Consider the following 54,645-nt stretch of genomic DNA (forward strand, 5'->3'; position numbering starts at 1 on the left):
GGTCTTCGCCCTCGTCCTGGTGAGGCTGTAGCCATGACCTTCAACTGGCTCCTCGTGCTGTTCCTCGCGCCGCTCGTCGGCGCGGCGGTGGTCATGCTGCTCCCCAGGAGCAACCCCACGCTGGCCAAGCAGGTCGGCATCGGGTTCTCGCTGCTGACGTTCCTCATCACGATCGCGGCCGCGCTGAAGTTCGACGCCTCCATGGCGGCCGACTTCCAGCTCGGGTTCTCGTACTCCTGGATCCCGTCGTTCGGTGTGAACTTCGCGATGGGCCTCGACGGCATCGCGCTCGTGCTCGTCGCGCTCTCCACCTGCCTCGTCCCCGTGGTGCTGCTCGCCGGCTGGGACGACGCCGACGGAGCCCGCGGCTCGGTCAAGGGCTACGTCGCGCTGATCCTGGTGCTCGAGGCGGCGATGATCGGTGTCTTCGCAGCCACCGACGTCTTCCTGTTCTACGTGTTCTTCGAGGCCATGCTCGTGCCGGTCTACTTCCTGATCGGCCGGTACGGCGGCCCGCGCCGCAACTACGCCGCGGTGAAGTTCCTGCTGTACAGCCTCTTCGGCGGCCTGCTCATGCTGGCCTCGCTGATCGGCCTGTACGTCGTGTCCGCCGAGCAGCTCGGCACCGGCACCTTCGACTTCACGGCGCTCGCCGGCCTCACGATCGACCCGGACACGCAGAAGTGGCTGTTCGTCGGCTTCTTCATCGCGTTCGCGATCAAGGCCCCGCTCGTGCCGTTCCACACCTGGCTGCCGGACGCTGCTGCGGAGTCGACCCCGGGCACCGCGGTGCTCCTCGTCGGCGTGCTCGACAAGGTCGGCACGTTCGGCATGCTGCGCTACTGCCTCGAGCTGTTCCCCGAGGCGTCCACCTGGGCGACGCCGCTCGTCATCGCGCTCGCGGTGATCGGCATCATCTACGGCGCGCTCCTCGCCATCGGCCAGCAGGACATCAAGCGCCTCATCGCCTACACGTCGGTGTCGCACTTCGGCTTCATCGCGCTCGGCATCTTCGTCATGACCTCGCGCGGCCAGAGCGGCTCGGCGCTGTACATGGTCAACCACGGGTTCTCGACGGCGGCGCTCTTCCTCATCGGCGGCTTCCTCATCAGCCGCCGCGGCTCGCGCCTCATCGACGACTTCGGCGGCGTCCAGAAGGTGGCCCCCGTCCTCGCGGGCACCTTCCTCGTCGCGGGCCTGTCGTCGCTGGCGCTCCCCGGCCTGTCGAGCTTCGTGAGCGAGTTCCTGGTGCTGCAGGGCACGTTCGAGCGCTACCCGTGGATCGGCGTCGTGGCCACTCTCGGCATCGTGCTCGCCGCGCTCTACATCCTGCTCATGTACCAGCGGACGATGACGGGCGAGCCGCCCGAGATCGTCAAGGAGAGGGTCGGCGACCTGCGGGGCCGTGAGGTCGTCGCGATCGCCCCGCTGCTGGTCGTCATCGTCGCGCTGGGCTTCTACCCGAAGCCCGTGCTCGACGTCATCAATCCGGCTGTCGACCGCGTGATGATCGCCGTCGACGCCACCGACCCGGCGCCCCTGGTGGCACCGGTCGCAGAAGGGGCACAGCCGTGAGCGCCATCCTCGCCGCCACGGGGTCCTTCGAGGTCCCCACGATCGAGTACGCGGCGCTCGCACCGATCCTGATGGTGCTCGGCGGCGCGGTCGTGTCGGTCCTGCTCGAGGCGTTCCTGCCGCAGCGGCTTCGTCGGCCGGTCCAGCTCACGCTGACGTTCGCAACGCTCGTCGCGGCCTTCGTGTTCGTCGTGCTCGCGCGCGGCACGCGGGCGATCGTCGCGGAGGGCTCGGTCGCCGTCGACGGTCCCACGCTGTTCATGCAGGGATCGATCCTGGTCCTCGCCTTCATCGCCGCCCTGGTGATGGCCGAGCGGCAGGTCGACCCGGCGGGCGACGCCTTCGCCCCTCGCGCCTCGGCACTCCCCGGATCGGAGGAGGAGCAGGAGTTCACGCGCCTCGGCTGGTTCCAGACCGAGGTGTGGCCGCTGTTCCTCTTCAGCGTCGGCGGCATGCTGCTGTTCCCGGCGTCGACCGACCTGCTCACGATGTTCGTGGCGCTCGAGGTGCTCTCGCTCCCGCTCTACGTGCTCGCGGGTCTCGCCCGTCGCCGTCGCCTGCTGTCGCAGGAGGCCTCGCTGAAGTACTTCGTGCTCGGCGCGTTCTCCTCGGCGTTCTTCCTCTACGGCACCGCGCTGCTGTACGGCTTCGCCGGCACCGTCGAGCTCAGGGGCATCGCGAACGCGCTGACGGCCTCGGCAGGTCAGAGCGGTCTCGTGATCGCCGGCACCGCGCTGCTGATGGTCGGTCTGCTGTTCAAGATCGGCGCCGCGCCGTTCCACCAGTGGACCCCGGACGTCTACCAGGGCTCGCCCACGTCCATCACCGGCTTCATGGCCGCCTGCACCAAGGTGGCGGCGTTCGGTGCGCTGCTCCGCGTCATGTACGTCGCCCTCGGCGGCATCCGCTGGGACTGGCGCCCGGTGATGTACGTGATCGCCGCTCTCACCATGATCGTCGGCACGATCTTCGCGCTCACCCAGACCGACATCAAGCGCATGCTCGCCTACTCGTCGGTCGCGCAGGCGGGCTTCATGCTCGTCGGCGTCCTCGCCACGAGCGCCGCGGGCCTCGCCGGCACGATGGTCTACCTCCTGGCCTACGGCGTGGCCACGGTCGGCGCGTTCGCCATCATCACCCTCGTCCGGGACGCCACCGGAGAGGCGACGCATCTGTCGTCCTGGGCCGGTCTCGGGAAGAAGTCGCCCTTGGTGGCCAGCGCGTTCGCGCTGTTCCTCCTGGCCTTCGCGGGCATCCCGCTCACCAGCGGCTTCACCGGAAAGTTCGCGGTCTTCACCGCGGGCATCGCGGGAGGTGCCACGCCGGTCGTCATCGTGGGTGTCGTGGCGAGCGCGGTCGCGGCGTTCTTCTACATCCGCGTCATCGTGCTCATGTTCTTCAACGAGCCGCCTGCGGACGGCGGCGCTAGCGTGGTCATCCCCAGCAGCTTCACCACGTTCGCCATCACCATCACCGTCGCGATCACGCTCGTGATCGGCGTGCTGCCGCAGATCGTGCTGCAGCTCGTCGACCAGGCCGGCGTGTTCGTCCGCTGATCCGCCGTACCACGATGACCAGGAGGCGTTCCGCGTGACCGAGGCCCTTCCGTTCGGGCTCTCGCACGTCGACGACGCCCTCGCCGACCGCCTGCGCACGGGGCTCGACGACGTCGAGGTCGCGCTGCGCAGGGCTGTGACGAGCGAGTACCCGTTCGTCACCGAGGCCTCGAGCCACCTGGTGAGCGCGGGCGGCAAGCGCTTCCGCCCGCTGCTCGCACTCGTGGCGGCGCAGTACGGCGATGCCGACGCCCCGGGCAACGTGCCGGGCGCGGTCGTCGCCGAGCTCACGCACCTGGCCACGCTCTACCACGACGACGTGATGGACGAGGCGAAGCTGCGCCGGGGTGCCCCGAGCGCCAACGCGCGCTGGGACAACACCGTCGCGATCCTGACCGGCGACTTCCTGTTCGCCCGCGCGGCTGACATCGCGGCCGACCTCGGCACCGACATCGTGCGCCTGCAGGCGCGCACGTTCGAGCGCCTGTGCACCGGTCAGATCCGCGAGACGGTCGGCCCGGCGGAGGGCGAGGACCCCGTCGTCCACCACCTCGAGGTGCTGGCCGGCAAGACGGGCTCGCTCATCGCGGCGGCCGGGCGCATGGGCGCGATGACCTCGGGTGCCCCGCAGTCCGTGGCGCACGCGATCTCGGCGTACGGCGAGAAGTTCGGCGTCGCGTTCCAGCTCTCGGACGACCTGCTCGACATCGCGAGCGAGTCGGAGGAGTCGGGCAAGACTCCCGGCACCGACCTGCGCGAGGGCATCCGCACGTTGCCCGTGCTGCTCGCCCTGCGCGGCACCGACCCCGAGGGCGCCCGCCTGCGCGAGCTGCTCGCGGAGCCGCTCGTGGACGACGACCTGCACGCCGAGGCCCTGGGCCTGCTGCGCAGCTCGCCGGCCATGGTCGAGGCCCGCGCCGAGCTCGTGTCGTGGGCGGAGTCCGCCCGTGCCGAGCTCGCCGCCCTGCCGGCCGGCCCGGCCACCGACGCCCTCTCGATGATGTGCGACGTCGTCGTCGACCGCTCCGCCTGACCTTCCGCGAGCTACTGCCCGAAGTGGGGCTTTCGACGAGCTCAACACCCCACTTCGGGCAGTAGCTCGAGCCCTCACCCGGCGGCGGCCTGGACGGCGGCCCGGACGAGGGCGTCGCGCTCGGCCTCGTCCCCGGTCGAGACGGTGAACGAGCGGTCGCCGGACACCCAGGTCGCGAACCACTCCCAGTCGGCCGGGTCCAGCGGCTCCCCGAGCTCGTCATGGGTGAACGTGCACGACCACCAGGGCACGGCCTCCGGCAGCGTCTCGGGCAGCGCGCGGATCGCGGTTCCCAGCTCGTCCCCCGCCTGGCCGGCGAGCACGGCGATCGACGGCGACGACTCCCAGCCCTCGCAGGGCTGCGCTCCGTCGTCGAGGTCGAGCACCCCGAGCAGGCCCTCGAGGCCCCCTCCGTCGAACCAGGCGACGCTCCGGTCGTCGTCCTCGGCGCCGGAGCGGTAGACCACGAAGTCGAACCCGGCGCCGGGCTCGTCGCTGGACACCTTGGCGAGGCCCTCGACCTCTGCGGGCATCCGCGCGAGCCACTGGGCTGCGGCGTCGTCGTCCGCCGGCCAGGGGACCGATCCGACGCCGTACGGGTCGGCCGACGACGTGCTCACCACGGCCGTCGGCCTCGGAGCCGGGCCGGGGAGCGCGCTGCACCCCGACGCGAGCAGGCCCAGCACGAGGGCCGGTGCGAGCACCGTACGTCGACGCATCCCCACTCCTGTCGAGTCAGGCGCCCAGGCTGTCATGCCGCAGCCGTGCACCGGCCGTCAGGCGGGCTCGGTGACGCCCTCGTGCACGCCGTCGGCCTCCTCCGCCCGACGGGCGACGCGGTTGGCCTGGCCGTTGCGCAGGCTGTCCCAGGTGAAGACGATGAGCGCGACCCAGACGACGGCGAAGCCCACCCACCGCGAGGCGGGCATCTGCTCGCCGAACACGAAGATCCCCAGCAGGAACTGCAGGCACGGGGTGAGGTACTGCAGCACGCCGATCGTCGAGAGCGGCACGCGGTTGGTGGCCGCGCCGAACAGCACCAGAGGGATCGCTGTCACGACGCCGGTCATCATGAGCAGCACGGTGTTGGCGGTCGACGAGTGGCCGAACACGAGCTGGCCCTGCGCCGAGAGCCAGATGAGGAAGGCGAGGGCGAACGGCGTGCCGTAGGCCGTCTCCACGGTGAGGCTTGCGACCGGGTCGACCCCGGCGAGCTTCTTCACGAGCCCGTAGCCGGCCCACGAGGAGGCGAGCGCTAGCGCGACCCACGGAACCGAGCCGTACCCGAGGGTCAGCACCGCGACCGCGACAGCCGCGATGCCCACCGCCGTCCACTGCATCGGTCGGAGCCGCTCGCCGAGCAGCAGCGTGCCGGTGAGGACGACGACGAGCGGGTTGATGAAGTAGCCGAGCGAGGCCTCGACGACACGGCCGTTGTACACCGCCCAGATGTACACGCCCCAGTTGACCGAGATCAGCAGCGTGGCGATGACGAGCATCAGCATCACGCGTCGGTTGTGCAGCACCTCGGTCATCCGCGACCACGAGCGCGTCACCGTCATGATCAGCGCGAGGAAGACGAACGACCAGAAGAACCGGTCGGCCAGCACCTCGAGGGGGGCGGCGGGCTGCAGCAGCGGGAAGTAGACCGGGAACAGCCCCCACAGGGCATAGGCACCGATGCCGAACAGCAGGCCGAGCCGGTGGCTGGCGCGCTCGGTCTCGGCCGCACTGGTGGGGGAGTCGCTCATCGCCCGGCCACGGTACGCCGTCGGCCTCTCCCACCGCTCTCCCCATTCGCCAGCCGAGACGCTGCCGGCATCGGGAGGGTCGGCATCGTCCGGCAGGAAGGGCAGAGACCCCCGACCCAGCGCCGCCTCCCGCCCTGGCTCGACCAGCCACCCGGACGTGCGGGAGGCCCCGACCGTCGTGCGGTCGGGGCCTCCGGACAGGCGGTGCCGCCTGGATCAGGCGATTTCCCACGTGTCGCTGCCGGCGAGCAGGGAGCCGAGGTCGGCGCTGCCGCCGGCCTTGGCCGTGGCGAGCTGCGCCTGGAACATCGAGTCGTACGACGCCCGGGGCACGTCGCGGAACACGCCGATCGGAGTGTTCGCGAGCGTCATCGAGTCCGACAGCCGCGACAGCGCGAACGCGGTCGAGGGGTCGGGGCGGTGGGCGTCGTGAACGAGGATGGCGTCGAGACCGACCTCGGCGACGTCCGCGACCTCGAGGCTGCCCTCGGCGTTGCGGATCACCCCGCGGGTGCCGTCGACCAGCGTGATGGGCTGGCCGTGCTCGAGCCGCAGCGTGAGCGCGTCGCGGTGGTCGGAGTCCTTCAGCGGGTCCCACGCACCGTCGTTGAAGATGTTGCAGTTCTGGTAGATCTCGACCAGCGCCGTGCCGTCGTGCAGCGCGGCCTGGCGCAGCGTCTCGGTGAGGTGCTTGCGGTCGGAGTCGATCGTGCGCGCGACGAACGACGCCTCCGCACCGATCGCGAGCGACACCGGGTTGAACGGGTGGTCCAAGGACCCCATGGGCGTCGACTTCGTGACCTTGCCGACCTCGGACGTCGGCGAGTACTGCCCCTTGGTGAGGCCGTAGATCCGGTTGTTGAACAGCAGGATCTTGAGGTTCACGTTGCGGCGCAGCGCGTGGATGAGGTGGTTGCCGCCGATGGAGAGCGCGTCGCCGTCGCCGGTGACGACCCACACCGAGAGGTCGGGCCGGGTCATGGCGAGGCCCGAGGCGATCGCCGGGGCACGGCCGTGGATCGAGTGCATCCCGAAGGTGTTCATGTAGTACGGGAAGCGGCTCGAGCAGCCGATGCCGGAGATCCAGACGATGTTCTCCTTGGCGAGCCCGAGCTCGGGCATGAAGCTCTGGACGCCGGCCAGGATCGCGTAGTCACCGCACCCGGGGCACCAGCGCACCTCCTGGTCGGTCTTGAAGTCCTTCGCCGACTGCTTCCCGTCCGTCTTCGGGACGAGCTTCAGCGACGGGAAGCCCAGATCGACGGACTCAGACACTGGCGACCACGTCCTTGATGACTCCGGCGAGCTCCTCGGCCCTGAACGGGAGGCCTCGCACCTGGTTGTAGGCGATCGCGTCCACGAGGTACTTGCCGCGGATCAGCAGCGCGAGCTGACCGAGGTTCATCTCGGGGATGACGACCTTGTCGTAGCGGCGCAGCACCTCGGCGGTGTTGGCCGGGAACGGGTTGAGGTGGCGCAGGTGGGCCTGTGCCACCGAGGCGCCGGCGCGGCGCGAGATCTGGCACGCGGCGTTGATAGGCCCGAACGTCGACCCCCACCCGAGCAGGAGCACGCGAGCGTCTCCGGTCGGGTCCTCGACCTCGAGGTCGGGCACCGTGATGCCGTCGACCTTCGCCTGGCGCAGCCGCACCATGCGGTCGTGGTTGTCGGCGTCGTACGAGATGTTGCCGATGCCGTCGGCCTTCTCAATGCCGCCGATGCGGTGCTCGAGGCCCTTCGTGCCCGGGACGGCCCACGGACGCGCGAGCGTCTCGGGGTCGCGCAGGTAGGGCCAGAACTCCGTGCTGCCGTCGGCGTTGGTGTGGTTGTGCTCGGTGGCGAACGGGACGCGCAGGTCGGGCAGCGAGTCGACGTCCGGGATGCGCCACGGCTCGGAGCCGTTGGCGACGTAGCCGTCCGAGAGCAGGAACACCGGCGTGCGGTAGGTGATGGCGATGCGCACCGCCTCCATCGCGGCGTTGAAGCAGTCGCCGGGGGAGCGCGGCGCCACGATCGGCACCGGGGCCTCGCCGTTGCGGCCGAACATGGCCTGCAGCAGGTCTGCCTGCTCGGTCTTGGTCGGCAGGCCGGTGGACGGGCCGCCGCGCTGGACGTCCACGATCACCAGCGGCAGCTCGAGCGACACCGCGAGGCCGATCGTCTCGGACTTCAGCGCGACGCCGGGGCCGGAGGTCGTGGTGATGCCGAGCATGCCGCCGTACGACGCCCCGAGGGCGGCGCCGATGCCGGCGATCTCGTCCTCGGCCTGGAACGTCATCACGCCGAACCGCTTGTGCTTGCTCAGCTCGTGCAGGATGTCCGACGCCGGGGTGATCGGGTACGAGCCGAGGAACAGCGGGATGTCCGCGCGCTGCGAGGCGGCGATGAGGCCGTAGGCGAGCGCGAGGTTGCCCGACATGTTGCGGTAGCGGCCGGTCGCCATCGGCGCGGGCTGGATCTCGTACTGCACCGAGAAGTCCTCGGTGGTCTCGCCGTAGGACCAGCCGGCCTCGAAGGCGGTGATGTTGGCGGCGAGGATGTCGGGCTTCTTGGCGAACTTCTGCTTGAGGAACGTCAGCGTTCCCTCGGTGGGCCGGTGGTACAGCCACGAGAGCAGGCCGAGCGCGAACATGTTCTTCGCGCGCTCGGCCTCCTTCTTGCTGATGTTGATTCCCTTGAGCGCCTCGACCGTCATGGAGGTCAGCGGGATCGGGTGCACCGCGTACGACTCGAGCGAGCCGTCCTCGAGGGGGTTCGCCTCGTAGCCGACCTTGGTGAGGTTGCGGCTCGTGAACTCGTCGGTGTTGACGATGATGTCCGCGCCGCGGGGGATGTCCTTGAGGTTGGCCTTGAGCGCCGCGGGGTTCATGGCCACCAGGACGTTGGGGGTGTCGCCCGCGGTCGTGATGTCGTGGTCGGCGAAGTGCAGCTGGAAGGCCGAGACGCCGGGGATGGTGCCGGCTGGTGCGCGGATCTCGGCCGGGAAGTCGGGCAGGGTCGCCAGGTCGTTGCCGAACGACGCGGTGCGCGACGTGAACTGGTCACCGGCCAGCTGCATCCCGTCGCCGGAGTCACCCGCGAAGCGGATGATGACGCGGTTGAGCTGGACCACTTGCTTGCCCACGGTGTCCTCGCCTTGCTGCGGCCGGGTGCGCCGGCGCTCCTGGGGAGTGGTGCTGGGACGACGGCCGGGCGGGCCCGGTCGTACGAGGCACCATCCTCCCGCGTGATGCCCCCTTTCGCGCGCACGGGTCCCGTCATCCGGACCGCGCGTCGCGATCTTCGCCGAGGGCGTAGCCGCGCGTCCGGCTCGCCTAGGCTCTGCCGACAGGAGCGGCGAGAGCACGAGGAGAGCGAGGCGGACGTGGCGGACGGCGATGTGCTGCTCGGCCTCCCCGGCCTCGGCCGGCCGGGCCCGGCAGCCCCCCTGCGGCTGACCGTGAGCCTCGACGGTGCCGACGACCGGGTCGTGGCCCTGCACGTCGCCGGCGCGGGGCTCGCCTGCTGCTCGGTGGAGCTCGTCGCGGCCGCCCTCCGGAGGCCGGAGGCCCGCGCCGCGGGGCTCGGCGAGGCCGATGCGGTGGCCCCGGCCGTGGACGTGATCGTCGTGTCCGGCACCTGCACCGACATCCTCGCGCCCGCGCTCGCCGCCCTGCACGCCGCGCTCCCCGTGGGCACGCCGGTGCTGTCGTTCGGCGCCTGCGCGAGCTCGGGCGGGCCCTACTGGGACTCGTACTCGGTCACCAAGGGCGTCGACCAGGTGATCCCCGTGGACGTCTACGTGCCCGGCTGCCCGCCGAGGCCCGAGGCGCTGGCCGACGGCCTGCGCCTCCTCCCAGGGGTGGCGCGGTGAGCGCGGTGGTGGAGGCGGTCCAGGCGGGCGTCGGCGACTCCGTGCTCGCGGTCGTCCCCGGGTTCGGGCCGGTCACCGTCGACGTCGCGCCGTTGTCGTGGCACGAGGCCGTCGCAGCGGCCGCTGCCGCGGGGGCGACGTACGCCGACGTCCTGACGGCGTACGACGAGCTCGAGCTCGGCTTCGCCGTGGTCGTCCACCTGTCGACGCCGGACGCGTCCGACCATGTGCTCCTGCGGACGCGGGTGCCGCGCGACCGGCCGGAGGTGGCGACCGTGGTCGACCTCTACCGCGGGCTGGCCTGGCACGAGCGCGCCACCCACGAGATGTTCGGCATCGGCTTCGTCGGCAACGACGACCTCTCCCCGCTCCGCACCCGGCCCTCGCTCGGCGCGCACCCGCTCCGCAAGGACTTCGTGCTCGCGGCGCGGGTGGCCCGGCCGTGGCCGGGGGAGAAGGACCCGGCGGGCGACACCGGGCGCGCCCGGCGCCGCACCCTTCCTCCCGGCGTGCCCGAGGGCTGGGGGGAGCAGGCATGAGCGAGGACCAGGCGCCGGCGGCGACCGACGGCGGCGGCTACGCCGTACCCGCACGCAGCCGCGGCGTGATCACGCTCGTGGAGGAGAACTGCACGGTCTGCATGCTGTGCGCCCGCGAGTGCCCCGACTGGTGCATCCACATCGAGGGCCACACCGGAACCCTCCCGGCCGACGAGGTGCACCGCCGCCCGCGCACCGAGAACGTGCTCGACCGGTTCGCCATCGACTTCTCGCTCTGCCTCTACTGCGGCATCTGCATCGAGGTGTGCCCGTTCGACGCATTGCACTGGTCGCCCGAGCACGAGTACGGCGGCACCTCGCTCACCGACCTCACGCACGAACGCGACCGCCTCGCCGCCTGGGAGGCCACCGCCCCCACCGACGCCGAGCGCGACGCCTGACCCAGCCCGGGGTCAGCGGTGAGGGGGGCCTTCATCCAGAACCCCGGCCTCGATCTGCGAATCCGTCGTCTCCCGGCCCGCCGACGGCCCCGGAAGCGACGGCTTCACAGATCGACAGCGGGGCGGGGCAGCCCGCGCGGAGCGGCGACTAGCGGTAGTTCACGAACTGGACGGCGAAGTCGAGGTCGGCGTCGCGCACGAGCGACTGCACGGCCTGGAGGTCGTCGCGGCTCTTGGAGGTCACGCGGAGCTCCTCGCCCATGACCTGCGCCTTGACCGTCTTGGGGCCCTCGTCGCGGATGAGCTTGCCGAGCTTCTTGGCCTGCTCCTGGTTGATGCCGGCCTGGAAGGTCATCGAGATCTTGTACTCCTTGCCCGAGGAGCGGGGGTCATCGGCCTTGAGCGACTTCAGCGAGAGCTGGCGCTTGACGAGCTTGTCGCGGAAGACCTCGAGGGCGGCTGCGGCGCGCTCCTCGGTGGAGGAGGTGATCTCGACCGCGAGCTCGCCCTTCCACTCGATCGTGGTGCTCGTGTTCTTGAAGTCGAACCGCTGCGAGAGCTCCTTCGCCGCCTGGTTGAGCGCGTTGTCGACCTCCTGGCGGTCGACCTTGCTGACGATGTCGAAGCTGCTGTCGGCCATGGCCGGTTCGTCCCTTCGGTGCGGTGGTCAGGTGGGCGGCACCCCGGGGATTTCCCCCGTGCCGCGCCTCCTATGTATCCTCCCCTCTGCCGTCCTCGGACGGCAAAGGCGGGTTGCCCGAGCGGCCAATGGGAGCGGACTGTAAATCCGTCGGCTTTGCCTTCGATGGTTCGAATCCATCACCCGCCACACGGCAGGAGGCCCGACCCCTCAGGGGTCGGGCCTCCTCTCGTTCGTACGGCCGTCCGGGGGCCTCAGGCCGTGATGCCCGCCACCACGTCGTCGAACCGGACCCCGACGAGGGCCTCGGACTCCTCCCACAGCGCGGCGGCCATGCGGGTGTCGCGCGCGGCGGCCGTGGTGCCCACGAGCCGCGGGTGGCCGTGCTGCTCGAAGAAGCCGTCCGGTCCGGCGTACGACGCCGGCGGGAGCCCGGGCTCGGTGGCCACGTAGAGAGTCGGCAGCGCCCCCATCTCGGCCGGCTGGGCGAGGAGCCGGTTGCCGAGCTCGGTGAACCGGGCGCCCAGGCTGCTGCCCTTCATGGCCGGCGCGACCGACTGGAGGTTCGTGGCGGCGTAGCCGGGGTGGGCGGCGTACGCCCCGACGGGCAGGCCGGCCGCGTCGAGGCGGTGCTGGAGCTCGAAGGTGAGCAGCAGGTTGGCGAGCTTGCTCTGCCCGTACGCCACCCAGGGCTGGTACTTCTGCCGCCCCATGAGGTCGTCGAGGCGGATCCGGCCCATCTTGTGCGCGTTGCTGGACACGGTGACCACCCGGGACGCCGCCCCCACGGACCCGGCGCGGGCGAGCGCCGGGAGCAGGCCGAGGGTGAGGGCCATGTGCCCGAGGTGGTTCGTGCCGAGCTGCATCTCGAACCCGTCCGCGGTCTCGCGACGCGGGATGGCCATGACGCCGGCGTTGTTGACGAGCAGGTGCAGGGGGTCGGCCCCCACCGTCTCGGCGCAGGCGCGCACCGAGGCGAGGTCGGCCAGGTCGAGGGGCACGACCGCGACGCTCCCGGCGGAGGTTCCCACGGCCGCCGCGATCCGGGCGCGGGCGTCCTCGCCGCGGCCGGCGTCGCGGACGCCGAGGAGCACGTCGGCGCCGTGGCGCGCGAGCTCGAGAGCGGTGACGTAGCCGATGCCGGAGTTCGCCCCGGTGACGAGGGCGCGGCGACCGGAGAGGTCGGGGATGTCTGCGGCGGTCCAGGGGCTCATGCCCCCATCCTCACCCGACGGAGACCGGTGCGCGTCCCGGGCGGAGGCGGGCTGCTGCCCGTTTTGGAGGAACCCAGGGCCACCGGGTACGCTGCTCAGGCTCTACGCCCCCATAGCTCAGTCGGCAGAGCGTCTCCATGGTAAGGAGAAGGTCTACGGTTCGATTCCGTATGGGGGCTCGGAAACAGCGGACCCGTCCCACCCGGGGGCGGGGCCGAACCTCGGCGGAGTAGCTCAGCCTGGCAGAGCAAGCGGCTCATAATCGCTGTGTCGCCGGTTCAAGTCCGGCCTCCGCTACCACCGTACGTACGAACGACAGACCCGAAAGGCACTCCCGTGGCCAAGAGCGACGTCCGCCCGAAGATCACCCTGGCCTGCCAGGAGTGCAAGGACCGCAACTACATCACCAAGAAGAACCGGCGCAACGACCCGGATCGCCTGGAGATGAACAAGCACTGCCCCAAGTGCAACAAGCACACGGTGCACAAGGAGACCCGCTAGCCGGGTGGGCCTCGCGCCCCACACACGTCGTCAGGACGGCCGCACCCTCCGGGGGCGGCCGTCCTGACGTTTCCGGGCAACTCGTCCAAGGTCGGCCAGGCCCGGTGCACCTCGGGGGGCCGTGGGCTAGCGTCGCGGGCGGGACGCCGGACGGCCGGCGACGGACGAAGGGGTGCATCGTGGGACGACTCGACGACCGCGTCGCGATCGTGACCGGCGCAGGACGCGGCATCGGCCGGGCCACAGCGCTGCGGCTGGCGGCCGACGGCGCCTCGGTCGTGGTCAACGACATCGACGCGGAGCCCGCCGCGGAGACGGTCTCGCTCATCGAGGCGGCCGGCGGCTCCGCCCTGCTGCACGTGGCCGACACCGTCGAGCTCGAGCAGGCCCACGGTCTGACGAAGGCAGCGGTCGACGGCTTCGGCAAGCTCGACATCGTCGTCAACAACGCCGGCATCACCCGAGACAAGATGTTCCACGGCATGACCGACGAGATCTTCGACTTCGTCCTCGACGTCAACCTGCGTACGGCGTTCCACACGACCCTCGCGGCGATGCCCTACCTGCGCGAGGTCGCCAAGGCCGAGATCGCGGCCGACGGCAAGGTGGCCTACAACCGCAAGATCGTGTTCACCTCCTCGGTCGCCGCGCTCATGGGCAACCCGGGCCAGTACAACTACACGGCGGCCAAGGGCGCGCTCATCGCCACCACCAAGACCCTCGCGCGGGAGCTCGGCCCGTTCGGCATCAACGTCAACGCGGTGGCCCCCGGCTTCATCGAGACGCGCCTGACCCAGGCCAAGACCGACTCCAGCGACCTCGGCATCCCGCAGCAGATGCGCGACATGTCGCTGATGCTCATCGCGATGGGCCGCCTCGGCGTCCCCGAGGACATCGCCAACGTGCACGCATTCCTCGTGTCCAGCGACGCCGACTTCGTTTCCGGTGTCACCATCCCCGTGACCGGCGGACAGCTCGGAGGCATGTGACCGTGGCGCTCAACCAGGACTACCTCGGCAAGGTCTACCCGCCGAGCCCGCCGTACCAGGTGGGCCGAGAGAAGCTGCGCGAGTTCGCGATCGCCATCGGCGACATGAACCCGGCGTACCACGATGTCGCGCACGCCCAGGCCCTCGGGCACCCGGACGTCGTCGCCCCGCCGACCTTCGCCTTCACCCTCGCCATGCGGGCGATGGCCGCCGCGGTCTTCGACCCGGGCCTCGGGCTCGACTACAGCCGGGTGGTGCACGGCGAGCAGCGCTTCGCCTACACGCGGCCGTTGCGCGCGGGGGACGAGGTCACCGCGACCACCACGATCGAGAACATCCGCGTCGCCGCGGGCAACGACATCCTCACGACGCGCTCGGACATCGCGACCGTCGACGGCGACCCGATCTGCTCCGCGTGGACCGTCACGGTCGCCCGCGGCACAGGAGGGGAGTCCTGATGGCCACCACCGTCGCGTGGTCCGACGTCGAGGTGGGCGACGCCCTGCCGTCGATCACCGCCCGGCTCCAGCGGGTCAACCTCGTCATGTACGCCGGCGCCTCGGGCGACTTCAACCCGATCCACTGGAACGAGACGTTCGCCAAGGCCGTGGGCCTGCCCGACGTCATCGCCCACGGGATGCTCACCATGGCCACCGCCGGCCGCGTCGTCACCGACTGGGTCGGCGACCCGGGGGCGGTCCTCGAGTACGGCGTGCGCTTCACCCGGCCGGTCGTCGTCCCCAACGACGACCAGGGAGCCACGGTCGAGATCAGCGGCGTCGTGGGCGAGAAGCGCGACGACGGCACCGTGCGGGTCGACCTCACCGCCGTGTACGACGGCGCGACGGTGCTGGGCAAGGCCCAGGCCGTCGTCCGTCTCGCCTGAGCCCGGCGCGAACCCGCCTAGGCTCGACGCCGTGACCACGCTCGCCGACCTCACCACGCTCCGGCTGGGCGGTCCCGCCGCCCGCCTCGTCGTGGCCGAGGACGAGCGCACGCTCGTCGACGCCGTCCGCGAGGCCGACGCCTCGGGCCTGCCCGCCCTGGTCGTGGCCGGCGGCAGCAACCTCGTCGTGGCCGACTCCGGCTACCCCGGCACGGTGGTGCTCGTCCGTACGACGGGCGTGGCGGTCGAGTCCGACCTCTGCGGCGGCGCCTACGTCACGGTCGCCGCGGGCGAGGAGTGGGACTCCTTCGTGCAGCGCGCCGTGGCCGAGGAGTGGGCCGGGATCGAATGCCTGTCGGGCATCCCCGGGTCGGTCGGCGCGACGCCGGTGCAGAACGTCGGCGCCTACGGCCAGGAAGTGGGCTCCTCGCTCGCCCGGGTGCGCACCTTCGACCGCATCGCTGGGGTGCAGCGCACCTTCATGCACGCGGACCTCGGGCTCGGCTACCGCACGAGCCTGCTCAAGCAGGAGCCCGGCCACCACCTCGTGCTCGACGTGACCTTCCAGCTGGGGCACTCGGGCACGGGCACCCCGATCGCCTACGCCGAGCTCGCGCGAAGCCTCGGCGTCGAGGTCGGTGCGCGCGCGCCGCTGGCGGACGTGCGCGCCGCCGTCCTGGACCTGCGCCGCAGCAAGGGCATGGTGCTCGACGCCGCCGACCACGACACGTGGAGCGCGGGCTCGTTCTTCACCAACCCGCTGCTCGCGGCCGACGACGCGGCACGGCTCCCGGCAGACGCCCCGCGGTGGCCCGCCGACGGCGACCGGGTCAAGACGAGCGCCGCCTGGCTGATCGAGCACGCGGGTTTCGCCAAGGGGTACGGCGACGGCCCGGCCACGCTGTCGACCAAGCACACCCTCGCCCTCACCAACCGCGGCGCTGCCCGTACCGACGATGTGCTGGCGCTCGCCCGGGTGGTGCGGGACGGCGTACGCGACCGGTTCGGAGTCACTCTCGAGCCCGAGCCGGTGCTGGTCGGCTGCTCCCTGGACGGCTGACGGGCAACGATCCCGCCGCAACTCCGGTTCGGGCTGACTCCGGGTGGTGGGGGCGGCTAGGTTTCGTGGGTACGGCGCCCGTGGGGGCGCCCCAGAGGGGAGACGCGTCATGGTTGACGCAGCACTGAAGCCGGTCGGCTCGGTCGACGTCGCGGTCATCGCGTTCGACGAGCCGAAGTTCAACGGAGCAGTTGCCGAGGCGATCGCCGACCTCGTGCGCGCGGGCACCGTCCGCCTGCTGGACGCGATCATGGTCCACAAGGCCGAGGACGGCACCGTCACGCTCGCCGAGATCACCGACATCGACGGCGACGGCCTCCCTGACCTCGTCGCCCTGCAGGGCGACATCCCGGGGCTCATCGGGGAGGACGACGCCACCTCGGTGATCGCCGAGATGCCGAACGACAGCGCGATCCTGATGCTCGCTTGGGAGAACACCTGGGCCATCCGCACGGCCGCGGCGATCCGCGCCAACGGAGGCACCCTGGTGGCCATGGAGCGCATCGCCGCCGCCGACGTGGAGGCCGTGCTCGCGGCCGACGAGAGCTGAGAGAGGAACTGACATGCGACGCATGGGACGCCCCGGACTCGTAGGCATGGCCGCACGGACCGCGGTCGTGGCCGGTACCGCCACGGCGGTGAGCGGCCGCGTGCAGCGGCGCCAGATGGGCAAGGCGCAGGAGCAGCAGGCATCTGCTGCGGACGAGGCCGAGCTCGAGCAGTACCGCGCTCAGGAGGCAGCCGCCGCGCAGCAGGCGCAGGTCGACGCGCAGGTCCAGGCTGCGCTCGCTGCCCAAGCGGCCCAGCAGGCGGCGGTAGCGGCCGCCCCGGCGGCGCCGGCGGCGCCGGCGGGCGGGGTCGACGTCGTGGCGGAGCTCACCAAGCTCGCCTCGCTCAAGGACGCGGGCATCCTCTCGGACGAGGAGTTCGCGGCCGCCAAGGCCAAGCTCCTCGGCTGAGCGACCACGACGAAGGCCCCCGACCTGCACGGTCGGGGGCCTTCGTCGTACGCGGTGCCGCTACTGCGCCTGGCCGAGGAGGTTCGCGATACGGGTCGCGCCCTCGCGGAGGTCGTCGTCGCCGAGGGCGTACGACAGGCGCAGGTAGCCGGGGGTGCCGAACGCCTCGCCCGGCACGACGGCGACCTCGGCCTCGTCCAGGATGATCGCGGCGAGCTCGGCCGAGGAGTCGGCGAGCCGGCCGCGGATCGTCCGGCCGAGGACGCCCTTGACCGAGGGGTACACGTAGAACGCGCCCTCGGGCAGCGGGCAGGTGACGCCGTCGATCGCGTCGAGGATCTCTGCGATTGCCTGGCGGCGGCGGTCGAACGCCGTACGCATCTCGGCCACGGCGGTGAGGTCGCCGGACACCGCCGCGAGAGCAGCCACCTGGGACACGTTGGCGACGTTCGAGGTGGCGTGCGACTGCAGGTTGGTGGCCGCCTTCACGACGTCGGCGGGGCCGGCGATCCAGCCCACCCGCCATCCCGTCATGGCGTAGGTCTTGGCCACACCGTTCACGACCACGCAGCGCTCGGCGAGCTCGGGCACGAGCGTGGGCATCGAGGCGAACTCGGCGTCGCCGTAGACGAGGTGCTCGTAGATCTCGTCGGTGACGACCCAGATCCCCTTGGCCAGCGCCCAGCGGCCGATGGCCTCGACCTCGGCGGGGGAGTAGACCGCGCCGGTGGGGTTGGACGGCGACACGAACACGAGCAGCTTGGTGCGCGGGGTGAGCGCCGCCTCGAGCTGGTCGATCGTGACGCGGTAGCCCGAGGTCTCGTCGGTCATGATGTCGACGGGCACGCCGCCCGCGAGCCGGATCGACTCGGGGTACGTGGTCCAGTACGGCGCCGGCAGCAGCGCCTCGTCGCCCGGGTCGAGCAGCGCGGCGAACGCGTTGTAGAGCGCCTGCTTGCCGCCGTTGGTCACGAGCACCTGGCTGGCGCTGATCTGGTAGCCGGAGTCGCGCAGCGTCTTGACCGCGATCGCCTCCTTGAGCTCGGGCAGGCCCCCGGCCGGCGTGTACCGGTGCCACTTGGGGTCGCGGCAGGCCTCGATGGCCGCAGCGACGATGTAGTCGGGGGTCGGGAAGTCCGGCTCACCCGCGCCGAAGCCGATGACCGGGCGCCCGGCGGCCTTGAGGGCCTTGGCCTTGGCGTCCACGGCGAGCGTGGCCGACTCCGCGATGGAGCCGATGCGGTGCGAGATCCGCTGCTGGGAGGTCATGGCCCCCATCCTTCCGCAAGGACCCGGGCGAGGCCGAGCGGGTACCCCGACGGGCGCCGGTGCGGGGCAGGCTGGCCCCGTCCGGGCGGGTTTGGGCGGGTGCCTGCCCGTCCCGTATGCTCGGACCTCCTGGTGGACGTCCACCCCTGCGCAAGCATGCCTTCACCCCGTCGGCGCTCGTGCTCGGAAGTCGTCTTCGAGGGTCGTAGCTCAATTGGTAGAGCACCGGTCTCCAAAACCGGCGGTTGGGGGTTCAAGTCCCTCCGGCCCTGCTCCACCCGGCCTCGCGGCCGGGCGCACCACCCCGCCTCCGGGCGGGCCGCACCACGGCACGGCCGACCCGGCCGGGCCGACCGTCGGGCCCACGGCCCACGACGCGAGCGAGGACCGCGTGAGCGACACCGTCGCCGAGCGCCCCCAGGGCGGTGGCGCAGACGAGCGTCCCGGCTTCGGCGCCAGGATCGCGCTGTTCTACCGCCAGGTGGTGGCAGAGCTCCGCAAGGTCATCTGGCCGACCAGGCGCGAGCTCATCACCTACACCTGGGTGGTGATCGTGTTCGTGGCGGTCATCGCCACGATCGTCGGGATCTTCGACTACGGCTTCGGCCGCCTGGTCCTCGCCGTCTTCGGCTGATCCCCGCCCAGCACCACCCCGCAACCAGCACGAGGAGCACCGTGTCCGAGCCCACGTACGACGCCCTGCCCGACGAGCCTGCGCTCGCCGACAGCGGCAGCGTCGACGTCGAGGACGCCGCTGACGCGCCCGCCGCCACCTTCAGCGACGTCGTCCCCGCCGACGTCACCCCGGCCCCGGCCGAGGACGACGCGGCCGACGAGGACGACGCCGAGGTCGAGGCTGCCGAGGAGACCCCCGAGGTCGAGGCTGCCGAGGAGACCCCCGAGGCCCAGGCCGTCGGGGAGACCCCGGAGGCCGACGCCCCCGAGGCCCCCGCAGCCGCGGAGCCCGAGGTCCTGGCCGTCGACGACGAGACCGACCCGGTCGAGGCCTTCCGCGAGCGGATGCGCACCGAGCTCGGCGACTGGTACGTGATCCACAGCTACGCCGGCTACGAGAACAAGGTCAAGACCAACCTCGAGAGCCGCATCTCCTCCCTGAACATGGAGGACCTCATCTTCCAGTGCGAGGTCCCCATGGAGGAGGTCACCGAGATCAAGAACGGCCAGCGCAAGCTGGTGCGGCGCAACAAGTTCCCGGGCTACGTCCTCGTCCGCATGGACCTCACGGACGCCTCCTGGGGCACGGTCCGGCACACGCCGGGCGTCACCGGCTTCGTCGGTCACGGGCACCAGCCCGCGCCGCTGAGCCTGGACGAGGTCGTCAGCATCCTCGCCCCGGTCCCGGAGAAGAAGCCCGGCTCCCCGGCCGCCGCCGCGGCCGGCGAGGTGATCACCGTCGACTTCTCGGTCGGCGACTCGGTCACCGTCATCGACGGTCCCTTCGCGACGCTCCACGCCACGGTCTCCGAGATCAACGTGGACGCCCAGAAGGTCACCGGCCTGGTGGAGATCTTCGGCCGCGAGACTCCGGTCGAGCTCGGTTTCAACCAGATCCAGAAGAACTAGGCGTCCGGCCCGCCCAGGCCGTCCGCACCCATCACGAGCAAGGACCCGAACGCATGCCCCCGAAGAAGAAGGTCTCCGGCCTGATCAAGCTCCAGATCCAGGCCGGCGCCGCCAACCCCGCGCCCCCGGTCGGTCCGGCGCTGGGTCAGCACGGCGTCAACATCATGGAGTTCTGCAAGGCCTACAACGCCGCGACCGAGTCGCAGCGCGGTCAGGTCATCCCCGTCGAGATCACGGTGTACGAGGACCGCTCGTTCACGTTCGTGCTCAAGACCCCGCCGGCTGCCCGCCTGATCCTCAAGGCCGCGGGCGTCGAGAAGGGCGCGGCGAACCCGAAGACCACCAAGGTCGCCTCGATCACCAAGGCGCAGGTCCGCGAGATCGCCGAGACCAAGATGGCCGACCTCAACGCCAACGACGTCGACAACGCGATGCTCATCATCGAGGGCACCGCCCGCTCGATGGGCGTCACCGTCACCGACTGACGCGAGCGCCAGCGAGCGTCGCCGAGGTGACTCGGGACGCCGTCACCGACTGATCTCAGTCACCCGCACGACCAGCACGACGTGGCAGGGCCGAGCGCGGCCCGTCCGACCACGACTCACTCGCAACTCCTGAGGAGCAGCAATGAAGCGCAGCAAGGCCTACGCCGCAGGCGCGGAGAGGATCGACCGCGACGCCCTGTACGCACCGCTCGACGCCGTCCGTCTCGCCCGCGAGACCAACCCCGCGAAGTTCGACGCCACCGTCGAGGTCGCCTTCCGCCTGGGCGTCGACCCGCGCAAGGCCGACCAGATGGTCCGCGGCACCGTCAACCTCCCGCACGGCACCGGCAAGACCGCTCGGGTCCTGGTCTTCGCCAACGGTGAGAAGGCGGAGGAGGCGCGCGCCGCCGGCGCCGACGTCGTCGGTGGCGACGAGCTCATCGACAAGGTCGCCGCGGGCTGGACCGACTTCGACGCCGCCGTCTCGACCCCCGACCTCATGGGCAAGGTCGGCCGTCTCGGCAAGGTGCTGGGCCCGCGCGGCCTCATGCCCAACCCGAAGACCGGCACCGTCACGATGGACGTCGCCAAGGCGGTCACCGAGATCAAGGGCGGCAAGATCGAGTTCCGCGTGGACAAGCACTCGAACCTGCACTTCGTGATCGGCAAGGCGTCCTTCTCCGACGAGCAGCTCGTCGAGAACTACGCCGCCGCGCTCGACGAGGTGCTGCGTCTCAAGCCGTCCGCCGCCAAGGGCCGCTACCTGAAGAAGGCCACCATCACCACCACGATGGGCCCCGGCGTCCCGGTCGACCCGAACCGCACCCGCAACCTCATGTCGGCCGAGGAGGGCTCGGCCTGACGCCGAGCCAGCCCGCACCGCCCGCACGACCCTGATCGACCCGAACACCCCGAACGTCCGTCCTCGGGGCCCACGGATTTTGTCCGCGGGCCCCGAGCACGTACTCTCATCACGCCGAAGACCGCCGGTCGTCGGAGCCCGCAAGGGATCCGACCGAAGCGTCCGCCGCAAGCGGATGGCCAGCGCAGGTGCCCGTACGACGAACCGCCTCACGGCGGACGCCGCCCCGTGCATCCTGCGCGGGGCTTTTTCTTGTGTCCGGGGCACTTCTCGGCGGTACCACTGGAAGGAGACCCATGGCGCGGCCCGACAAGGCAGCCGACGTTGCGGCGATCGCGGAGAACTTCCGCACGTCCAACGCCACCGTGCTGACCGAGTACCGCGGACTCACCGTGGCGCAGATGAAGACCCTGCGCCGTTCGCTGGGTGAGACCACCAGCTACGCCGTGGTGAAGAACACGCTGACCAAGATCGCTGCGAAGGACGCGGGCGTCGAGGGTCTCGACGACCTGCTCGCCGGCCCCTCCGCTCTCGCGTTCGTCAAGGGCGACCCGGTCGAGGCCGCCAAGGGTCTGCGTGACTTCGCCAAGGCAAACCCGCTCCTGGTGATCAAGGGCGGCTACATGGACGGCAAGATGCTGTCCGCCGCCGAGATCTCCAAGCTCGCGGATCTCGAGTCGCGCGAGGTGCTCCTCGCGAAGCTCGCGGGTGCCATGAAGGCGTCGCTGTCGCAGGCAGCCGCGCTCTTCCAGGCCCCGCTCGCGCAGGCCGCTCGCACGATCGAGGCTCTGCGTGTCAAGGCCGAGGCCGACCCCTCGGTCATCGGTGGTGCGGGCGCTGCAGCTGCAGCCGCTCCTGCCGCCGAGGCTGCTCCGGCTGCCGAGGAGGAGCCCGCTGCTGACGCCGCGGACGCCGCCGAGGTCGTCGAGGACGCCGTCGTCGAGACCCCTGAGGCTGCCGAGGCTCCCGCCGCGGCCGCTGACGAGGTCGTTGCCGAGGCTGCGGCCGAGGCCGGCGAGACCACCGAGGGCTGACGCCCACTCCACCCGAGACGTACGTCTTGCCCCGGCCGGACGCACAAGAACCAGGAAGGAACGCCGCATCATGGCGAAGCTCAGCACCGACGAGCTCCTTGAGGCCTTCAAGGAGATGACCCTCATCGAGCTCTCCGAGTTCGTGAAGCAGTTCGAGGAGACCTTCGAGGTCACCGCCGCCGCTCCCGTCGCCATGGCCGTCGCGCCCGGCGCCGGTGGTGGCGCTGCCGCCGAGGAGGCCGAGGCTCAGGACGAGTTCGACGTCATCCTCGAGGACGCCGGCGACAAGAAGATCCAGGTCATCAAGGAGGTGCGCACCCTCACGAACCTGGGCCTCAAGGAGGCCAAGGACCTCGTCGAGGCCGCGCCGAAGGCCGTCCTGGAGAAGGTCAAGAAGGACGACGCCGACAAGGCCAAGGAGGCCCTCGAGGCCGCTGGCGCCAAGGTCACCGTCAAGTAGTTCCGGCCTCCGGGATCACTGCTCGACCTGCTCCACCGCACTGCTCGAACGGGCGGCACCCCACCAGGGGTGCCGCCCGTTCTGCCGTCCCCAGGGCACCCGTCCGGCGGGGCCCTCGTGCTCGAACGTCCGGATATCGGGGAGCGGCGGGTCACGAACAGGCGAACTTGTCCACCGGAGGGGCGCCCGGTGCTTGACTCCCCGCCCCCACTGCGGTCACCATCGGACCGCGCTAGAACCCCCGGGCGGGACGCCCGTGGGACGAGGTCCGCCCCGTGCGAGCCGCCTACCGCCCGCTGTCGAGCGGGGGCAGGCTCCGGGTCGAGACGATGTCCTGCGGAGGCCGACGACCGGGACTCGACAGCAGCACGCCCTCACGGGTATGCTGCCGCTTTGCGCTGTCCTTTCCCTGCCGTGCCCACTGGACACGGCGTGATCGGCGTGCGCGCTCGTAGGTCCGCGAAGCCTCGGAAAGGATGCCTCTTGGCAGCCTCGCGCAAGTCTGTAGTGTCCACGCCCGCCCCCGGCCCCCACCGCGTCTCGTTCGCGAAGATCAGGGAGCCCCTCGAGGTACCTGACCTCCTCGCTCTCCAGACCGAGTCCTTCGACTGGTTGCTCGGCAACCAGAAGTGGCAGGACCGCGTCTCCATCGCCCTCGAGTCCGGTCGCACCGATGTGCCGGCCAGCTCGGGCCTCGAGGACATCTTCGAGGAGATCTCCCCGATCGAGGACTTCAGCGGCTCCATGTCGCTGTCGTTCCGCGACCACCGCTTCGAGCCCCCGAAGTACACGGTCGAGCAGTGCCGCGACAAGGACTTCACCTACGCGGCGCCGCTGTTCGTCACGGCCGAGTTCATGAACAACGAGACCGGCGAGATCAAGTCGCAGACGGTCTTCATGGGCGACTTCCCGCTCATGACCAACAAGGGCACGTTCATCATCAACGGCACCGAGCGTGTCGTGGTGTCCCAGCTCGTCCGGTCGCCCGGCGTCTACTTCGAGCGCACCCCCGACAAGACCTCCGACAAGGACGTCTACGTCGCCAAGATCATCCCGTCGCGCGGCGCGTGGCTCGAGTTCGAGGTCGACAAGAAGGACATGGTCGGCGTGCGCGTCGACCGCAAGCGCAAGCAGCCCGTGTCGGTCCTGCTCAAGGCCCTCGGCATGAGCGTCGCGGAGATCAACGAGCGCTTCGGCCAGTACGAGTCGATGGTCGCCACCCTCGAGAAGGACGGCATCGTCGACCAGGACGAGGCCCTCAAGGACATCTACCGCAAGCTGCGTCCGGGCGAGCCGCCGACCACCGAGGCCGGCCAGGCGCTGCTGGACAACTTCTACTTCAACCCCAAGCGCTACGACCTCGCCAAGGTCGGTCGGTACAAGATCAACAAGAAGCTCGGCACGGCGCTCCCGCTGACGCAGAGCACGATCACGATCGACGACATCGTCAACACGATCGAGTACCTCGTCCGCCTGCACGCCGGGATGGACGACTTCCCGGCCGCCGACGGCGGCTCGGTGCGTCTCGAGACCGACGACATCGACCACTTCGGCAACCGTCGTCTCCGCTCGGTCGGCGAGCTCATCCAGAACCAGATCCGCACGGGTCTGTCGCGGATGGAGCGCGTCGTGCGCGAGCGCATGACGACCCAGGACGTCGAGGCGATCACGCCGCAGACGCTCATCAACATCCGGCCGGTCGTCGCCTCCATCAAGGAGTTCTTCGGCACCAGCCAGCTGTCGCAGTTCATGGACCAGACCAACCCGCTCGCGGGCCTGACCCACAAGCGTCGCCTCTCGGCGCTGGGCCCGGGCGGTCTGTCGCGTGAGCGCGCGGGCTTCGAGGTCCGCGACGTCCACCCGTCGCACTACGGCCGCATGTGCCCGATCGAGACCCCTGAGGGTCCGAACATCGGCCTCATCGGCTCGCTCTCGTCGTTCGCGCGGATCAACGCGTTCGGCTTCGTGGAGACCCCGTACCGCAAGGTCGAGGGCGACCGCGTCACCGACGAGATCCACTACGTCACCGCCGACGAGGAGGACCTGCACGTCATCGCGCAGGCCAACTCCCCGTTGCTGGAGGACGGCCGGTTCGCCGAGCCGCGCGTCCTGGTCCGCACCAAGGGCGGCGAGGTCGACTACATCCCGGGCGCGAACGTCGACTACATGGACGTCTCGCCCCGCCAGATGGTGTCGGTCGCGACGGCGATGATCCCGTTCCTCGAGCACGACGACGCCAACCGCGCCCTCATGGGCTCGAACATGCAGCGCCAGTCCGTCCCGCTGCTCCGCTCCGAGTCGCCGCTCGTCGGCACCGGCATGGAGTACCGCGCGGCGACCGACGCCGGCGACGTCATCATCGCCGAGGCGGCCGGTGTCGTCACCGAGCTGTCGGCCGACGCGATCACGGTCGCGCAGGACGACGGCGAGTACCGCACCTACCGCGTCCAGAAGTTCCGCCGCTCCAACCAGGGCACGAGCTTCAACCAGCGTCCGATCGTGGACGAGGGCCAGCGCGTCGAGGCCGGCCAGGTCCTCGCCGACGGTCCCTGCACGGACAACGGCGAGATGGCCCTGGGCCGCAACCTCCTCGTCGCGTTCATGCCGTGGGAGGGCCACAACTACGAGGACGCGATCATCCTCAGCCAGCGCCTGGTGCAGGACGACGTCCTCTCCTCGATCCACATCGAGGAGCACGAGGTCGACGCCCGCGACACCAAGCTCGGCCCCGAGGAGATCACCCGGGACATCCCGAACGTCTCCGAGGACGTGCTCGCCGACCTCGACGAGCGCGGCATCATCCGCATCGGCGCGGACGTCGTCACCGGCGACATCCTGGTCGGCAAGGTCACGCCCAAGGGCGAGACCGAGCTCACCCCCGAGGAGCGCCTGCTCCGCGCGATCTTCGGCGAGAAGGCGCGCGAGGTGCGCGACACCTCGCTCAAGGTGCCCCACGGCGAGTCCGGCAAGGTCATCGGCGTCCGGGTGTTCGACCGCGAGGAGGGCGACGAGCTCCCGCCGGGCGTCAACCGCCTGGTCCGGGTCTACATCGCCCAGAAGCGCAAGATCACCAACGGCGACAAGCTGGCCGGCCGTCACGGCAACAAGGGCGTCATCTCCAAGATCCTGCCCGTCGAGGACATGCCGTTCCTCGAGGACGGCACGCCCGTCGACATCGTGCTCAACCCGCTCGGCGTCCCCGGCCGCATGAACGTCGGCCAGGTCCTCGAGACGCACCTCGGCTGGGTCGCCAAGACCGGCTGGAAGGTCGACGGCAACCCGGACTGGAGCGCGCACCTTCCCAAGGGCGCGTTCGAGGCCGAGCCCGGCACCAACGTCGCCACCCCGGTGTTCGACGGTGCGCGCGAGGAGGAGATCACCGGCCTGCTCGCCTCGACGATCCCGACGCCGGACGGCGTCCGGCTCGTGGGCGGCGACGGCAAGGCCCGGCTCATCGACGGCCGCTCCGGCGAGCCGTTCCCCGAGCCGGTCTCGGTCGGCTACGTCTACATCCTGAAGCTGCTCCACCTGGTCGACGACAAGATCCACGCCCGTTCGACCGGCCCCTACTCGATGATCACGCAGCAGCCCCTGGGCGGTAAGGCCCAGTTCGGCGGCCAGCGGTTCGGCGAGATGGAGGTCTGGGCCCTGGAGGCGTACGGCGCCGCCTACGCCCTGCAGGAGCTGCTCACCATCAAGTCCGACGACGTCCTCGGCCGCGTGAAGGTCTACGAGGCCATCGTCAAGGGCGAGAACATCCCGGAGCCGGGTATCCCGGAGTCCTTCAAGGTGCTCGTGAAGGAGATGCAGTCGCTCTGCCTCAACGTCGAGGTGCTCTCGGGCGACGGCACGACCATCGAGATGCGAGACACCGAGGACGACGTGTACCGCGCCGCCGAGGAGCTTGGTATCGACCTGTCGCGGCGTGAGCCGTCCAGCGTCGAAGAGGTCTGAGCCGCTGCGGCGGTCGGCTCACCAGCCGGCCGCCGCGCCCTCGGACACCTGACGAGACCGAACCACGAGTGAGGACATAACACGTGCTCGACGTCAACTTCTTCGACGAGCTCCGCATCGGCCTGGCCACGGCCGACGACATCCGTACCTGGTCGCACGGCGAGGTGAAGAAGCCCGAGACGATCAACTACCGCACGCTCAAGCCCGAGAAGGACGGCTTGTTCTGCGAGAAGATCTTCGGGCCCACCCGCGACTGGGAGTGCTACTGCGGCAAGTACAAGCGCGTCCGCTTCAAGGGCATCATCTGCGAGCGCTGCGGCGTCGAGGTCACCCGCGCCAAGGTGCGTCGTGAGCGGATGGGCCACATCGAGCTGGCCGCGCCCGTCACGCACATCTGGTACTTCAAGGGCGTGCCGAGCCGTCTCGGCTACCTGCTCGACCTCGCCCCGAAGGACCTCGAGAAGGTCATCTACTTCGCGGCGTACATGATCACCTCGGTCGACGAGGACCAGCGCACGCTGGACCTCCCGTCGCTCGAGAGCAAGATCGACGTCGAGAAGAAGCAGGTCGCCCAGCGTCGCGACGACGAGGTCAACAAGCGTGCCGTCAAGCTCGAGGCCGACCTCGCCGAGCTCGAGGCCGAGGGTGCCAAGAGCGACCAGCGCCGCAAGGTCAAGGAGTCGGCCGAGCGCGAGATGGCGCAGATCCGCCGTCGCGCCGACGCCGAGATCGACCGCCTCGAGCGCGTCTTCGACCGGTTCAAGGGCCTCAAGGTCCAGGACCTCGAGGGCGACGAGGTGCTCTACCGCGAGATGCGCGACCGCTACGGCCGCTACTTCAACGGTGGCATGGGTGCCGCGGCGATCCAGCGACGCCTGGAGACCTTCGACCTCGAGGCCGAGTCCGAGAAGCTGCGCGAGATCGTGGCGACCGGCAAGGGCCAGCGCAAGACCCGCGCCCTCAAGCGCCTCAAGGTCGTCACGGCGTTCCTGCAGACGCGCAACTCGCCCATGGGCATGGTGCTCGACTGCGTGCCGGTCATCCCGCCGGACCTGCGTCCGATGGTCCAGCTCGACGGCGGTCGTTTCGCGACGTCCGACCTCAACGACCTGTACCGCCGCGTGATCAACCGCAACAACCGCCTCAAGCGCCTCCTCGACCTCGGTGCGCCCGAGATCATCGTGAACAACGAGAAGCGCATGCTGCAGGAGGCTGTCGACGCGCTCTTCGACAACGGCCGTCGCGGTCGCCCGGTCACGGGCCCCGGCAACCGTCCGCTCAAGTCGCTGTCCGACATGCTCAAGGGCAAGCAGGGCCGCTTCCGGCAGAACCTGCTCGGCAAGCGCGTCGACTACTCCGGCCGTTCGGTCATCGTCGTCGGCCCGCAGCTCAAGCTCCACCAGTGCGGTCTGCCCAAGCAGATGGCGCTCGAGCTGTTCAAGCCGTTCGTCATGAAGCGGCTCGTCGACCTCAACCACGCGCAGAACATCAAGTCCGCCAAGCGCATGGTCGAGCGTTCGCGCGCGGTCGTCTGGGACGTGCTCGAGGAGGTCATCGCGGAGCACCCGGTTCTGCTGAACCGTGCACCCACGCTGCACCGTCTCGGCATCCAGGCGTTCGAGCCCCAGCTCATCGAGGGCAAGGCCATCCAGATCCACCCGCTCGTCTGCGCCGCGTTCAACGCGGACTTCGACGGCGACCAGATGGCCGTCCACCTCCCGCTGTCGGCGGAGGCGCAGGCCGAGGCCCGCATCCTCATGCTGTCGAGCAACAACATCCTGTCGCCGGCGCACGGTCGTCCGATCACGTCGCCGTCGCAGGACATGGTGCTCGGCATCAACTTCCTCACCTCGGACCGTCCCGGTCTCGAGGGCGAGGGCCGCGCGTTCTCGACCGTGTCCGAGGCCTACATGGCCTTCGACGCGCGTGAGATCAAGCTCGCGAGCCAGGTGAAGATCCGCTTCACCGGCATCGTCCCGCCGCTCGGCTGGGACGCCCCCGAGTCGTGGGAGGAGGGTGACTCCGTCATCCTCGACACCACCCTCGGTCGCGCGCTGTTCAACGAGACGCTCCCCGTCGACTACCCGTACGTGAACACCGAGGTCGACAAGAAGGTCCTCGGCGGCATCGTGAACGACCTCGCCGAGCGCTACCCGAAGGTGCAGGTCGCCGCGACGCTGGACGCCCTCAAGGAGGCCGGCTTCCGCTGGGCCACCCGTTCGGGCGTCACGATCTCGATCGAGGACGTCGTCACGCCCCCGAAGAAGGCCGCGATCCTGGTCGAGGCCGAGACCCGTGCGGAGAAGGTGCAGACGCAGTTCGAGCGCGGCCTGATCACCGACTCCGAGCGTCGTCAGGAGCTCATCGAGATCTGGACGCGCGCCACCGACGAGGTCGCGGACGCGATGAAGGAGCACTTCCCGAAGCACAACCCGGTGTTCATGATGGTGAACTCCGGCGCCCGTGGTAACTGGATGCAGGTGCGTCAGATCGCCGGTATGCGCGGTCTGGTGGCCAACCCCAAGGGCGAGATCATCCCGCGGCCGATCAAGTCGAACTTCCGCGAGGGTCTGTCGGTGCTCGAGTACTTCATCTCGACGCACGGTGCTCGCAAGGGTCTCGCCGACACCGCTCTCCGTACGGCCGACTCCGGCTACCTGACCCGTCGTCTGGTCGACGTGTCGCAGGACGTCATCATCCGCGAGGTCGACTGCGGCACCGACCGTGGTCTGCCGACCACGATCGGCGTCACGCTGTCCGACGGCACGGTCCGTCGCCACGACGAGGTCGAGTCGACCGCGGCGTCGCGCGTGCTCTCCGAGGACATCGTCGTCGACGGCACGATGGTGGCCGCCCGCGGCACCGAGCTCGGCCTGCTGGTGATCGACGACATCGTCGCCACCGGCATCACGGAGGTGAAGACCCGTTCGGTCCTCACCTGCGAGAGCAAGGTCGGCACCTGCGCCACCTGCTACGGCCGCTCGCTGGCCACCGGCAAGCTCGTGGACACCGGCGAGGCCATCGGCATCGTCGCGGCCCAGTCCATCGGCGAGCCCGGCACGCAGCTGACGATGCGTACCTTCCACACCGGCGGCGTCGCGGGTGAGGACATCACCCACGGCCTCCCGCGCGTGGTCGAGCTGTTCGAGGCCCGCACCCCCAAGGGTGTCGCCCCGATCAGCGAGGCCTCGGGCCGGGTGCGCATCGACGACACCGACAAGACGCGCAAGCTCGTCGTCGTCCCCGACGACGGCTCGGAGGAGCTGGGCTACCCGGTCTCCAAGCGCTCGCGTCTGCTGGTGGCCGACGGCGACCACGTCGAGGTGGGCCAGAAGCTCATCCAGGGCGCGGTCGACCCGAAGCAGGTGCTGCGCATCCTCGGCCAGCGCGCGGTGCAGCTGCACCTCGTGGCCGAGGTCCAGGACGTGTACCGCTCGCAGGGCGTGTCGATCCACGACAAGCACATCGAGGTCATCGTCCGTCAGATGCTCAAGCGCGTGACGATCATCGAGGGCGGCTCCACGGAGTTCCTCCCCGGCGAGCTCGTCGAGCGCGGCCTGTTCGAGGCGGAGAACCGTCGGGTGGTCGCCGAGGGCGGCACCCCGGCCGCGGCCCGTCCCGAGCTCATGGGTATCACCAAGGCCTCGCTCGCGACCGAGTCGTGGCTGTCGGCGGCCTCCTTCCAGGAGACCACCCGGGTGCTCACGGACGCGGCGATCCACGCCAAGTCCGACCCGCTGCTCGGCCTCAAGGAGAACGTCATCCTGGGCAAGCTCATCCCGGCCGGCACGGGTCTCCCGCGCTACCGCAACATCCGGGTCGAGCCCACCGAGGAGGCCAAGTCGGCGATGTACGCGTCGCTCTCGGCGTACGACGACCTCGACTACGGCTCGTTCGGCACCGGCTCCGGCCAGGCCATCCCGCTCGAGGAGTACGACTTCGGCGGCTATACGGGCTGAGGCCGAGCGGAGGGCGCGAGCCGAGGAACGAGGCTCAGGCGCTCTCCCGAGGCCGAAGCACGTTCGCGATGCGAAGCATCGCGTTACCGGGTGAAGCCGAAAGGCTGAAGCCGAAAGGCTGAAGCCCAAAGGCTGAAGACCACGGGCTGAGGCCCACTGAACGGCCCGAGAGGGGCGTCCCGCGCGAGCGGGGCGCCCCTCTCGGCGTGCGGGGGCTTGCGGGAGGCGCCGGGCACCCTGCGCGCCTGCCGTGCCAGCAGAGGCGGGTTCCCGGCGTTTTCCTGCGGGCCCTGGAGGAGCGGCCGTGGCAGGGTGGTCCGCATGTCCGACCAGGTCCCTCCGCCCCCCGGCCACGTGCCGGAGCCCGTCCCGGTCGCCCTGCCGCGCACCTCGTCCAACGCCGTGGTCGCCGTGGTGCTCGCGATCTGCTCGTACCTCGCCTGCCCGGTCGTCGCCGCGGTCGTGGCCCTGTTCCTCGCCGGCGCGGCCGAGCGCGAGATCAAGGCCTCGGGGGGCTGGGTGACCGGCGAGGGCCTCGTGAAGGGGGCGCGGATCGCCGCGTGGATCAACATCGCGCTGACCGTCCTCGTGCTGCTGTTCATCGTGCTCGTGCTGGCGGCGGCGCGTACCACCTCGACCGTGAGCTAGTTCACCGATATCAGGACGGAATCGTCCGATGAGCAGGGCGTGAGCAGGGACACGCCGTACGGGACCCCGAGGAGGGGTCACCGTTTTGACCCCAGCCTCCGGGCCTGGGTAGTCTCTCTCCCTGTGCCTGGGCGAGTCCCGGGTGCCTGCGCGCGTGCGCGGCCCGCTTTCGTGGCCTCGTCGCACGGCTGACCTCCATATCGGGAGACTGCGTCGCTGCCCGCAAGGGCACACAGCGACACGCCCGAGCGCGGGGGTCGGTGCACCAGGCACCTTGGAACCGCTCGGGACGACCGAGAAACGTCAGCGAACACGACGGAGACGCAGTGCCCACGATCCAGCAGCTGGTCCGCAAGGGCCGGCAGGACAAGGTCTCGAAGAACAAGACCCCCGCGCTCAAGGGAAGCCCCCAGCGCCGGGGCGTCTGCACGCGCGTCTACACGACGACCCCGAAGAAGCCGAACTCGGCTCTTCGCAAGGTCGCTCGCGTCCGCCTCACCAGCGGCATCGAGGTCACCGCGTACATCCCCGGTGTGGGCCACAACCTCCAGGAGCACTCGATCGTGCTCGTCCGCGGTGGTCGTGTGAAGGACCTCCCCGGTGTCCGCTACAAGATCATCCGCGGCGCGCTCGACACCCAGGGCGTCAAGAACCGCAAGCAGGCTCGCAGCCGTTACGGCGCGAAGAAGGAGAAGAGCTGATGCCTCGCAAGGGCCCCGCTCCGAAGCGTCCGATCGTCGTCGACCCCGTCTACGGCTCGCCGCTCGTCACGCAGCTGATCAACAAGGTGCTGCTCGACGGCAAGAAGTCCACCGCTGAGCGCATCGTGTACGGCGCGCTCGAGGGCTGCCGTGAGAAGACCGGCACCGACCCGGTCGTCACGCTCAAGCGCGCGATGGACAACGTCAAGCCGACCCTCGAGGTCCGCAGCCGCCGCGTCGGCGGTGCGACCTACCAGGTCCCCGTCGAGGTGCGTCCCGGCCGCAGCACCACGCTCGCGCTGCGCTGGCTCATCACCTTCTCGCGCCAGCGTCGTGAGAAGACCATGACCGAGCGCCTCATGAACGAGCTGCTCGACGCCAGCAACGGCCTCGGCGCCAGCGTCAAGCGCCGCGAGGACATGCACAAGATGGCCGAGTCCAACAAGGCTTTCGCGCACTACCGCTGGTAGACCCGCCGCCCCTCGCGAGCAGCACCCAGACCCACAGACCACTTCGGATTCGGAGCCCTCACCGTGTCGACCGACACCGCCCTCGACCTCGCCAAGGTCCGCAACATCGGGATCATGGCGCACATCGACGCGGGCAAGACCACGACCACCGAGCGGATCCTGTTCTACACCGGTATCAACTACAAGATCGGTGAGGTCCACGACGGCGCAGCCACGATGGACTGGATGGAGCAGGAGCAGGAGCGCGGCATCACGATCACGTCCGCCGCGACCACCTGCACCTGGGACGGCACGACGATCAACATCATCGACACCCCGGGTCACGTCGACTTCACGGTCGAGGTCGAGCGCTCGCTGCGCGTCCTCGACGGTGCCGTCGCGGTGTTCGACGGCGTCGCCGGCGTCGAGCCGCAGTCCGAGACCGTCTGGCGCCAGGCCGACCGCTACAACGTGCCGCGCATCTGCTTCGTGAACAAGCTCGACCGCGTCGGCGCGGAGTTCCACCGCTGCGTCGACATGATGGTGACGCGTCTGCACGCGACCCCGCTCGTCCTGCAGATCCCGATCGGCGCCGAGGCCGACTTCCACGGCCTGGTCGACCTGGTGCGCATGAAGGCCCTCATGTGGCCCGAAGAGGCCGCCAAGGGCGAGGACTACTCCGTCGAGGCCATCCCGGCGTCGCACGAGGAGGCTGCGCGCGAGTGGCGCGACCGTCTCCTCGAGACGATCGCCGAGGCCGACGACGCGATGATGGAGAAGTACCTCGAGGGCGAGGAGCCCTCCGAGGAGGAGCTCCACGCCGCCATCCGTCGCGCGACCATCGCCGGCAAGCTCAACCCGGTGCTCACCGGCTCGGCGTTCAAGAACAAGGGCGTCCAGCCCATGCTCGACGCCGTCGTCGCCTACCTCCCCTCGCCGCTCGACGTCGAGGCCGTCGAGGGCCACAAGGTCGGCGACGAGGAGACGATGATCCCGCGCAAGCCGAGCAACGACGAGCCGTTCGCCGCTCTCGCGTTCAAGATCATGACCGACCCGCACCTCGGCAAGCTCACGTACATCCGCGTCTACTCCGGCGTCCTCGAGTCCGGCACCGCCGTGCTGAACTCGGTCAAGGGCCGCAAGGAGCGCATCGGCAAGATCTACCGGATGCACGCGAACAAGCGTGAGGAGATCGCGTCGGTGGGCGCGGGCGACATCGTCGCCGTCATGGGTCTCAAGGACACCACGACCGGCGAGACGCTCTGCGACGACAAGAACCCCGTCGTCCTGGAGTCGATGACGTTCCCGGCGCCGGTCATCCACGTCGCCATCGAGCCCAAGACCAAGGGCGACCAGGAGAAGCTCGGCACCGCGATCCAGCGCCTGTCCGACGAGGACCCGACCTTCCAGGTCCGGACCGACGAGGAGACCGGCCAGACGATCATCGCGGGCATGGGCGAGCTGCACCTCGAGGTGCTGGTCGACCGCATGCGTCGCGAGTTCAAGGTCGAGGCCAACGTCGGCAAGCCGCAGGTCGCCTACCGCGAGACGATCACCAAGGTCGTCGAGCGCATCGACTACACGCACAAGAAGCAGACCGGTGGTTCGGGCCAGTTCGCCAAGGTCCAGATCGCGATCGAGCCCGCGTCCGGCACCGCCGAGGGTGAGGGCGGCTACGAGTTCGTCAACGCCGTCACCGGTGGTCGCATCCCGCGCGAGTACATCCCCTCGGTCGACGCAGGCTGCCAGGAGGCCATGGAGAACGGCGTGCTCGCCGGCTACCCCATGGTCGACATCAAGGTCACGCTGAAGGACGGCGCCTACCACGACGTCGACTCCAGCGAGCTCGCGTTCAAGATCGCCGGCTCGATGGCGTTCAAGGAGGGTGCCCGCAAGGCGGGCCCCGTGCTCCTCGAGCCGATGATGGCTGTCGAGGTGACCACGCCCGAGGACTTCATGGGCGAGGTCATCGGCGACCTCAACTCCCGCCGTGGCCAGATCCAGGCCATGGAGGAGCGGGCTGGTGCCCGCGTCGTTCGCGCCCTGGTCCCGCTGTCGGAGATGTTCGGCTACGTCGGAGACCTCCGCAGCAAGACCCAGGGCCGGGCTAGCTACTCCATGCAGTTCGACTCGTACGCCCAGGTTCCGAACAACGTGGCGCTCGAGATCATCGCGAAGGCGCGCGGCGAGTAGTACTCGCCGGGCACCCCGGGGTGATCGACCGCGCCAGCGTGAGAGAGCCCGCCCAGCACGACCAGCAACACCAGCTCCACCCAAGACAACTGATCACCAGGACCTACGTCGTACGGCGTAAATCATCCGCAGTCCACAGGAGGACACCGTGGCGAAGGCGAAGTTCGAGCGGACTAAGCCGCACGTCAACATCGGCACCATCGGTCACATCGACCACGGTAAGACGACCCTTACCGCGGCGATCACCAAGGTGCTGCACGACGCGTACCCCGACGTGAACCCGTTCACGCCGTTCGACATGATCGACAAGGCTCCCGAGGAGCGTCAGCGCGGTATCACGATCTCCATCGCGCACGTCGAGTACCAGACCGAGGCCCGCCACTACGCCCACGTCGACTGCCCGGGTCACGCCGACTACATCAAGAACATGATCACCGGCGCGGCCCAGATGGACGGCGCGATCCTCGTGGTCGCCGCCACCGACGGCCCGATGCCGCAGACCAAGGAGCACGTGCTCCTCGCCCGCCAGGTCGGCGTGCCGTCGCTCGTGGTCGCGCTCAACAAGTGCGACATGGTCGACGACGAGGAGATCCTCGAGCTCGTCGAGCTCGAGGTCCGCGAGCTGCTCTCGTCCTACGAGTTCGACGGCGACAACATCCCCGTCGTGCGCGTCGCGGCCTTCCCGGCCCTGAACGGCGACGCCAAGTGGGGCGAGTCGATCCTCGAGCTCATGAAGGCCGTGGACGACTACATCCCGACCCCCGAGCGTGAGACCGACAAGCCGTTCCTCATGCCCGTCGAGGACGTCTTCACGATCACCGGTCGCGGCACCGTCGTCACCGGCCGTATCGAGCGCGGCATCATCAAGGTGAACGAGGAGATCGAGATCGTCGGCATCCGCCCGACCACCTCGAAGACCACCGTCACCGGCGTCGAGATGTTCCGCAAGCTGCTCGACGAGGGCCAGGCCGGCGAGAACGTGGGCCTGCTCCTCCGTGGCACCAAGCGCGACGACGTCGAGCGTGGCCAGGTCCTGTGCAAGCCGGGCTCGGTCACCCCGCACACGGAGTTCGACGCCAACGTGTACATCCTCAGCAAGGACGAGGGTGGCCGCCACACGCCGTTCTTCAACAACTACCGTCCGCAGTTCTACTTCCGGACGACCGACGTCACCGGCGTCGTCACGCTGCCCGACGGCACCGAGATGGTCATGCCCGGCGACAACACCGAGATGAAGGTCGACCTCATCCAGCCCATCGCGATGGAGGAGGGCCTGCGCTTCGCCATCCGCGAGGGTGGCCGCACCGTCGGCGCCGGTCGAGTCGTCAAGATCCTCAAGTAACACCCCTGGCGACAGCGGTCGGGCCTGACCGAGAGCGAAGGCCCGACCGCGTCCCACCGGGACGCCTCCCTCACCGGGAGTCGCCCCATCCCAGCGGCACACGAAAGAGAAGGACACCGAAGCCATCATGGCGGGACAGAAGATCCGCATCCGGCTCAAGGCCTACGACCACGAGGTCATCGACTCCTCGGCGCGCAAGATCGTCGAGACGGTGACGCGTACTGGTGCGCAGGTTGCGGGCCCGGTGCCGCTGCCGACGGAGAAGAACGTCTACTGCGTCATCCGCTCGCCGCACAAGTACAAGGACAGCCGCGAGCACTTTGAGATGCGCACCCACAAGCGCCTCATCGACATCCTCGACCCCACGCCGAAGACCGTCGACTCGCTGATGCGACTCGACCTCCCGGCCGGTGTCGACATCGAGATCAAGCTCTGAGGAACGTAGCCACCATGAGCAAGCAGATGAAGGGGTTGCTGGGCGAGAAGCTCGGTATGACCCAGGTCTGGGACGAGAACAATCGCGTCGTCCCCGTGACCGTGGTCAAGGCCGGGCCCTGTGTCGTCACGCAGATCAAGACCCCCGAGCAGGACGGCTACAGCTCCGTCCAGATCGCGTTCGGCGCCGTCGACCCGCGCAAGGTGAACAAGCCGGCTACCGGCCACTTCACCAAGGCGGGCGTCACGCCGCGTCGCCACCTGGTCGAGCTGCGTACCGACGACGCGTCCGAGTACGCCGTCGGTCAGGAGCTCGTCGTCGACACGTTCGAGGCCGGTCAGGTCATCGACGTCGTCGGCACGACCAAGGGCAAGGGCTACGCCGGTGTCATGAAGCGTCACGGCTTCCACGGCGTCGGCGCCTCCCACGGTGCGCACCGCAACCACCGCAAGCCGGGCTCCATCGGCGGCTGCGCGACCCCCGGCCGTGTCTTCAAGGGCATGCGCATGGCGGGCCGCATGGGTGTTGCGCGCCAGACCACCCAGAACCTCACGATCCACGCGGTGGACGCCGAGAACGGCCTCATCCTGATCAAGGGTGCGGTTCCCGGTCCCAAGGGCGGCCTCGTGCTCGTCCGCACGTCCGCGAAGGGGGCCTGACCTCATGGCCAAGCTCGACACCGCTGAGCTCCCCGAGGTCACCTCGGTCGAGATCAAGACGCCGGCCGGCAAGGCCGCGGGCACCGCTGACCTCCCCTCCGAGGTCTTCGGCGTCCAGGTCAACGTGCCGCTGATCCACCAGGTCGTCGTCGCGCAGCTCGCTGCCGCCCGTCAGGGCACGCACGACACCAAGAGCCGCGGCGAGGTCCGCGGTGGTGGTCGCAAGCCGTACAAGCAGAAGGGCACCGGTCGTGCCCGTCAGGGCTCGACCCGCGCGCCGCAGTTCACCGGCGGTGGCGTGGTCCACGGCCCGACGCCGCGCGACTACTCCCAGCGCACGCCCAAGAAGATGAAGGCTGCCGCACTTCGCGGTGCCCTGTCGGACCGCGCCCGCAACGGCCGCGTCCACGTCGTCACGGGCATCGTCGAGGGGGAGACCCCCTCGACCAAGGCCGCCGTGCAGGCCCTGGCCGCGATCAGCGACCGCCGCAACCTGCTCGTCGTGCTCGAGCGCGAGGACGACGTTTCGTGGCTCTCGCTGCGCAACGTGCCGAGCGTCCACCTGCTCGTGCACGACCAGCTCAACACCTACGACGTGCTCGTGAGCGACGACGTCATCTTCACCCAGGGCGCGCTCGCCGCGTTCGTCGCCGGTCCCAAGACCGGCAAGGGTGCGAAGGCTGTCGCAACCGAGTCCGAGGCGAACGAGGAGGCTTCGCAGTGAGCCGCATCAGCGACCCGCGCGACATCCTGCTCGCGCCCGTCATCTCCGAGAAGAGCTACGGCCTCCTCGACGAGAACAAGTACACGTTCATCGTGTCGCCCGACGCCAACAAGACCCAGATCAAGATCGCGGTCGAGCAGGTCTTCGGCGTCAAGGTGACCGGCGTGAACACGATCAACCGCCAGGGCAAGCGCACGCGTACGCGCACCGGGTTCGGCAAGCGTGCCGACACCAAGCGCGCCATCGTGAGCCTCGCTGACGGCGACCGCATCGACATCTTCGGCGGTCCGGTCTCCTGACCGGGCACCCGTAACCGACGAGGAAGAGAAACCCGATGGGTATCCGCAAGTACAAGCCGACTACGCCTGGCCGTCGTGGCTCCAGCGTGGCCGACTTCGTCGAGATCACGCGGTCGACGCCGGAGAAGTCGCTCGTTCGCCCGCTTCCGAAGAAGGGCGGCCGCAACAACCAGGGCCGCATCACCACCCGTCACCAGGGTGGTGGCCACAAGCGCGCCTACCGCGTCATCGACTTCCGTCGTGCGGACAAGGACGGCGTGCCGGCCAAGGTCGCGCACATCGAGTACGACCCGAACCGCACCGCGCGTATCGCCCTGCTGCACTACGCCGACGGCGAGAAGCGCTACATCGTGGCGCCGAACAAGCTGTCGCAGGGCGACACCGTCGAGACGGGTCCCTCGGCGGACATCAAGCCCGGCAACAACCTGCCGCTGCGCAACATCCCCGTGGGTACGGTCATCCACGCGGTCGAGCTCCGCCCCGGTGGCGGCGCCAAGATCGCGCGCTCCGCGGGCACGAGCATCCAGCTCGTCGCCAAGGACGGCCCGTACGCCCAGCTGCGTCTGCCCTCGGGCGAGATCCGCAACGTCGACGTGCGCTGCCGCGCCACCGTCGGCGAGGTGGGCAACGCCGAGCAGAGCAACATCAACTGGGGCAAGGCCGGCCGCATGCGCTGGAAGGGCGTCCGCCCGACCGTCCGCGGTGTTGCCATGAACCCGGTCGACCACCCGCACGGTGGTGGTGAGGGCAAGACCTCCGGTGGTCGCCACCCGGTCAACCCGAACGGCAAGCCCGAGGGTCGCACTCGCAAGGCCAACAAGGCCAGCGACAAGTTCATCGTCCGCCGCCGCAAGACCGGCAAGAAGCGCTAAGGGAGCACCACCTCATGCCTCGCAGCCTGAAGAAGGGCCCCTTCATCGACGGCCACCTCGCCAAGAAGGTGGACGATCAGAACGCCAAGGGGACCAAGAACGTCATCAAGACCTGGTCGCGTCGTTCGATGATCTCGCCGGACATGCTCGGCCACACCATCGCGGTGCACGACGGTCGCAAGCACATCCCGGTCTTCGTGACCGAGAACATGATCGGCCACAAGCTCGGTGAGTTCGCGCCCACCCGCACGTTCCGTGGCCACATCAAGGACGACCGCAAGGCGCGCCGCCGCTAAAGCACGGCGGCACGTCACCGAGCACGACCACACGATCCGAACAAGTACGACGACCAGCAAGGGGACAGCGATGGAAGCCAGGGCCCAGGCGCGCTACGTGCGCGTCACGCCCATGAAGGCACGCCGCGTCATCGACCTCATCCGCGGCCTGCCGGCCGCCGAGGCACAGGCGGTGCTGCACTTCGCGCCGCAGGCAGCGAGCGAGCCCGTGGGCAAGGTGCTTGACAGCGCTATCGCCAACGCGACGAACAACTTCAACCTCGACCCGGACACCCTGGTCGTGCGTGAGGCGTACGTGGACGAGGGCCCGACCCTGAAGCGGTTCCGTCCGCGTGCCCAGGGTCGTGCGTACCGCATCCGCAAGCGCACCAGCCACATCACCGTCGTCGTCGAGTCGGTCACCGCCGACTCGGCGCGGAAGAAGGGGTGACCCGGCCGTGGGCCAGAAGATCAACCCGTACGGCTTCCGTCTGGGCATCACCACCGACTACAAGTCGCGCTGGTTCGCCGACTCCTCCAAGGAGGGTCAGCGCTACCGCGACTACGTCGATGAGGACGTCAAGATCCGTCGCCTCATGACCAAGGGCATGGAGCGTGCCGGCATCAGCAAGGTGGAGATCGAGCGCACGCGTGAGCGCGTCCGCGTCGACATCCACACTGCTCGCCCCGGCATCGTCATCGGCCGCCGTGGCGCCGAGGCCGACCGCATCCGCGGCGACCTCGAGAAGCTCACCGGCAAGCAGGTGCAGCTCAACATCCTCGAGGTCAAGAACCCCGAGATCGACGCGCAGCTCGTCGCGCAGGGCGTGGCCGAGCAGCTCTCGAGCCGTGTCTCGTTCCGTCGCGCCATGCGCAAGTCGATGCAGTCCGCCATGAAGGGCGGCGCCAAGGGCATCCGTGTCCAGGTGTCCGGCCGTCTCGGTGGCGCGGAGATGAGCCGTACCGAGTTCTACCGCGAGGGCCGCGTGCCGCTGCACACGCTCCGCGCGAACATCGACTACGGCTTCTACGAGGCCCGCACGACCTTCGGCCGCATCGGCGTGAAGGTCTGGATCTACAAGGGCGAGGTCAGCCAGTCGCGCACCGAGCGCGAGGCCGCCATCGCCGCGGAGCGTCTCGGCGCCGGCCGCCGTCCCGAGCGTGCCGGTCGTCCGGCCGCCGCTCGTGGCCCGCGTCGCGACGAGGCCGCTGCCCCCGCGGTCGAGGCCACCGAGGCTCCCGCCGCTGAGCCGGTCGAGGCCGTCGCTGCGGTCGAGACCCCCGGAACGGAGGCCTGACCATGCTGATCCCTCGCAGGGTCAAGCACCGCAAGCAGCACCACCCGGACCGTACGGGCGCTGCCAAGGGCGGCACCGAGGTGACCTGGGGCCAGTACGGCCTGCAGGCCCTCGAGCCGGCCTACGTGACCAACCGTCAGATCGAGTCCGCCCGTATCGCCATCACGCGTCACATCCGCCGTGGTGGCAAGGTCTGGATCACGATCTACCCGGACCGCCCGATCACCAAGAAGCCCGCCGAGACCCGCATGGGTTCCGGCAAGGGCTCGCCCGAGTGGTGGGTGGCCAACGTCAAGCCCGGACGCGTGATGTTCGAGCTGTCGTTCCCCAACGAGGTAGTGGCACGCGAGGCGCTCACCCGCGCCGCGCACAAGCTGCCCATGAAGTGCCGCATCGTGCGGCGCGAGGCTGGTGACATCTAAATGGCAACCGGGACCAAGCCGACCGAGCTGCGCACCCTGACCGACGACGAGCTCGTCGAGAAGCTGCGCGAGGCCAAGGCCGAGCTCTTCAACCTGCGTTTCCAGGCGGCCACCGGCCAGCTGGAGAGCCACGGCCGTCTGCGCGCCGTCCGCACGGACATCGCGCGCATCTACACGATCATGCGCGAGCGCGAGCTCGGGATCACCCCTGTGGGTGCCGCGTGAGCGAGAACAGCGAGAAGGCAGTGACTGAGACCGACATCCGCGGCTCCCGCAAGACGCGCGAGGGGTACGTCGTCAGCGACAAGATGGACAAGACCGTCGTCGTCGCCGTCGAGGACCGCTTCAAGCACCCGCTGTACGGCAAGGTCGTCCGCCGTACGAGCAAGCTGCACGCCCACGACGAGGCCAACGCGGCCGGCATCGGCGACAAGGTCCTCCTCATGGAGACCCGTCCGCTGTCCGCCACCAAGCGCTGGCGCGTCGTGGAGATCCTCGAGAAGGCCAAGTGATCCGGGGGCGGGCACCGCAGGGTTTCCGCCCCAAGATCACGAGTTTTGGCCCCTGTCCCGGGGCCGACTAGACTCACCAGGTCCTGCACACGTGCGGGGCCGCACCACACATCCGTTCCGCAAGGCTCGGTCAAGCCGAGAACCGGCGCGACAACAGGAGACAGACAAGTGATCCAGCAGGAGTCGCGACTGCGTGTCGCCGACAACACGGGTGCCAAGGAAATTCTGTGCATCCGCGTTCTCGGCGGTTCCGGTCGACGCTACGCGGGCATCGGCGACGTCATCGTCGCCACCGTGAAGGACGCGATCCCCGGTGGCAACGTGAAGAAGGGCGACGTCGTCAAGGCGGTCATCGTGCGCACCAAGAAGGAGCGCCGGCGCCTGGACGGGTCGTACATCCGCTTCGACGAGAACGCCGCCGTCATCCTCAAGGGCGATGGCGAGCCGCGCGGCACGCGCATCTTCGGCCCGGTGGGCCGCGAGCTGCGCGAGAAGCGCTTCATGAAGATCATCTCGCTGGCTCCGGAGGTGCTCTGACATGGGCTCGCTGAACATCAAGAAGGGTGACCTCGTCCAGGTCATCACGGGCAAGGACAAGGGCGTCCAGGGCAAGGTCATCGCCGTCCTGGTCGAGGCCGACAAGGTCCTCGTCGAGGGTGTCAACCGGATCAAGAAGCACACGAAGGTCGGCCAGACCACGCGTGGTGCCAAGACCGGCGGCATCGTGACCCAGGAGGCCCCGATCCACGTCTCGAACGTGCAGCTCGTGGACCCCTCGGACAACCGCCCCACCCGCGTCGGCTTCCGTCGTGAGGTGGTCACCAAGACCCGTCCCGACGGCACGTCGTACGAGACCTCGCGTTCCGTGCGCGTCTCCAAGCGCACCGGTAAGGACATCTGATGACGACCGAGACCACTGCGTCCACGGAGACCGCGATCCCGCGTCTCAAGACCCGGTACCGCGAGGAGATCATCCCCACGCTGCGTGAGGAGTTCGCCTTCGCGAACGTCATGCAGGTCCCGGGCCTCACCAAGATCGTGGTGAACATGGGTGTCGGCGAGGCTGCTCGCGACTCCAAGCTCATCGAGGGTGCCATCAAGGACCTCGCCGCGATCACCGGCCAGAAGCCGCAGGTGACCAAGGCGCGCAAGTCGATCGCCCAGTTCAAGCTGCGCGAGGGGATGCCGATCGGCGCCCACGTCACGCTGCGCGGCGACCGCATGTGGGAGTTCCTCGACCGGCTGCTGTCGGTCGCGCTCCCGCGCATCCGCGACTTCCGCGGCCTGTCCGCGACCCAGTTCGACGGTCGCGGCAACTACACGTTCGGTCTCAACGAGCAGTCCATGTTCCACGAGATCGACCAGGACGCCATCGACCGCGTCCGCGGCATGGACATCACGGTGGTCACCACCGCGTCCACCGACGACGAGGGCCGTGCGCTCCTGAAGCACCTCGGCTTCCCCTTCAAGGAGAACTGACCGTGGCGAAGACTGCTCTGATCAACAAGGCGAACAAGAAGCCCAAGTTCGCCGTCCGTGGCTACACCCGGTGCAACCGCTGCGGCCGTCCGCACTCGGTCTACCGCAAGTTCGGCCTCTGCCGGATCTGCCTGCGCGAGATGGCGCACGCCGGCGAGCTGCCCGGCATCACCAAGAGCTCCTGGTAACACCCCCCGACGCCGCAGGTCCTGCTCGAGGTACGAGCGGGATACCACGGTGAGAGAGGCCCTTCGGCCATGACGATGACTGACCCGATCGCAGACATGCTCACGCGTCTGCGCAACGCCAACACGGCGTACCACGACGCAGTCGTGATGCCCCACTCGAAGATCAAGGCCGGTATCGCCGAGATCCTCAAGCAGGAGGGCTACATCGCCGGCTGGCGCGTCGAGGACGCCGAGGTCGGCAAGAGCCTCGTGCTCGACCTCAAGTTCGGCCCGAGCCGCGAGCGCTCGATCGCCGGCGTCCGCCGCGTGTCCAAGCCCGGCCTTCGCGTGTACGCGAAGAGCACCGCGCTGCCCAAGGTCCTCGGTGGCCTCGGCGTCGCGATCATCTCCACGTCGTCCGGTCTGCTGACTGACAAGCAGGCCGCCAAGAAGGGTGTAGGCGGGGAAGTCCTCGCCTACGTCTGGTAGCGGGAAGGAGTACCAAGCATGTCGCGCATCGGTCGTATGCCCATCTCCGTCCCGTCGGGCGTCTCCGTCGATATCGACGGGTCCACGGTCACGGTCAAGGGCCCCAAGGGCACCCTCAGCCACGAGGTCGCCAGCCCCATCGAGGTCGCCAAGGACGAGGACGGCACCCTCACGGTGACCCGCCCCAACGACGAGCGCCTCTCGCGCTCGCTCCACGGCCTCACCCGCACCCTGGTGTCGAACATGGTCGTCGGTGTCACCGACGGCTACACCAAGGCGCTGGAGATCTCGGGCACGGGTTACCGCGTCGTCGCCAAGGGCACGGACCTCGAGTTCGCCCTCGGCTACAGCCACCCCATCCTCATCGAGGCGCCCGAGGGCATCTCGTTCGCCGTGGAGAGCCCCACCAAGTTCTCCGTCTCCGGCATCGACAAGCAGCAGGTCGGCGAGGTCGCCGCCACGCTGCGCAAGCTGCGCAAGCCCGACCCGTACAAGGGCAAGGGTGTGCGCTACGCCGGCGAGGTCATCCGCCGCAAGGCCGGAAAGGCGGGTAAGTAACCATGCCCATCGTCACGAAGCTCGGCTCGGGCAACAAGAAGGCGGTGGCGCGCAAGCGTCGCCACACCCGGGTCCGCAAGAAGGTCACCGGCTCGGCCGCTCGTCCGCGCCTGGTCGTCAGCCGTTCCGCCCGTCACCTGTTCGTTCAGGTCGTCGACGACGCGGCGGGCACCACGCTCGCGTACGCCTCGACCATGGAGGCCGACCTCCGCGCGTTCGACGGTGACAAGAGCGCGAAGGCCAAGAAGGTCGGGGAGCTGGTCGCCGAGCGCGCCAAGTCCGCCGGCATCGACACCGTGGTCTTCGACCGCGGTGGCAACAAGTACCACGGCCGCGTCGCGGCCCTCGCCGACGGCGCCCGCGAGGGCGGCCTCGCGTTCTGACGCGAACGACGAATACGAAGGAAGAGGTAGTCATGGCTGCAGCCCAGCGCCGCGGAGGCGGCGCCGGCGGCAACGAGCGGGGCGGTCGCGATCGTCGCGACGGCAAGGGTCCCGTGGCGGAGAAGTCCGCCTTCGTCGAGCGCGTCGTCACGATCAACCGCGTGGCCAAGGTCGTCAAGGGCGGTCGTCGCTTCAGCTTCACGGCCCTGGTGGTCGTGGGCGACGGCGACGGCACGGTCGGCGTCGGGTACGGGAAGGCCAAGGAGGTGCCCGCGGCGATCGCCAAGGGTGTCGAGGAGGCCAAGAAGAACTTCTTCAAGGTTCCCCGGATCCAGGGCACGATCCCTCACCCGATCACCGGCGAGGCCGCGGCGGGCGTCGTCCTGCTGCGTCCCGCTGCTCCCGGTACCGGCGTCATCGCCGGTGGCCCGGTGCGCGCCGTGCTCGAGTGCGCCGGCATCCACGACGTGCTGAGCAAGTCGCTCGGCTCGGACAACGCGATCAACGTCGTCCACGCGACGGTCGCGGCCCTCAAGGGCCTCGAGCGTCCCGAGGAGGTGGCGGCCCGCCGTGGCCTGCCGCTCGAGGACGTCGCCCCGGCCGCGCTCCTGCGCGCCCGCGCTGCTGGTCTGGCGGGTGCGTGATGGCTCGGCTCAAGGTCACGCAGCTCCGTTCGGAGATCGGCGGCAAGCAGAACCAGCGCGACTCCCTGCGTTCGCTGGGGCTCAAGCGCATCGGTGACGTCGTGGTGAAGGAGGACCGTCCCGAGATCCGTGGGATGGTCAACGTCGTCTCCCACCTCGTCAAGGTCGAGGAGGTCGACTGACATGACTCTCAAGGTCCACCACCTGCGCCCCGCACCGGGCGCCAAGACTGCCAAGACCCGCGTGGGTCGTGGTGAGGCGTCCAAGGGCAAGACCGCCGGTCGCGGCACCAAGGGCACCAAGGCCCGCTACCAGGTTCCCGCGTCCTTCGAGGGCGGGCAGATGCCGCTGCACATGCGGCTGCCCAAGCTCAAGGGCTTCAAGAACCCCAACAAGGTCGAGTTCCAGGTCGTCAACGTCGCCCAGCTCGCCGCCCTCTTCCCCGAGGGTGGCACCGTGGGTGTCGACGAGCTGGTGGCCGCTGGCGCCGTTCGCAAGAACCAGCCGGTCAAGGTCCTCGGCAACGGCGAGATCGGCGTGAAGCTGCAGGTCAGCGCCCACGCGTTCTCCGACGTCGCCAAGAGCAAGATCGCTGCTGCCGGCGGCTCGGCCACCGAGCTGTAGGCACCCAGCACCGAGGCGCGCAGCACACCTGCACCTGAGAAGGGCGTCCCGGCGTCGTAACCGACGCCCGGGGCGCCCTTCTCGTTTCGGCTGTTAGGCTCACGGAGCCTGTGAGGGAGACCTCCTGGGCCCTGCACCACACCGCGCGGCACCGTCGCGCGGCCGGATCGTCGTCACACCGGGACGCCAGTCGGGCGTCCACCAGGAGGGGCTCGTGCTTTCCGCGTTCGCGTCGGCGTTCCGTACGCCGGACCTGCGCAAGAAGCTTCTGTTCACCCTCGGCATCATCGCGCTGTTCCGCCTCGGGTCGGTCGTGCCGACGCCGGGCGTGGACTACACAGCGATCCAGCGATGCATCGAGCAGGTCCAGGACAACTCGCTGTACGGGATGATCAACCTGTTCAGCGGCGGAGCGCTGCTGCAGCTCTCGGTCTTCGCGCTCGGGATCATGCCGTACATCACGGCGTCGATCATCATCCAGCTGCTGACGGTGGTGATCCCTCGGCTCGAGTCGCTGCGCCAGGAGGGTCAGTCCGGCCAGGCCAAGCTGACGCAGTACACCCGCTACCTCACGGTGGCGCTCGCGATCCTGCAGTCCACCGGCATCGTCGCGCTGGCGCGCGTGCCCGGGCGCCTGTTCTCCGGCTGCAACGAGACGATCCTCGTCAACGAGTCGATCGTGCTCATCATCCAGATGATCCTGGTGATGACCGCCGGCACCGCCGTCATCATGTGGCTCGGCGAGCTCATCACCGACCGCGGCGTCGGCAACGGCATGTCGCTGCTGATCTTCACCTCGATCATCTCGACGTTCCCCGGCCAGCTCTGGCAGATCTGGACCATCAACGGCATCTTCACCTTCGCGATGGTGCTGCTCGTGGGTATCGCCACGATCGCGGGTGTGGTCTACGTCGAGCAGGCCCAACGGCGAATCCCCGTGCAGTACGCCAAGCGCATGGTGGGCCGGCGCATGTACGGCGGCACCAGCACGTACATCCCGCTCAAGGTCAACATGGCCGGCGTCATCCCGGTCATCTTCGCCTCGTCGCTGCTGTACGTCCCGCAGCTCATCGTGCAGATGTCGGGCAGCCAGGGCTCGTTCGCGCAGTGGCTGCTGCAGAACTTCTCCAACGGCACCGAGCCGCTGTACCTGGTGGTCTACTTCCTGCTCATCCTGTTCTTCACCTACTTCTACGTCGCCATCACGTTCAACCCCGTCGAGGTGGCCGACAACATGAAGCAGTACGGCGGCTTCGTGCCCGGCATCCGTGCCGGCAAGCCGACCGCCGAGTACCTCGACTACGTGCTGACCCGCATCACCCTGCCGGGTGCGCTGTACCTCGCGGTCATCGCGATCATCCCGTTCGTGGCGTTCGCCTTCCTCGGCGTCGGGCAGCGCTTCATCTTCGGCGGCACCTCCCTGCTGATCATGGTGGGAGTCGGCCTCGATACGGTGAAGCAGATCGAGTCCCAGCTCCAGCAGCGCAACTACGAGGGGTTCCTTCGTTGAGCAGAGTCGTCCTGATGGGCCCTCCCGGGGCCGGCAAGGGAACGCAGGCAGTCGTCGTCGCGGCACGCCTCGGCATCCCGCACGTCTCGACGGGCGACATCTTCCGGGCCAACGTCACCGAGGGCACGCCCCTCGGGATCGAGGCCAAGCGCTACATGGACGCCGGCGAGTACGTGCCGGACTCCATCACCAACGCCATGGTCCGCGACCGGATCGCCCAGCCCGACGCCGAGCCCGGCTTCCTGCTCGACGGCTACCCGCGCACGGTCGCGCAGGTCGACGAGCTGGCCGGCATGCTGGCCGAGCACGGCACCGCGCTCGACCACGTGATCGAGCTGACCGTCGACGTCGACGAGGTCGTCGGCCGCCTGCTCAAGCGGGCCGCCGAGCAGGGGCGCAGCGACGACACCGAGGACGTCGTGCGCCGCCGCCTCGAGGTCTACTTCGAGCAGACCGCGCCGCTCACCGCCATCTACGCCCAGCAGGGCCTGCTCGTGCAGGTCGACGGCATGGGCTCGGTGCAGGACGTCACCGCCCGCGTGCTCGCCGCCCTCGGCGCCTGACCGACTCGTCGTACCCCGTGTTCCGCCGCAAGGACCGCATCGAGGTCAAGACGCCCGAGCAGATCCTGCTCATGCGCGCGGCCGGACTCGTGGTCGGCCGCACCCTCGAGCTCCTGCGCGAGAGCGTGCGCCCCGGCATCACCACCGGGCAGCTCGACGCCATCGCCGAGGAGTCGATCCGCTCTGCCGGCGCGGTGCCGTCGTTCCTCGGCTACCACGGCTACCCGGCGTCGATCTGCGCCTCGGTCAACGACGAGGTCGTGCACGGCATCCCGGGCGACCGGGTCCTGCTCGACGGCGACCAGGTCTCGATCGACTGCGGAGCGATCGTCTCGGGGTGGCACGGCGACGCCGCCATCACCGTGGGGGTGGGCGAGGTGTCCGCTGCGCACGTCGAGCTCTCCCGCGTGACCGAGGAGGCCCTCTGGCGCGGTCTCGCGGCGGCGGTGTCCGGCAGCACGGTGCGCGACATCGGCATCGCGGTCGAGTCGTACGTGCGGGCCCAGCCCGGCGGCGACGACTACGGCATCGTCGAGGAGTACGTCGGTCACGGCATCGGCACCTCGATGCACATGGACCCGAACGTCCCCAACTACGACCATGGCGGCAAGAGCCCGTCGCTGGTGCCGGGGATGGCGCTCGCGATCGAGCCCATGGTCTGCGCCGGCGGCCGCCTCACCCGCACGCTCGAGGACGACTGGACGGTCGTGACCCAGGACGGTCAGCGGGCGTGCCACTGGGAGCACACCGTGGCGATCACGCCCGAGGGCCCGTGGGTGCTCACCGCCCTGGACGGGGGAGCGGCCCGGTTCGCCGCCCTCGGGGTCCCCAGCCCCGCCGCCGACCGCGCCTGACGGCCCTCGCGCCCGGAATGTCCGGTATGCACCGCCGGTCCGGACCATGATCACCGGATTAGTCCCCTGGGGGCTCCCTGGCGTAGACTCGCTCCTCGGCTCACCTGAGTCGCGACCCGTCACGCCCACGGCCCTGCCCAGCAGGAGCGTGAGCGGTGCGGGGAGCGTCGCTACGAGTCGCCAAGGTAACGCAGCCGACACGGACGAAGTGCGAGGACATGCCCAAGAAAGACGGTGCCATCGAGCTCGAAGGCACGATCACGGAGTCTCTCCCGAACGCCATGTTCCGGGTGGAGCTCGACAACGGGCACAAGGTCCTCGCGCACATCAGCGGGAAGATGCGGATGCACTACATCCGGATCCTTCCCGATGACCGGGTCGTCGTGGAGCTCTCGCCCTACGACCTGACCCGCGGCCGGATCGTCTACCGCTACAAGTAAGCCAGCACCACCTCCGTCCACCCCTAGACGCACGGGCGCACGAGCCGCCTGGCCCGTACACCCGTGGAGAGACAGATGAAGGTCAACCCGAGCGTCAAGAAGATCTGCGACAAGTGCAAGGTGATCCGCCGTCACGGTCGGGTCATGGTCATCTGCGAGAACCCGCGCCACAAGCAGCGTCAGGGCTGATCGCAGGCCGGGAGCGATCCCGGTCGTCGCACCAGCACACGCAGTACCCGACCCCCGCGCAGCCCACGTGCCGCGTGCGGGACGCCACCCTCGGCCCGGAGGCCGAGGACCCACCTAGGCGGGTGGGACCGGTACTGCTCCGAGACCTCCGGACGAAACTGGAAGAGAGAAACCGCCCGATGGCACGTCTCGTCGGCGTCGACCTCCCCCGCGACAAGCGGCTCGAGGTTGCGCTCACCTACATCTACGGGATCGGCAAGACCCGTGCTCAGCAGACGCTCGACGCCACCGGCATCAGCCCGGACGTCCGCGTGAAGGACCTCTCAGACGAGGACCTGATCAAGCTGCGCGACTGGCTCGAGGCCAACTACAAGACCGAGGGTGACCTCCGTCGCGAGGTTGCCGCTGACATCCGCCGCAAGGTGGAGATCGGTTGCTACCAGGGCCTTCGGCACCGCCGCGGCCTCCCGGTCCGCGGGCAGCGCACGCACACCAACGCGCGCACCCGCAAGGGCCCGAAGAAGACCGTGGCCGGCAAGAAGAAGGCCGGCAAGAAGTAGTAGTCCGACGGTCCTGCGCGCACAGATGCCGCGACCGAAGGGCCGATGACCTCAACCAGAACGGATAGTCGATGCCTCCCAAGAGCCGTACGGCTGCGGGCGCCAAGAAGGTGCGCCGCAAGGAGAAGAAGAACGTGGCCCATGGCCACGCGCACATCAAGAGCACGTTCAACAACACGATCGTCTCGATCACGGACCCGACCGGCGCCGTGATCTCGTGGGCCTCGTCGGGTCAGGTGGGCTTCAAGGGCTCGCGCAAGAGCACGCCCTTCGCCGCCCAGCTGGCCGCCGAGGCGGCTGCCCGTCGTGCCATGGAGCACGGCATGAAGAAGGTCGACGTGTTCGTGAAGGGCCCGGGTTCGGGCCGCGAGACCGCGATCCGCTCGCTGCAGGCAGCGGGCCTCGAGGTCGGCACGATCCAGGACGTCACCCCCAGCCCGCACAACGGCTGCCGCCCGCCCAAGCGCCGCCGCGTCTGACCCGCGAGAGAGAGACTTTCCCACCATGGCCCGTTACACCGGGGCGGACTGCAAGCGCTGCCGCCGCGAGAAGACCAAGCTGTTCCTCAAGGGCGCGAAGTGCGATTCGCCGAAGTGCCCGATGGAGTCGCGTCCCTACCCGCCCGGCCAGCACGGCCGCGGTCGTACCAAGGACAGCGAGTACCTGCTGCAGAAGCGCGAGAAGCAGAAGTGCGCGCGCATCTACGGCGTGCTCGAGAAGCAGTTCCGTGGTTACTACGAGGAGGCCCAGCGCAAGCAGGGCAAGACCGGCGAGAACCTTCTCCGCATCCTTGAGACCCGCCTCGACAACGTCGTGTACCGCGCCGGCTTCGCCGCCAGCCGTGACATGGCCCGTCAGCTGGTCCGCCACGGGCACATCACCGTGAACGGCAAGAAGGTCGACATCCCGTCCTTCCGCGTCTCGGCCAACGACATCGTCGAGGTCCGTGCCGCCAGCCGTGAGCTCACCCCGTTCGTGGTCGCCCACGCCCAGCTCGGCGAGCGTGCCGTCCCGGCGTGGCTCGAGGTCATCCCCTCGCGGATGCGCGTGCTCGTCCACTCCCTGCCCGAGCGTGCGGTCATCGACACGCAGGTGCAGGAGCAGCTGATCGTCGAGCTCTACTCGAAGTGACGTGGGTCGGCGCCTGCCTCCGGGCAGGCGCCGGCACCGGCACCACCCCCGCCACTTTTATGCAGGCGTCAAATAGCGGACGCCTCGAAAGGACAACCACGTGCTGATCGCCCAGCGTCCGACCCTCGCCGAGGAGCAGGTCTCCGAGTTCCGCTCGCGCTTCGTCATGGAGCCGCTCGAGCCCGGTTTCGGCTACACCCTCGGCAACTCCGTCCGCCGTACCCTCCTGTCGTCGATCCCCGGCGCTGCTGTCACCAGCATCCGCATCGACGGCGTCCTGCACGAGTTCACCACCGTGCCGGGGGTCAAGGAGGACGTCACCGAGCTGATCCTCAACATCAAGCAGCTCGTCGTCTCCTCCGAGCACGACGAGCCCGTCGTCATGTACCTGCGCAAGCAGGGCCCCGGTGCCGTGACCGCCGCCGACATCGCGCCCCCGGCCGGTGTCGAGGTGCACAACCCCAACCTCCACATCGCGACCCTGAACGACAAGGGCAAGCTCGAGATGGAGCTCGTCGTCGAGCGTGGCCGCGGCTACGTCTCCGCGGCGCAGAACAAGCAGCCCGGCCAGGAGATCGGCCGTATCCCGGTCGACTCGATCTACAGCCCGGTCCTCAAGGTCACGTACAAGGTCGAGGCCACCCGTGTCGAGCAGCGCACGGACTTCGACCGCCTGGTGATCGACGTCGAGACCAAGCAGTCGATGTCGCCGCGCGACGCCGTCGCGTCGGCCGGCAAGACCCTGGTCGAGCTCTTCGGCCTCGCCCGCGAGCTCAACGTCGACGCCGAGGGCATCGACATCGGCCCGTCGCCCGCCGACGCGTTCGTCGCCGAGCAGCTCTCGACGCCGATCGAGTCCCTCGACCTCACCGTGCGCTCGTACAACTGCCTCAAGCGCGAGGGCATCCACACGGTGGGCGAGCTCATCGGCCGATCCGAGGCCGACCTGCTCGACATCCGCAACTTCGGCTCGAAGTCGATCGACGAGGTCAAGGCCAAGCTCGTCACGCTCGGCCTGGCGCTCAAGGACAGCCCGCCCGGGTTCGACCCGGCCACGGCCGTCAGCTTCTACGACGACGACGACCAGGGGTACGCCGAGGACGAGCAGCTCTGACGAGCTGACCACCCCGGCCACCCGACACCTCAGGAGACATCGACATGCCTACCCCCACCAAGGGTGCCCGCCTCGGCGGCAGCCCGGCGCACGAGCGGCTCATGCTCGCGAACCTCGCCACGGCGCTGTTCGAGCACGGGAAGATCACGACCACCGAGGCCAAGGCCAAGCGCCTGCGCCCGCTGGCCGAGCGCCTCATCACCCACGCCAAGCGTGGCGACCTGCACGCGCGTCGTCGTGTGCTCGCCGTCATCCGTGACAAGGGTGTCGTGCACGAGCTGTTCGCCGAGATCGGTCCGCGCTACGCGACCCGTCCCGGTGGCTACACGCGCATCACCAAGATCGGCCCCCGCAAGGGCGACAACGCCCCCATGGCCGTGATCGAGCTCGTCGAGCCGCTGGCCGAGGCCGTCGTGGCCGAGGCGACCGGCGCGACCAAGCGCGCTGCCAAGGAGAAGGCCGCCGCTCCGGCTGCTGCCGCTCCGGTTGCCGCCGAGGTCGTCGAGGAGACCGTCGTCGCGGACGACACCGCTCCCGAGGCCGTCGAGGTCGAGGCTGCGGACGACGCCGTCGAGGCTGTCGAGACCGAGGCCGCCGAGGTCACCGAGGAGGCTGCCGACGAGGCCGCCGCCGAGGACACCGACAAGGCCTGAGCGCCCTGAACGCGAGCGCTGTCAGCACCGAGCCCGCCGCCCCTTCGGGGGACGGCGGGCTCGTGCGTTCCGAGCAGGTCCGGCTGCGGCTCGGCATCGCCTACGACGGCACCGACTTCGCCGGCTGGGCCAAGCAGCCCGGGCTGCGCACGGTGCAGGGCACGCTCGAGGACGGGCTCGCGACGATCCTGCGCGCGACCCAGCCCGTGCGCATCGCGGTGGCCGGGCGGACCGATGCCGGCGTGCACGCACGCGGCCAGGTGGCGCACGCCGACGTCGAGCGCGACCGGTGGGAGGCGCTCGTCTCGCGAGGTGCCGATGCTCCGGCGCGCCGGATGGGCGGGGTGCTCCCCGCCGACGTGCGCGTGCACGAGATCGCGATCGCACCGGACGGCTTCGACGCCCGGTGGTCGGCGCTGTCGCGCGCCTACGCCTACCGCGTGTCCGACGTCCCAGGCGGGTCCGACCCGCTGCTGCGCTCCCACGTGCTGCACCACACCGGCCCGCGCAACTCCCCGCTCGACGTCGAGGCCATGAACGCCGCTGCGGCGGCGCTGCTCGGCGAGCACGACTTCGCGTCGTTCTGCCGGCGTCGCGAGGGCGCGAGCACGGTGCGCACGCTCCTCGACCTGCGCTGGGTGCGCGAGGACGATTCCGGCCTCGTGGTGATGCACGTGCGGGCCGATGCGTTCTGCCACTCGATGGTGCGCGCGCTGGTCGGCGTGCTCCTGCCGGTGGGGGACGGTAGGCGACCTGTGCCGTGGCCGGGCGAGGTGCTGGCGCGGGTGCGGCGCGAGCCCGACGCCGAGGTGGCCCCGCCCATGGGCCTGTGCCTCGAGCGGGTCGAGTACCCCGCGGACGACCAGCTCGCCGCGCAGGCCGAGCGGGCACGGCGCTTCCGGGGCGACGACATCCTCGCCGGCCGCGCCGGCCAGGACCCCGACTCGACCGACTGACCCCGCGTGGTTCGACGGCCGGCAACGCGGAACGGCGATCGCCGTGCGTCCGGCCCGCGGAAGGAGCAGGCTCGAGGGGAGAGCAGGGAGGTGGGCCCTATGCGCGTAGTGGTGGCTCTGGGAGGCAATGCGCTGGCCAAGCGTGGCGAGCCGATGACGGTGGCGAACCAGCGGGCGAACGTCCGGGTGGCGTGCCGCGCGCTCGCCCCCGTCGCGATGGAGCACGAGCTGGTGGTGTCGCACGGCAACGGCCCGCAGGTGGGCCTGCTGTCGCTGCAGGCGTCGGCGTACGACGAGGAGTCGACGTACCCCTTCGACGTCCTCGGCGCGCAGACCGAGGGGATGATCGGCTACTTCATCGAGCAGGAGCTCGGCAACCTGCTGCCGTTCGAGACGCCGATCGCGACGATCCTCACGATGATCGAGGTCGACGCCGACGACCCGGCGATGAAGGACCCGACCAAGTTCGTCGGCCCGGTGTACTCCGACGAGGAGGCGCACCGCATAGCGTCCGAGCGGGGCTGGACGGTCAAGCGCGACGGCGACCACTGGCGCCGCGTCGTGCCGTCGCCGGTGCCGCGCCGCATCTTCGAGATCCGGCCGATCACGCAGCTGCTCGACTCCGGCACCGTCGTCATCTGCACGGGTGGCGGCGGCATCCCGACGATGTACCTGCCGGACGAGCGGCTCGACTTCGAGGACGACCACAACCCGCGCACGCTCGTCGGCGTCGAGGCCGTGATCGACAAGGACCGGTCCTCCGCAGTCCTCGCGCGCGACCTGCGTGCCGATGCGCTGGTGATCGCGACCGACGCCCCGGCGGTCTTCCTCGACTACGGGACGCCCGCGCAGCGGGAGGTGGCTACGGCTTCTCCGGACGCCATCTCGGCGTACGACTTCGCCGAGGGCTCGATGGGGCCGAAGGTCGAGGCTGCGT

The 54,645-nt window shown here is 69.6% G+C and carries 67 protein-coding genes and 4 tRNA genes (2 of these 71 only partly in view); 64 read left to right on the plus strand and 7 right to left on the minus strand.

Annotated features, from left to right (window positions below; translation table 11 throughout):
* The 4 genes in view from nuoL to ACFQGU_RS04610 are tightly spaced (at most 34 nt apart) and all read left to right on the plus strand, a layout consistent with a single transcriptional unit that may run on beyond the window.
* On the plus strand, positions 1-31 hold the final stretch of the coding sequence (gene nuoL / locus ACFQGU_RS04595) for an NADH-quinone oxidoreductase subunit L (protein ID WP_386768150.1). The gene continues 1,835 nt to the left of window position 1, outside the view; only the last 31 of its 1,866 coding nucleotides appear in the window; its start codon lies beyond the left edge, outside the window; it ends in the stop codon at positions 29-31.
* Positions 32-33: 2 nt separating this feature from the next.
* Positions 34-1,575, plus strand: a complete 1,542-nt coding sequence (locus ACFQGU_RS04600; RefSeq protein WP_386764196.1) for an NADH-quinone oxidoreductase subunit M — start codon at positions 34-36, stop codon at positions 1,573-1,575.
* Positions 1,572-3,131 carry an NADH-quinone oxidoreductase subunit NuoN gene (gene nuoN / locus ACFQGU_RS04605; protein ID WP_386764198.1) on the plus strand — a complete coding sequence of 520 codons (1,560 nt, stop codon included), beginning with the start codon at positions 1,572-1,574 and terminating at the stop codon, positions 3,129-3,131. Before ACFQGU_RS04600 ends, nuoN begins: the two co-directional genes overlap by 4 nt.
* A gap of 34 nt (positions 3,132-3,165) precedes the next feature.
* Positions 3,166-4,164: a polyprenyl synthetase family protein gene (locus tag ACFQGU_RS04610; protein ID WP_386764200.1), complete on the plus strand. Its 999-nt coding sequence runs from the start codon at positions 3,166-3,168 to the stop codon at positions 4,162-4,164.
* Between the two features lie 74 nt (positions 4,165-4,238).
* Here ACFQGU_RS04610 and ACFQGU_RS04615 read toward each other — a convergent pair whose 3' ends face one another.
* From ACFQGU_RS04615 to ACFQGU_RS04630, 4 genes are all read right to left on the minus strand, one after another.
* On the minus strand, positions 4,239-4,883 hold the full coding sequence (locus ACFQGU_RS04615) for a hypothetical protein (protein WP_386764202.1): 645 nt from the start codon (positions 4,881-4,883) through the stop codon (positions 4,239-4,241).
* A 57-nt stretch (positions 4,884-4,940) separates the two neighbouring features.
* Entirely contained in the window at positions 4,941-5,915 is a 975-nt protein-coding gene (gene rarD / locus ACFQGU_RS04620) for an EamA family transporter RarD (RefSeq protein ID WP_386764204.1), read from the minus strand.
* 216 nt (positions 5,916-6,131) lie between these two features.
* Positions 6,132-7,190 (minus strand): 2-oxoacid:ferredoxin oxidoreductase subunit beta, encoded by a 1,059-nt coding sequence (locus ACFQGU_RS04625; RefSeq protein WP_386764206.1) that lies wholly within the window; start codon positions 7,188-7,190, stop codon positions 6,132-6,134.
* Positions 7,183-9,039, minus strand: coding sequence for a 2-oxoacid:acceptor oxidoreductase subunit alpha (locus tag ACFQGU_RS04630; protein WP_386764208.1), 1,857 nt, complete (start codon positions 9,037-9,039; stop codon positions 7,183-7,185). The genes ACFQGU_RS04625 and ACFQGU_RS04630 overlap by 8 nt, the downstream gene beginning before the upstream one ends.
* Positions 9,040-9,279: 240 nt before the next feature.
* On the opposite strand from ACFQGU_RS04630, the gene ACFQGU_RS04635 reads away from it, so the two are divergent.
* Genes ACFQGU_RS04635 through ACFQGU_RS04645 form a run of 3 tightly spaced genes read left to right on the plus strand, consistent with a single transcriptional unit; the run spans position 9,280 to position 10,708 of the window.
* Entirely contained in the window at positions 9,280-9,768 is a 489-nt protein-coding gene (locus ACFQGU_RS04635; RefSeq protein ID WP_386764210.1) for an NADH-quinone oxidoreductase subunit B, read from the plus strand.
* Entirely contained in the window at positions 9,765-10,307 is a 543-nt protein-coding gene (locus ACFQGU_RS04640; RefSeq protein WP_386764212.1) for an NADH-quinone oxidoreductase subunit C, read from the plus strand. Before ACFQGU_RS04635 ends, ACFQGU_RS04640 begins: the two co-directional genes overlap by 4 nt.
* Positions 10,304-10,708: a 4Fe-4S binding protein gene (locus ACFQGU_RS04645; protein WP_386764214.1), complete on the plus strand. Its 405-nt coding sequence runs from the start codon at positions 10,304-10,306 to the stop codon at positions 10,706-10,708. Before ACFQGU_RS04640 ends, ACFQGU_RS04645 begins: the two co-directional genes overlap by 4 nt.
* Before the next feature lie 148 nt (positions 10,709-10,856).
* Here the strand turns inward: ACFQGU_RS04645 and ACFQGU_RS04650 are convergent, their stop codons facing one another.
* A complete protein-coding gene (locus tag ACFQGU_RS04650) occupies positions 10,857-11,348 on the minus strand; it encodes a YajQ family cyclic di-GMP-binding protein (RefSeq protein WP_386764216.1) in 492 nt (163 codons plus the stop codon).
* 107 nt (positions 11,349-11,455) lie between these two features.
* On the opposite strand from ACFQGU_RS04650, the gene ACFQGU_RS04655 reads away from it, so the two are divergent.
* Positions 11,456-11,537: transfer RNA gene (locus ACFQGU_RS04655), tRNA-Tyr, on the plus strand.
* Positions 11,538-11,602: 65 nt separating this feature from the next.
* Here the strand turns inward: ACFQGU_RS04655 and ACFQGU_RS04660 are convergent.
* On the minus strand, positions 11,603-12,562 hold the full coding sequence (locus tag ACFQGU_RS04660; RefSeq protein ID WP_386764218.1) for an oxidoreductase: 960 nt from the start codon (positions 12,560-12,562) through the stop codon (positions 11,603-11,605).
* A gap of 106 nt (positions 12,563-12,668) precedes the next feature.
* Here ACFQGU_RS04660 and ACFQGU_RS04665 point away from each other — a divergent pair.
* The 9 genes from ACFQGU_RS04665 to ACFQGU_RS04705 all read left to right on the plus strand — a co-directional run bounded on the left by ACFQGU_RS04665 (position 12,669) and on the right by ACFQGU_RS04705 (position 16,957).
* Positions 12,669-12,741: transfer RNA gene (locus ACFQGU_RS04665), tRNA-Thr, on the plus strand.
* A 44-nt stretch (positions 12,742-12,785) separates the two neighbouring features.
* Positions 12,786-12,862 (plus strand) — tRNA-Met (locus ACFQGU_RS04670).
* Positions 12,863-12,898: 36 nt separating this feature from the next.
* A complete protein-coding gene (rpmG, locus tag ACFQGU_RS04675) occupies positions 12,899-13,063 on the plus strand; it encodes a 50S ribosomal protein L33 (RefSeq protein ID WP_386764220.1) in 165 nt (54 codons plus the stop codon).
* Between the two features lie 179 nt (positions 13,064-13,242).
* On the plus strand, positions 13,243-14,052 hold the full coding sequence (locus ACFQGU_RS04680) for an SDR family NAD(P)-dependent oxidoreductase (RefSeq protein ID WP_386764222.1): 810 nt from the start codon (positions 13,243-13,245) through the stop codon (positions 14,050-14,052).
* Positions 14,053-14,054: 2 nt separating this feature from the next.
* Positions 14,055-14,510 (plus strand): FAS1-like dehydratase domain-containing protein, encoded by a 456-nt coding sequence (locus ACFQGU_RS04685; protein ID WP_386764224.1) that lies wholly within the window; start codon positions 14,055-14,057, stop codon positions 14,508-14,510.
* A complete protein-coding gene (locus tag ACFQGU_RS04690) occupies positions 14,510-14,938 on the plus strand; it encodes a MaoC family dehydratase (RefSeq protein ID WP_386764226.1) in 429 nt (142 codons plus the stop codon). The genes ACFQGU_RS04685 and ACFQGU_RS04690 overlap by 1 nt, the downstream gene beginning before the upstream one ends.
* Positions 14,939-14,969: 31 nt before the next feature.
* Complete coding sequence (locus tag ACFQGU_RS04695) at positions 14,970-15,998, plus strand: UDP-N-acetylmuramate dehydrogenase (protein ID WP_386764228.1); 1,029 nt, start codon at positions 14,970-14,972, stop codon at positions 15,996-15,998.
* Between the two features lie 109 nt (positions 15,999-16,107).
* The gene (locus tag ACFQGU_RS04700; protein WP_386764230.1) at positions 16,108-16,548 is read left to right on the plus strand and encodes a DUF6325 family protein; all 441 of its coding nucleotides are present in this window, start codon (positions 16,108-16,110) and stop codon (positions 16,546-16,548) included.
* A 22-nt stretch (positions 16,549-16,570) separates the two neighbouring features.
* Positions 16,571-16,957, plus strand: a complete 387-nt coding sequence (locus ACFQGU_RS04705) for an SHOCT domain-containing protein (protein WP_386768152.1) — start codon at positions 16,571-16,573, stop codon at positions 16,955-16,957.
* 60 nt (positions 16,958-17,017) lie between these two features.
* On the opposite strand, the gene ACFQGU_RS04710 is transcribed toward ACFQGU_RS04705, so the two are convergent.
* Positions 17,018-18,235 (minus strand): pyridoxal phosphate-dependent aminotransferase, encoded by a 1,218-nt coding sequence (locus ACFQGU_RS04710; RefSeq protein ID WP_386764232.1) that lies wholly within the window; start codon positions 18,233-18,235, stop codon positions 17,018-17,020.
* A 190-nt stretch (positions 18,236-18,425) separates the two neighbouring features.
* On the opposite strand from ACFQGU_RS04710, the gene ACFQGU_RS04715 reads away from it, so the two are divergent.
* From ACFQGU_RS04715 to arcC, 47 genes are all read left to right on the plus strand, one after another.
* Positions 18,426-18,498, plus strand: a tRNA-Trp gene (locus tag ACFQGU_RS04715).
* A gap of 119 nt (positions 18,499-18,617) precedes the next feature.
* Positions 18,618-18,860, plus strand: coding sequence for a preprotein translocase subunit SecE (gene secE, locus ACFQGU_RS04720; protein WP_386764234.1), 243 nt, complete (start codon positions 18,618-18,620; stop codon positions 18,858-18,860).
* Between the two features lie 41 nt (positions 18,861-18,901).
* Positions 18,902-19,810 (plus strand): transcription termination/antitermination protein NusG, encoded by a 909-nt coding sequence (nusG, locus tag ACFQGU_RS04725; RefSeq protein ID WP_386764236.1) that lies wholly within the window; start codon positions 18,902-18,904, stop codon positions 19,808-19,810.
* Between the two features lie 53 nt (positions 19,811-19,863).
* Entirely contained in the window at positions 19,864-20,295 is a 432-nt protein-coding gene (gene rplK / locus ACFQGU_RS04730) for a 50S ribosomal protein L11 (protein ID WP_386764238.1), read from the plus strand.
* Between the two features lie 142 nt (positions 20,296-20,437).
* Positions 20,438-21,157, plus strand: a complete 720-nt coding sequence (gene rplA / locus ACFQGU_RS04735; RefSeq protein WP_386764240.1) for a 50S ribosomal protein L1 — start codon at positions 20,438-20,440, stop codon at positions 21,155-21,157.
* A gap of 296 nt (positions 21,158-21,453) precedes the next feature.
* Positions 21,454-22,191 (plus strand): 50S ribosomal protein L10, encoded by a 738-nt coding sequence (rplJ, locus tag ACFQGU_RS04740; RefSeq protein ID WP_386764242.1) that lies wholly within the window; start codon positions 21,454-21,456, stop codon positions 22,189-22,191.
* Positions 22,192-22,261: 70 nt separating this feature from the next.
* Complete coding sequence (gene rplL, locus ACFQGU_RS04745; RefSeq protein WP_386764244.1) at positions 22,262-22,651, plus strand: 50S ribosomal protein L7/L12; 390 nt, start codon at positions 22,262-22,264, stop codon at positions 22,649-22,651.
* Positions 22,652-23,134: 483 nt separating this feature from the next.
* On the plus strand, positions 23,135-26,605 hold the full coding sequence (rpoB, locus tag ACFQGU_RS04750) for a DNA-directed RNA polymerase subunit beta (protein WP_386764246.1): 3,471 nt from the start codon (positions 23,135-23,137) through the stop codon (positions 26,603-26,605).
* Positions 26,606-26,688: 83 nt separating this feature from the next.
* On the plus strand, positions 26,689-30,564 hold the full coding sequence (locus ACFQGU_RS04755) for a DNA-directed RNA polymerase subunit beta' (protein WP_386764248.1): 3,876 nt from the start codon (positions 26,689-26,691) through the stop codon (positions 30,562-30,564).
* A gap of 321 nt (positions 30,565-30,885) precedes the next feature.
* Positions 30,886-31,212: a hypothetical protein gene (locus ACFQGU_RS04760; RefSeq protein ID WP_386764250.1), complete on the plus strand. Its 327-nt coding sequence runs from the start codon at positions 30,886-30,888 to the stop codon at positions 31,210-31,212.
* Between the two features lie 326 nt (positions 31,213-31,538).
* On the plus strand, positions 31,539-31,913 hold the full coding sequence (rpsL, locus tag ACFQGU_RS04765) for a 30S ribosomal protein S12 (RefSeq protein ID WP_386764252.1): 375 nt from the start codon (positions 31,539-31,541) through the stop codon (positions 31,911-31,913).
* Positions 31,913-32,383 (plus strand): 30S ribosomal protein S7, encoded by a 471-nt coding sequence (gene rpsG, locus ACFQGU_RS04770; protein ID WP_386764254.1) that lies wholly within the window; start codon positions 31,913-31,915, stop codon positions 32,381-32,383. The genes rpsL and rpsG overlap by 1 nt, the downstream gene beginning before the upstream one ends.
* A gap of 63 nt (positions 32,384-32,446) precedes the next feature.
* Positions 32,447-34,555 carry an elongation factor G gene (fusA, locus tag ACFQGU_RS04775; RefSeq protein WP_386764256.1) on the plus strand — a complete coding sequence of 703 codons (2,109 nt, stop codon included), beginning with the start codon at positions 32,447-32,449 and terminating at the stop codon, positions 34,553-34,555.
* 148 nt (positions 34,556-34,703) lie between these two features.
* Positions 34,704-35,897, plus strand: a complete 1,194-nt coding sequence (gene tuf / locus ACFQGU_RS04780; RefSeq protein ID WP_386764258.1) for an elongation factor Tu — start codon at positions 34,704-34,706, stop codon at positions 35,895-35,897.
* A 127-nt stretch (positions 35,898-36,024) separates the two neighbouring features.
* Positions 36,025-36,333 (plus strand): 30S ribosomal protein S10, encoded by a 309-nt coding sequence (rpsJ, locus tag ACFQGU_RS04785; RefSeq protein ID WP_066889903.1) that lies wholly within the window; start codon positions 36,025-36,027, stop codon positions 36,331-36,333.
* A gap of 14 nt (positions 36,334-36,347) precedes the next feature.
* On the plus strand, positions 36,348-36,992 hold the full coding sequence (rplC, locus tag ACFQGU_RS04790) for a 50S ribosomal protein L3 (protein ID WP_386764261.1): 645 nt from the start codon (positions 36,348-36,350) through the stop codon (positions 36,990-36,992).
* Positions 36,993-36,996: 4 nt separating this feature from the next.
* Positions 36,997-37,716, plus strand: coding sequence for a 50S ribosomal protein L4 (gene rplD, locus ACFQGU_RS04795; RefSeq protein ID WP_386764263.1), 720 nt, complete (start codon positions 36,997-36,999; stop codon positions 37,714-37,716).
* Positions 37,713-38,015 carry a 50S ribosomal protein L23 gene (rplW, locus tag ACFQGU_RS04800; RefSeq protein WP_386764265.1) on the plus strand — a complete coding sequence of 101 codons (303 nt, stop codon included), beginning with the start codon at positions 37,713-37,715 and terminating at the stop codon, positions 38,013-38,015. Before rplD ends, rplW begins: the two co-directional genes overlap by 4 nt.
* A gap of 35 nt (positions 38,016-38,050) precedes the next feature.
* Positions 38,051-38,887, plus strand: coding sequence for a 50S ribosomal protein L2 (gene rplB, locus ACFQGU_RS04805; RefSeq protein WP_386764267.1), 837 nt, complete (start codon positions 38,051-38,053; stop codon positions 38,885-38,887).
* Between the two features lie 14 nt (positions 38,888-38,901).
* Entirely contained in the window at positions 38,902-39,183 is a 282-nt protein-coding gene (gene rpsS / locus ACFQGU_RS04810) for a 30S ribosomal protein S19 (protein WP_386764269.1), read from the plus strand.
* 70 nt (positions 39,184-39,253) lie between these two features.
* Entirely contained in the window at positions 39,254-39,613 is a 360-nt protein-coding gene (rplV, locus tag ACFQGU_RS04815) for a 50S ribosomal protein L22 (protein ID WP_386764271.1), read from the plus strand.
* Between the two features lie 7 nt (positions 39,614-39,620).
* Positions 39,621-40,460 carry a 30S ribosomal protein S3 gene (gene rpsC / locus ACFQGU_RS04820; RefSeq protein ID WP_386764273.1) on the plus strand — a complete coding sequence of 280 codons (840 nt, stop codon included), beginning with the start codon at positions 39,621-39,623 and terminating at the stop codon, positions 40,458-40,460.
* 2 nt (positions 40,461-40,462) lie between these two features.
* Positions 40,463-40,882, plus strand: a complete 420-nt coding sequence (gene rplP, locus ACFQGU_RS04825) for a 50S ribosomal protein L16 (protein ID WP_386764275.1) — start codon at positions 40,463-40,465, stop codon at positions 40,880-40,882.
* Positions 40,883-41,107: a 50S ribosomal protein L29 gene (rpmC, locus tag ACFQGU_RS04830; RefSeq protein ID WP_386764277.1), complete on the plus strand. Its 225-nt coding sequence runs from the start codon at positions 40,883-40,885 to the stop codon at positions 41,105-41,107.
* Complete coding sequence (rpsQ, locus tag ACFQGU_RS04835) at positions 41,104-41,394, plus strand: 30S ribosomal protein S17 (RefSeq protein WP_386764279.1); 291 nt, start codon at positions 41,104-41,106, stop codon at positions 41,392-41,394. The genes rpmC and rpsQ overlap by 4 nt, the downstream gene beginning before the upstream one ends.
* Before the next feature lie 168 nt (positions 41,395-41,562).
* The gene (gene rplN / locus ACFQGU_RS04840) at positions 41,563-41,931 is read left to right on the plus strand and encodes a 50S ribosomal protein L14 (protein ID WP_386764281.1); all 369 of its coding nucleotides are present in this window, start codon (positions 41,563-41,565) and stop codon (positions 41,929-41,931) included.
* A gap of 1 nt (position 41,932) precedes the next feature.
* On the plus strand, positions 41,933-42,295 hold the full coding sequence (gene rplX / locus ACFQGU_RS04845) for a 50S ribosomal protein L24 (RefSeq protein WP_386764283.1): 363 nt from the start codon (positions 41,933-41,935) through the stop codon (positions 42,293-42,295).
* A complete protein-coding gene (gene rplE, locus ACFQGU_RS04850) occupies positions 42,295-42,873 on the plus strand; it encodes a 50S ribosomal protein L5 (protein WP_386764285.1) in 579 nt (192 codons plus the stop codon). Before rplX ends, rplE begins: the two co-directional genes overlap by 1 nt.
* Positions 42,874-42,875: 2 nt before the next feature.
* On the plus strand, positions 42,876-43,061 hold the full coding sequence (locus ACFQGU_RS04855) for a type Z 30S ribosomal protein S14 (protein ID WP_386764287.1): 186 nt from the start codon (positions 42,876-42,878) through the stop codon (positions 43,059-43,061).
* Positions 43,062-43,130: 69 nt separating this feature from the next.
* Positions 43,131-43,529, plus strand: coding sequence for a 30S ribosomal protein S8 (rpsH, locus tag ACFQGU_RS04860; protein WP_386764289.1), 399 nt, complete (start codon positions 43,131-43,133; stop codon positions 43,527-43,529).
* A gap of 18 nt (positions 43,530-43,547) precedes the next feature.
* A complete protein-coding gene (gene rplF, locus ACFQGU_RS04865; protein ID WP_386764291.1) occupies positions 43,548-44,087 on the plus strand; it encodes a 50S ribosomal protein L6 in 540 nt (179 codons plus the stop codon).
* Between the two features lie 2 nt (positions 44,088-44,089).
* Positions 44,090-44,470 (plus strand): 50S ribosomal protein L18, encoded by a 381-nt coding sequence (rplR, locus tag ACFQGU_RS04870; RefSeq protein WP_386764292.1) that lies wholly within the window; start codon positions 44,090-44,092, stop codon positions 44,468-44,470.
* 32 nt (positions 44,471-44,502) lie between these two features.
* The gene (gene rpsE / locus ACFQGU_RS04875; RefSeq protein WP_386764294.1) at positions 44,503-45,114 is read left to right on the plus strand and encodes a 30S ribosomal protein S5; all 612 of its coding nucleotides are present in this window, start codon (positions 44,503-44,505) and stop codon (positions 45,112-45,114) included.
* Positions 45,114-45,296: a 50S ribosomal protein L30 gene (gene rpmD, locus ACFQGU_RS04880; protein ID WP_386764296.1), complete on the plus strand. Its 183-nt coding sequence runs from the start codon at positions 45,114-45,116 to the stop codon at positions 45,294-45,296. Before rpsE ends, rpmD begins: the two co-directional genes overlap by 1 nt.
* Position 45,297: 1 nt before the next feature.
* Positions 45,298-45,738, plus strand: a complete 441-nt coding sequence (rplO, locus tag ACFQGU_RS04885; RefSeq protein WP_386764297.1) for a 50S ribosomal protein L15 — start codon at positions 45,298-45,300, stop codon at positions 45,736-45,738.
* 214 nt (positions 45,739-45,952) lie between these two features.
* Entirely contained in the window at positions 45,953-47,248 is a 1,296-nt protein-coding gene (secY, locus tag ACFQGU_RS04890) for a preprotein translocase subunit SecY (protein ID WP_386764299.1), read from the plus strand.
* Entirely contained in the window at positions 47,245-47,811 is a 567-nt protein-coding gene (locus ACFQGU_RS04895; RefSeq protein WP_386764301.1) for an adenylate kinase, read from the plus strand. The genes secY and ACFQGU_RS04895 overlap by 4 nt, the downstream gene beginning before the upstream one ends.
* Before the next feature lie 17 nt (positions 47,812-47,828).
* Entirely contained in the window at positions 47,829-48,665 is an 837-nt protein-coding gene (gene map / locus ACFQGU_RS04900) for a type I methionyl aminopeptidase (protein ID WP_386764302.1), read from the plus strand.
* Between the two features lie 218 nt (positions 48,666-48,883).
* The gene (gene infA, locus ACFQGU_RS04905) at positions 48,884-49,105 is read left to right on the plus strand and encodes a translation initiation factor IF-1 (protein WP_386764303.1); all 222 of its coding nucleotides are present in this window, start codon (positions 48,884-48,886) and stop codon (positions 49,103-49,105) included.
* A gap of 75 nt (positions 49,106-49,180) precedes the next feature.
* A complete protein-coding gene (gene rpmJ / locus ACFQGU_RS04910; protein WP_008361054.1) occupies positions 49,181-49,294 on the plus strand; it encodes a 50S ribosomal protein L36 in 114 nt (37 codons plus the stop codon).
* A gap of 179 nt (positions 49,295-49,473) precedes the next feature.
* Positions 49,474-49,854 carry a 30S ribosomal protein S13 gene (gene rpsM, locus ACFQGU_RS04915; protein WP_386764306.1) on the plus strand — a complete coding sequence of 127 codons (381 nt, stop codon included), beginning with the start codon at positions 49,474-49,476 and terminating at the stop codon, positions 49,852-49,854.
* 71 nt (positions 49,855-49,925) lie between these two features.
* Positions 49,926-50,333: a 30S ribosomal protein S11 gene (rpsK, locus tag ACFQGU_RS04920; RefSeq protein WP_386764307.1), complete on the plus strand. Its 408-nt coding sequence runs from the start codon at positions 49,926-49,928 to the stop codon at positions 50,331-50,333.
* A gap of 25 nt (positions 50,334-50,358) precedes the next feature.
* Positions 50,359-50,985, plus strand: coding sequence for a 30S ribosomal protein S4 (gene rpsD / locus ACFQGU_RS04925; RefSeq protein WP_386764309.1), 627 nt, complete (start codon positions 50,359-50,361; stop codon positions 50,983-50,985).
* Positions 50,986-51,085: 100 nt separating this feature from the next.
* Complete coding sequence (locus ACFQGU_RS04930; RefSeq protein WP_386764311.1) at positions 51,086-52,099, plus strand: DNA-directed RNA polymerase subunit alpha; 1,014 nt, start codon at positions 51,086-51,088, stop codon at positions 52,097-52,099.
* Positions 52,100-52,143: 44 nt separating this feature from the next.
* Positions 52,144-52,752 carry a 50S ribosomal protein L17 gene (gene rplQ / locus ACFQGU_RS04935; protein WP_386764313.1) on the plus strand — a complete coding sequence of 203 codons (609 nt, stop codon included), beginning with the start codon at positions 52,144-52,146 and terminating at the stop codon, positions 52,750-52,752.
* A 62-nt stretch (positions 52,753-52,814) separates the two neighbouring features.
* Positions 52,815-53,708 carry a tRNA pseudouridine(38-40) synthase TruA gene (gene truA, locus ACFQGU_RS04940; RefSeq protein WP_386764315.1) on the plus strand — a complete coding sequence of 298 codons (894 nt, stop codon included), beginning with the start codon at positions 52,815-52,817 and terminating at the stop codon, positions 53,706-53,708.
* A 99-nt stretch (positions 53,709-53,807) separates the two neighbouring features.
* On the plus strand, positions 53,808-54,645 hold the 5' portion of the coding sequence (gene arcC / locus ACFQGU_RS04945) for a carbamate kinase (RefSeq protein WP_386764317.1). The gene runs 128 nt beyond the window's last position; 838 of the gene's 966 nt are visible here — the first part of the coding sequence; the start codon lies at positions 53,808-53,810; the stop codon falls past the right edge of the window.

This window comes from Longivirga aurantiaca (assembly GCF_042660085.1).
GTDB classification, from domain to species: Bacteria; Actinomycetota; Actinomycetes; order S36-B12; family CAIYMF01; genus Longivirga; species Longivirga aurantiaca.

Coding starts and splice junctions, on each gene's coding strand:
- ACFQGU_RS04600 (WP_386764196.1), top strand. CDS start 34: ATGACCTTCAACTGGCTCCTCGTGCTGTTCCTCGCGCCGCTCGTCGGC.
- ACFQGU_RS04615 (WP_386764202.1), bottom strand. CDS start 4,883: ATGCGTCGACGTACGGTGCTCGCACCGGCCCTCGTGCTGGGCCTGCTC.
- rarD (WP_386764204.1), bottom strand. CDS start 5,915: ATGAGCGACTCCCCCACCAGTGCGGCCGAGACCGAGCGCGCCAGCCAC.
- ACFQGU_RS04645 (WP_386764214.1), top strand. CDS start 10,304: ATGAGCGAGGACCAGGCGCCGGCGGCGACCGACGGCGGCGGCTACGCC.
- ACFQGU_RS04650 (WP_386764216.1), bottom strand. CDS start 11,348: ATGGCCGACAGCAGCTTCGACATCGTCAGCAAGGTCGACCGCCAGGAG.
- ACFQGU_RS04660 (WP_386764218.1), bottom strand. CDS start 12,562: ATGAGCCCCTGGACCGCCGCAGACATCCCCGACCTCTCCGGTCGCCGC.
- ACFQGU_RS04690 (WP_386764226.1), top strand. CDS start 14,510: ATGGCCACCACCGTCGCGTGGTCCGACGTCGAGGTGGGCGACGCCCTG.
- ACFQGU_RS04700 (WP_386764230.1), top strand. CDS start 16,108: ATGGTTGACGCAGCACTGAAGCCGGTCGGCTCGGTCGACGTCGCGGTC.
- ACFQGU_RS04705 (WP_386768152.1), top strand. CDS start 16,571: ATGGGACGCCCCGGACTCGTAGGCATGGCCGCACGGACCGCGGTCGTG.
- ACFQGU_RS04710 (WP_386764232.1), bottom strand. CDS start 18,235: ATGGGGGCCATGACCTCCCAGCAGCGGATCTCGCACCGCATCGGCTCC.
- rplK (WP_386764238.1), top strand. CDS start 19,864: ATGCCCCCGAAGAAGAAGGTCTCCGGCCTGATCAAGCTCCAGATCCAG.
- rplA (WP_386764240.1), top strand. CDS start 20,438: ATGAAGCGCAGCAAGGCCTACGCCGCAGGCGCGGAGAGGATCGACCGC.
- rplJ (WP_386764242.1), top strand. CDS start 21,454: ATGGCGCGGCCCGACAAGGCAGCCGACGTTGCGGCGATCGCGGAGAAC.
- rplL (WP_386764244.1), top strand. CDS start 22,262: ATGGCGAAGCTCAGCACCGACGAGCTCCTTGAGGCCTTCAAGGAGATG.
- ACFQGU_RS04760 (WP_386764250.1), top strand. CDS start 30,886: ATGTCCGACCAGGTCCCTCCGCCCCCCGGCCACGTGCCGGAGCCCGTC.
- rpsG (WP_386764254.1), top strand. CDS start 31,913: ATGCCTCGCAAGGGCCCCGCTCCGAAGCGTCCGATCGTCGTCGACCCC.
- rpsJ (WP_066889903.1), top strand. CDS start 36,025: ATGGCGGGACAGAAGATCCGCATCCGGCTCAAGGCCTACGACCACGAG.
- rplC (WP_386764261.1), top strand. CDS start 36,348: ATGAGCAAGCAGATGAAGGGGTTGCTGGGCGAGAAGCTCGGTATGACC.
- rplD (WP_386764263.1), top strand. CDS start 36,997: ATGGCCAAGCTCGACACCGCTGAGCTCCCCGAGGTCACCTCGGTCGAG.
- rplB (WP_386764267.1), top strand. CDS start 38,051: ATGGGTATCCGCAAGTACAAGCCGACTACGCCTGGCCGTCGTGGCTCC.
- rpsS (WP_386764269.1), top strand. CDS start 38,902: ATGCCTCGCAGCCTGAAGAAGGGCCCCTTCATCGACGGCCACCTCGCC.
- rplV (WP_386764271.1), top strand. CDS start 39,254: ATGGAAGCCAGGGCCCAGGCGCGCTACGTGCGCGTCACGCCCATGAAG.
- rplP (WP_386764275.1), top strand. CDS start 40,463: ATGCTGATCCCTCGCAGGGTCAAGCACCGCAAGCAGCACCACCCGGAC.
- rpmC (WP_386764277.1), top strand. CDS start 40,883: ATGGCAACCGGGACCAAGCCGACCGAGCTGCGCACCCTGACCGACGAC.
- rplX (WP_386764283.1), top strand. CDS start 41,933: ATGGGCTCGCTGAACATCAAGAAGGGTGACCTCGTCCAGGTCATCACG.
- rplE (WP_386764285.1), top strand. CDS start 42,295: ATGACGACCGAGACCACTGCGTCCACGGAGACCGCGATCCCGCGTCTC.
- rpsH (WP_386764289.1), top strand. CDS start 43,131: ATGACGATGACTGACCCGATCGCAGACATGCTCACGCGTCTGCGCAAC.
- rplF (WP_386764291.1), top strand. CDS start 43,548: ATGTCGCGCATCGGTCGTATGCCCATCTCCGTCCCGTCGGGCGTCTCC.
- rplR (WP_386764292.1), top strand. CDS start 44,090: ATGCCCATCGTCACGAAGCTCGGCTCGGGCAACAAGAAGGCGGTGGCG.
- rpsE (WP_386764294.1), top strand. CDS start 44,503: ATGGCTGCAGCCCAGCGCCGCGGAGGCGGCGCCGGCGGCAACGAGCGG.
- rpmD (WP_386764296.1), top strand. CDS start 45,114: ATGGCTCGGCTCAAGGTCACGCAGCTCCGTTCGGAGATCGGCGGCAAG.
- rplO (WP_386764297.1), top strand. CDS start 45,298: ATGACTCTCAAGGTCCACCACCTGCGCCCCGCACCGGGCGCCAAGACT.
- infA (WP_386764303.1), top strand. CDS start 48,884: ATGCCCAAGAAAGACGGTGCCATCGAGCTCGAAGGCACGATCACGGAG.
- rpmJ (WP_008361054.1), top strand. CDS start 49,181: ATGAAGGTCAACCCGAGCGTCAAGAAGATCTGCGACAAGTGCAAGGTG.
- rpsM (WP_386764306.1), top strand. CDS start 49,474: ATGGCACGTCTCGTCGGCGTCGACCTCCCCCGCGACAAGCGGCTCGAG.
- rpsK (WP_386764307.1), top strand. CDS start 49,926: ATGCCTCCCAAGAGCCGTACGGCTGCGGGCGCCAAGAAGGTGCGCCGC.
- rpsD (WP_386764309.1), top strand. CDS start 50,359: ATGGCCCGTTACACCGGGGCGGACTGCAAGCGCTGCCGCCGCGAGAAG.
- rplQ (WP_386764313.1), top strand. CDS start 52,144: ATGCCTACCCCCACCAAGGGTGCCCGCCTCGGCGGCAGCCCGGCGCAC.